The sequence below is a fragment of the Cryocola sp. 340MFSha3.1 genome (genome assembly GCF_000383315.1).
Lineage (GTDB): Bacteria > Actinomycetota > Actinomycetes > Actinomycetales > Microbacteriaceae > Leifsonia.
The window spans coordinates 222,751-280,421 of record NZ_KB911088.1 but is presented as its reverse complement, the minus strand read 5'-3'; the positions used below and the strand labels follow the sequence as shown (position 1 = coordinate 280,421).

Genomic DNA, 57,671 nt, shown 5'->3' with positions numbered 1-57,671 from the left:
GGCAGCCGTGCCCGACGTCGGGGCCGTGGCGCGCGTCTGGCGGATGCCGGACGAGACGCAGGACTCGCCCGTCGTCATCGAAGTAGCCGACCCCTCCGCCGGAGACCCGCCAGCCTGAGTCGGGACATCGGTTCGAGTCAGGTCGGCTGCCCCGAGCAGGAGACCGCGATCCCGGCCAGCGTCATCGTCCAGGTGTAGTCCACCGGTTTCGACAGCCGGCCGGTCGGTTGATCGACAACCGCCAGGTGGATGACGACGGTGGCGCCGAGAAGGCTGCCGAGCGCGTTCAGAAGGCTGACCGGGACCGTCGTCGTGTACACGCCGCCCGACGATGTCGTCGTCGCCCCGGTGATGACTTGCGTTGCGCCGCCCTTCTGCGCCGTGATGCGGACCGACGTGGATGCGTAACCCGCCGGAGGCGCCCAGGTGAAGATCAGAGCCGTGGTGGTGATCACCGAGTTCCAGCTGCAATAGGGCGTCAGTGCGAAGCGGCTTGCAGCTGCCACGTCGCACTCCCCGTCTGCGACTGCGTCAGCGAGACACCCGCGGTGACCACGAAGCACAAGTCGACCGCAGCCCCACTCGACGTGGTCGGTGCGCCGGGCGCGAGCTCGAAGGTGACGGTGCCGGGCACGGAGGGTCACCGTCGAGCGAGAGCCCTCGCCGGCCAAGGCCCTTGACGCGATCTTCGCCAACCCCGAACGTGGATGGCGTCTCGACTGAGGAGGACGACATGGCGAGGATTCTGGTGACCGGCGCAGGGAGCGGGCTCGGCCTCGGTGCCGCACGCGAGCTGGCGGAGCACGGCCACACCGTGGTCGGCCACGTCCGCAGCCTGGACCGGGCCGGCGAGCTCCGGGATGCGCTGGGCGACGACGGGGTGATCCTGGCGGCGGAGCTCTCCGATGAGGAGCAGGTGCGGGCGCTCGCCGGTGAGGTGGCGGACGCCGGCGGCGTGGATGCGATCATCCACAATGCCGGGGTGATCGACGGCCCGGGCATCCTCCCGGTCAACGTGGTCGCCCCCTACCTCCTGACCGCGCTGGTCCCGGCCGAACGCCACGTCTACCTCAGCAGCGGGATGCACCGCGGCGGCCACGCGACGCTCGACGGACTCGACTGGTCGGGGCGGACGCGCACCGCGTCGTACTCGGACAGCAAACTGATCGTGACGGCGCTCGCGGCGGCGCTCCCCCGCCTCCGTCCCGGCGTGTCCAGCAACGCGGTGGATCCGGGCTGGGTGCCCACGCGGATGGGCGGCCGCAACGCGCCCGACGACCTCGAGCTCGGTCACCGCACGCAGGTCTGGCTCGCCGAGGGCGAAGACCCGGAGACGCGCACCTCGGCGTACTGGCACCACCAGCGGCAGCAGCGACCGCATCCCGCCGCCACCGATCGGGCGTTCCAGGATGCGGTCGTCGCCGGCCTGCGGGAGCACACCGGCACCAGCCTGTGAGGGCTGGGCAGCAGAGACGACGAAGCGCCGCGGCACTCGGCCGCGGCGCTTCCGGGGGGTCTTACTTGAAGACGTCCTTGATGTCCTCGCCGACGTTCTTCGTCTTGGCGGCGGCCTGGTCGGCCTTGCCCTCCGCGACCTTCTTGTCGTCGTCGGTGAGCTTTCCGATGGCCTCCTCGGCCTTGCCCTTGAGCTCCTGAGCGGTGTTCTTGATCTTGTCGGCAGCACTCATGGCTGTCTCCTTTCTCTGTTGTTTCTCGTGGGGTGTTTCGGGTGCGTCACGAGGGCCGGGCGGCGCTCGTGGACGTGTCGACCCGCGTCGCCGCCTGCAGCCGGGAACGGAAGCCGCCCACCAGCTGCGCGAAAACGGGAAGAGTAGTGCCGAGGGCGGAGTCGAGAAGTGCGACCGCTTCGTCGACCGCATCCGCCACCTCGCGCGGAGAGGCGCCGCGTCGACAGCGGACCGTCACCTTCAAGGCCGGTGTCCGGCGTACGCGGTACGCGCTGACGGCGACGCCGGCGACGCCGGGGACCGGCTTCAGCTGCTCGGTGAGGAGCGCGGCCGGGACGGCCGCATCGAGCTCGACGGAGCCGTCCGGCGTCGAGAGCGTGAGAACGGTGGAGGTCGCTCCGCGCCCGGCGCGGACGACCTGCACGATGAGCAGGATCACGAACAGCGCGGCGACGGCCAGCGCGATCAGCGCCGCGAGGCTGAGCGTGGTCCCGGGCCACAGGTGCACCCCGAACACGCCGTCGGCGGCCGTCGTGGCGGAGCGCCCGATGCCTCGCCAGAGCCGCCCGGCGTCCGGCACGGCGATCAGGGCGACCGCGAGACCCGCGACGGCCAGCAGGGCGATGCCGGTCGCGGCGAGCAGCAGCCGGTTGATGACGCGGTTGGTGTCGTTCACGATCCGACCTTTCCTGTGGGAGAGACGAGGATGCTGAAGCGCATGGACCCCGTGCTGTGTGCGCGGTCGAACTCCTCCGCGACCGCGATCCGCACCTCGTCGCGGTTCACGCGCATCCCGCTGACGGGCGCGATGCGCACCACACCGGTTCGCCGGCCCAGGCTGACGGTCACCGCATCCGGGGACACCGCCGCCGCCCGGGAGGCGCGACGGGCGAGGGCGGAGGCGAGCATCTCGTCGTCCGCCACGACGACCGCCCGCTCGCCGCGGAGCACACGTCGCGGCCGGCGGCCGGGGAGAACGGCGAGCGCGACCAGCACTACGCCGACGACTCCGGCGATGGCGGCGACCGCGACGAGCAGGGGGGTGCCGGCCGAAGGCGCCGCGGCGAGCGCAGTCAGCAGAGCGCGCGGAGAGAACAGGAGCGGGCGCATCCCGAGCAGATGGAGGATGCCTTCCACCGCCAGCCACGCCACCGCGACGACGAGGACGATCGCGACGCAGGCCGCGGCGACCGTGCGGGGCGAGTGGGTCTCGCGCCGCACGATTCGGGACTCGACCCGGCTCATCGCACTCTCCTCTCGCTGATCACGGCACCCGTCGCCCGGAGGTCGACGCGCGCGACCTCGAGGCCGGTGAGGGATCCGAGGCGCGCGCGGACCTGCGCCCCTGCTTCGGTCAAACGCTCCGCGAGGGGCTGGACGCCTCCCGCGCCCGCCGATCGCAGAGACCGGAGAGACGACACCGCGATCGGAGTGGCCAGCCGTACGGCGAGCGCGCCGGACTCGTCCCGTACCGTGGCGGAGACGTCGGTCACGCCGACACCGAGTTCGTCGGCGGCCACGGCTCGCGCCAGATGCTCGAGCGCGATGCGCTCGAAGCGATCGCGTCCGGCGGTCATGACGACGAGCGCCGGCCGTGCAGCGCGTCGGCGAGGCGGCCCAGGTCGACCTCTCCGCCCAGGATGCGCGCGACGAGGTAGCCGACCAGCGCGGCAGCGGCCACGCCGACGAAGACCCAGAAGCCGAACGCCGCCCAGACGACCGCCAGGCCGCCCCCGATCAGGGCGCCGAAGCGGGGGGCGGTCACTGGACCCGGGCTTCCTGCTCGTTGTCGTCGTCGTCGCTGGGCACGTACACGTCGTTGATGGTCACATTGACTTCGGTGACCTCCAGGCCGACGATGCGCTCGATCGCCTGGACGATGGCGGCACGGACGTCGGCGGCGACCTTCTGGAGCGCCACCGGGTATTCGGCGACGATCGTCACGTCCGCCGCGACCTGCTTCTCGCCGACCTCGACGCTGATGCCCTGACCGAGGTCGGTCGCGTTCATCGCGTCGCGCAGCGCGCCGAGTGCCCGAGCGGCCCCGCCGCCCAGGGCGTGCACCCCGGGGACCTCGCGGGCCGCGATGCCGGCGACCTTCGCGACGACCGCGTCGCTGATGACCGTCTTGCCGACGGTGGGCTCCCCCGGAACCGCGGTGGTGGATGTGGTGGTTGCCATGTCGTGTCCTTCCGATCCGTTTCGCGCGGCCCGTTCGATCAGGTCGCACTTCTGTGACGGAGCGGCGGGGCCGTTCGTCACGGCGAGAACCTGAGAATTCGCTCAATCGTCTCGCCTGGCTAGTTACTACCCGTTCTAACAGAATCGGCCGTAGGATCAAGAGGCCGGCGGCGCCTGGGACTCCGGATCCGGCGCGACAGTCGGCGTGCGGAAGGAGAGAGGGTGGCGCGGTCCGATGTGCACGCACTCTCCGAGGCGAGCGACGACACTCTCGCCGGCCGTGCGGCCGATGGCGACACAGTGGCGTTCGAGGTCCTCGTCCGCCGCCACGGCCCGCTGATGCGCGCCTACGCCGCCCGCATGCTCGGCTCGACGTACGAGTCCGACGACGTCGTGCAGGAGACGTTCGTCACCGCCTGGCGCCGGCTCGGGGAACTCCAGGAGGGCGCGGCTGTGAAGTCGTGGCTCATGCGCATCCTGAGCCGTCGATGCCTCGATCGGATCCGCGCCCGGCACGAATACGACGACGTGACCGAGGTGGATGCCGCCGCGCCCGCCGACACCGGGCCGGAGCACCTCACGGAGGTGCGGACCGCGAACGAGGCTCTCGGCCGCGCGCTCGACGGGCTTCCCGAGCTGCAGAGGAGATGCTGGGTGCTCCGCGAGGTGGGACAGTACAGTTACGACGAAATCGCGCAGGAGCTCGACATCCCCGTATCGACGGTCCGCGGGCAGCTCGCGCGCGGACGGAGACGACTGCTCGAGGCGATGGAGGACTGGCGATGACCGACCCGTACCTCCCCGGCGACGAGCTCATCGACGGTCACACGCTCGACGAGTTGAGCGACTACCTGGCGCGTGGGCGTACTCCCGCCGATCCGAGCATCGACGGCTCCCCCGAGTGCCGCGCCGCGCTGGAGTCGCTCGCACGCCTCAGCCGCACCACCCGGGACCTGTTGGATGCCGAGGCCGAGCAGTCCTCCGCCGACGACGGATGGGTGGGCCGCATCCTCGACGGCATCCGTCTGGACGTGCAGTCCGGCCGGCGTGTTCCGCTCGCCCACCCCGATCCGAGCGCGGACCTGGCGCTGACCGAGGGCGCCGTGCGCGCTCTGGTGCGCGGAGTGGGCGACGGGATCGACGGGGTGATCGTCGGCCGGTGCCGGCTCGACGGCGAGCTCGAGACGATCGGTTCGCCCATCGCGGTTCACGTCGAGATCTCCGTGCGCTACGGCGATCCGCTCGACGCTGTCGCCGCCGAAGTGCGTGAAGCGGTCGCCGCCGAGCTCGCGCAGCACGCCGAGGTGAATGTCGCCTCGGTCGACGTGACGGTGACGGATGTGCGCGCCGGGCGTGCGCCGGACGGGGGGCTGGCATGAGCGCGACACACGAGGCTCCGGCCGCCGACCTCGCCGACCTGGTCGGGCGCGTGCCCGGGGTGACCCGGCTCTACCCCGCTGCGAGCCTCGCCGGCCAGGTCTCGGCAGTGGTCGCGTCGGCCATCAGCGGCGCACCCGCCGACCAGATCGCGGTCGCCCCTGGACGCATCGCGATCCGCATCGGGGTGGGCACGGGGCGCCCAGCCGCGGCCGTCTGCCGAGACGTCTACGCCGCCGCTCGGGCGTGGTCGCAGGCAGCAGGCATCCCGGACGCCGTTATCGAGGTCACCGCCGCGTCGATCGAGACGACGGACGCCGATTTGTCAGCACTTCCTCAGGCCGACCGCCGATAGGCTGGACGACAACAAGGGGAGTACTCCCGTCGGCAGTGAGCCCGTCATTACGGATGCGCCATCGCATCCCGGGCCATTGGTCCCGAACCGAGATCGTCGATCCGGTCGGGGCGGAGGAGACCTTGGCGAGACGTTCCGCCTACCCCTTGGGAGTTCCCGGTGCAGGTTACCCCGCTCATCTGGATCATCACGATCGCCGTCACGATCGCGTTCTTCGTCTACGAGTTCTTCGCCCACGTGCGCAAGCCGCACGAGCCGACCATCGGCGAGTCCGCCCGCTGGTCCGCGTTCTACATCGGCCTGGCGCTGCTGTTCGGCGTCGGGATCGGCATGGTGTCCGGCTGGACCTACGGCGGCGAATACTTCGCCGGCTACCTCACCGAGAAGGTGCTCTCGGTCGACAACCTGTTCGTCTTCCTGCTGCTGATGTCGGCGTTCGCCGTGCCCAAGGCGTACCAGCAGAAGGTGCTGATGATCGGCATCATCATCGCGCTGATCCTCCGCGGCGCGTTCATCGCCGTCGGAGCCGGGCTCATCGAGAACTACTCGTGGGTGTTCTACCTCTTCGGCGCCCTCCTGCTCTTCCTGGCGTGGCGTCAGGCGTTCGGCTCCCACGACTCCGACCCGGCGAACAACCGGGTCATGCGGTTCATCCGGCGGCACCTGCCCGTCACCGACGAGTACAACCGCGACCGGCTCACGGTGAAGAAGGACGGGCGCCGGTTCGTCACCCCGATGCTGCTGACCATCATCGCGATCAGCCTCATCGACGTGGTCTTCGCCGTCGACTCCATCCCCGCGATCTACGGTCTCACCAGCGAGGCGTACATCGTCTTCACCGCCAACGCCTTCGCCCTGATGGGACTCCGCCAGCTGTACTTCCTCATCGGCGGCCTGCTCGAGCGGCTCGTCTACCTGTCGCAGGGCCTCGCCGTCATCCTCGGCTTCATCGGCATCAAGCTCGTCTTCCACGCACTGCACGTCAACGAGCTGCCCTTCATCAACGGCGGCCGGCACGTGGAGTGGATCCCCGAGATCCCGACCTGGTTCTCGCTCCTGTTCATCGGAGCGACGATCGCGGTCGCCGCAACCGCGAGCCTCCTGAAGACGCGTGCCGACAACCGTAAGGCGTCAGGGGCCGGAGATGCCGTCCCCGTCGGCAACACTCGGCCCGGCACCGACTGAGCCGGCCGGCCGCGCCGCGGCGTCGGCCTTCCACGCGCGGACGGTATGCCCGAAGCCCACCAGTTCGTGGCCGACCACCTCGATCACGGCGCCCGCAGCCACCAGCCCGATCACCACGCTGAGGCTCGTCAGCGACCCCCGCTGGTCGAGGTCGATCGCCTGCCCGGGATATGTCGTCGCGCCGACGACGACCGCGCCGACGAGCGGCGCGAGGGTGAGCAGCAGCAGCGGCAGATGCGTGGAGTCGAACGAATGAAGGAGCACGCTCCAGGTGAGGAAGACCAGGACGATGGTGATCGCGAGGGGAACCGCCAGCGCCAGCGCGATCCCGAGCAGGGACACCCCGCCGTGCTCCATTGCGATCGTGGTCAGGTGCAGCCCGGCGCCGATCGCAGTGATGGATCCGAACAGTGCCAGGTGGGCGTACCGCCAGGGGAACGCCCGCTCCGGCCGCCGCTCCAGCACCCACCGCGACGGCACCAGGAAGTAGGTCCACCAGACGGCGGCCGCCATCACGAGCCCCGAGGAGGCGATGAGCACGGCCTCGGGCGACCATCCCACCGCTTGGGTCAGTGTTCCGACCGCAGCGGTCGTCGCCGCGATCACTTCTCCGAGGGTGATCAGCGTGAGCAGGGCGAAGCGCTCCGCGAGGTGCCCGGCGTTCCACGGCGAGAAGCCGTAGCTGCGCGTGGCGACCACGGGAGCGATCATCTCGAAGAGCGCCACGACGATCAGCGCGGTCACCGTCACCCCCACCGGGAGAGGGACGATCGCGGTCAGCAGCCAGGCGACCTGGGCGACCGAGATGATGAGGACGTACGACATGGCGTTCTTGCGGTGGGACGGGTCCTCCCGCGCCGCCCGCAGCCAGAGCAGGATCTGCGGCACACGCATGATGATGTATCCGCTCACCATCAGCAGGTTGTTGGGGCTCTCCCCGTGCGATGCCCGCTCGAAACTCACCGGGAGCCCGTAGGCGAGCACGATCACGCCGATCATCTGCACGATCGTCGCGATGCGGAACAGGAGGTCGTCGTTGCCGTATGCGGACGCGAACCAGGTGAAGTTCAGCCACGCCCAGCTCACCGCCCACACGGCGAAGATGTAGGCGCCGAGCGCCGGCCAGATGTCCCCGTGGCTGAGCTGCTGGGCGAGCAGGTCGGACGCGGTGGCGAACGCCACGACGTAGGTCAGGTCGTAAAGCAGCTCGAGAGGCGTCGTCGTGCGACCCCGCTCCCGCGGGTCGCGGCCGCGCATGGGTCTGATCCGGTGCCGCAGCTCATGCCGCAGCTCCTCCGTGGTGTCCGGTTCGCCGCTCACGTGACCTCCCGGGCCGAGTCTCGCGCATCCCGGCTGTGCAGGGAAGCCTTGGCGCAGCTCTCGCCGGTACGCCCGATCAGGCGCCGTGGATGCGCTCCGCGAGCAGCGTCAGCAGCGCTTCGGCGGCGCGGCCGGGGCGTGGACGGGCGATCGCGTTCAGCCGCCAGCCCACCGGCTCCCGCAGCGGGCGCGTGACGGCTCCCTCGGCGGGGATGATCGTGAGTTCCGGCAGGGCGGCCACGCCCAGACCGGCGGCGACGAAGCGCGGGATCTCGCCGAGGTCGGCCAGTTCGGTGGGTACGCGCCGAGTCAGACCGAGCGCCGCGAACGCGCGGTCGAGAGTGACCCGGTTGCCGAAGCCGGCGCGCGAATCCACCCAGGCCTCCTCCGCCAGGTCGGCGAGCGCGACCGAGCGGCGGCGCGCGAGGGGATGTCCCTCCGGCAGCACCGCCAGGAACGGGGAGTCGACCAGATGGCGCGTCAGGAGGTCGGGAACCGTCTCGGGCAGGCCGTGGAACGCGATGTCCAGCCGACCCTGCCGGACGTCTTCGACCAGACCGGTCGAGCCCCCGGGCGATGGGCCGAGCCGGAGGTCGACGTCGGGGTGGCGTCGGTGGAACTCGCCCATGATGCCGGGCAGATCGACGCTCTGCAGGTTGGTGAAGATGCCGACCCGCACCGTCCCGCGAAGCGGCCCCTGATCGCCGGCCAGGTCGCGCATCCTCTCGACGGTTTCGAGAGCCGCCCGGGCTTCCGCGAGAACCGCCTCGCCCACCTCGGTCGGGCGGACGCCGTGGGCGTCCCGCTCGAACAGGGCGGCACCGAGCTCCCGCTCGAGGCTCTGGATTCCCGCGGACACGGTGGACTGTGCGGCGAAGACGCGCTCGGCGGCCCGCGTGAAGCTGCGCTCGTCGGCAACCGCGACCAGGTATTCGAGCTGACGGGTGTCCATGGGTCGATCCTACGTACTATCGAGCAGAACGATCGTCAGCATCGTCTATTTCCGTTGGACTCGATAGGCAGCGAGGAGCACTATCGAAGCATGACCAGCACGCTCGACTTCTCCGCCCCCACCGGCTCCACTCCTCGGATGGAGACCGCACCGGGCCGCACCCGGCGCTCCTTCCGCCTGCGCCACGGCGCCGGCTTCTGGGTCATCGCGGCGGCGTTCCTCGCGGTGATGGCCTTCTCGACCATCCCCACTCCGCTGTACGCGTTCTACCAGGCGCGCGACGGCTTCCCCACCTGGGTGGTCACCGTCATCTTCGCCGCGTACGCGGTCGGCGTCATCGCCAGCCTCTTCCTCATCGGCCACCTCAGCGACATCGCAGGCCGACGCCGGATGGTGCTCATCGCCGTCCTCATCGAGATCGTCTCCGCCGCCCTCTTCCTGGTCTGGAACGATGTCGCCGGCCTGATCGTCGCGCGCACTCTCTCCGGCATCGGCGTCGGCGCCCTCACGGCCAGCGCGACCGCGCACCTCAGCGAGCTGCGCGCCGTCGCCCGACCGGACGAGGGCCCCGCGACCGCCGGGACCGTCTCCACGGTCGTCAACACGGGCGGACTCGCGCTCGGCCCGCTGATCGGCGGAGCGTTCGCGCAGTTCCTGCCCGAGCCGCTGCTGCTCCCGTACGCCGTGTTCCTCGTCGTGCTCGCGGTCGCGGCCGTCGCCGTCGCCCTCGTCCCCGAGACGGTGGAGCGCGCCGAAGAGCGCCCGGCCTACCGTCCGCAGCGGATCTCGCTGCCCGCCGAGGCGCGTGGAGCGTTCTCCGCCGCGGCCGTCGCCGCCTTCGCCGGCTTCGCCGTCTTCGGTCTGTTCACGTCTCTCGCGCCCAGCGTGCTCGTCGTGACCCTCCACCAGACCTCGCACCTGCTGGCCGGGTTCGTTCCGTTCGCGGTGTTCGCGGCGTCGGCGATCTCGCAGATCGTCTTCGCCCGGGTCTCCGCCCGCGCGCAGCTGATCCTGGCCCTCGTCCTCATGCTCGTCGGGCTCGCGGGCCTCGCAGCCGGCGTGCTGACGGCCTCGTTCGCGGTCTTCCTGGTCAGCGGTGTGCTGGCGGGCGCCGGTGTCGGCCTGCAGTTCCGCTCGGCGATCGCCGCGGCGGCCTCCCTCGCCGCCCCGGAGCGCCGCGGCGAGGTGCTCGCCGCGATCTTCCTCATCGCGTACATCGGTCTGGCGGTGCCCGTACTGCTCGTCGGCGTGGCGCTTATCTTCTGGCCGCTGGTGCCGGTGCTGGTGGTGTTCGTCGCCGCGGTCGCCGCCCTGTCGGTGCCGGCCGGCCTGCGGATGCTGCGCCGGGCCTGACCCCGTCCGGTCTCAGTGCACCGAGGTGAACGTCCCGAGAGCATCGTCAGCGAGTGCGGAGCGGAGAGCCGGGAGTGACCCCTCATCCACGTTGACGATCGACTGGCCGTCGGATGAGGTCCCGGTTCCGGCGGTCGGCATCGTGAAGGCGTGGATGCTGGAGGGACCGTCGAGGCGCATGCTCGCCGCCAGCCCGATCATCGTCGGGAGGTCGAACTGCTCGTCGAGACTGAGGTATCGGCCGGTCGCACCGGCGAACGACGTCACGGCGGCGGGGTCGGTGAGCGTCCCGCGGCTGAGCAGCTTGGCGACGATGGCCCGCAGGAGGGCCTGCTGGTTGGCCACCCGCTGGTAGTCCGCCGTCGGGAACGCGTACCGCTCCCGAGCAAAGGCGAGAGCCTGGGCGCCGTCGAGGTGGTTCATGCCCTGAACGAAGGTGTAATGCGGCTTCTTGACCGTGGTGAAGCCGACCGGGCTGTCCACATCCACTCCGCCGAGCGCGTCCGTCATCCCTTCGAGGCCCTGGAAGTCGATGATCGCGACGTGGTCGATGTGCGTCTGGAGCAGTTGCTCGACCGTCTGGATCACCAGCGGAGTGCCTCCCCAGGCGAGCGCGGCATTGATCTTGGCCGTGCCCTTGCCGGGGATCGGAACCCAGAGGTCGCGCATGATCGACATGATGTACACGTCTTTCCGGTCCGCGTCGATGTGCACGAGCATCATGGTGTCGGAGCGCTGGTTGGACTCGGTGGCCTGCCCGACGGTCGTCGGGTCTCCCCGGGAGTCGGAGCCGATGAGCAGGATGTTCATGGCGCCGGTCGAGACGGGGGTCGGCCGTGTCTCCGCTGGAGGGAACGCACGCGGAATGTGCGTCACCGTCGAGTTGAAGGTCGACGCGACGCTGCCCGCGTAGAACAGTCCGCCGCCGACGAGGCAGCCCGCCACCACGGTGGCGACGGCGAGGAGCGTGGTCAGCACGATGGCGAGCGGCGAGCGCCGATGTGAGGTCCGCGGCGTGCGGCGGTGCCAGCGGTGCGGTGAACGTGTGGTCTGCGCGATCATGATGACCGTCTCCGGCACTCCCCCAGGAGCGTCTCATCTGACTTCGCTCGAGCTTTCGGGCGAGATGAGGATTTCTCATCTGCGTTCGAGGCTACGCTTGTTATCCTCAGAAGTCCCCGTTAATGAGGACATAGTTTGTACCCCGGTTACCCCCAGTTCGCGGGGCCCTCAGCTGAGGGCCATTCCCGGAACCCGCGCGCGGATCGCGTTCATCGTCGCCTCGTCCGAGACGCCCTGGAAGTCGTGCCGCGGGGTGTACGGAGCGATCAGCGCCGTCACCTCGTCCTCCGTGAGCTCGACATCCAGGGAGGCGATCGCGTCGTCGATCTGCTGGATGGATCCCGCCCCGACGAGCGGCGCGGTGACGACCGGCTGGCGGTGCAGCCACGCCAGGGCGACCGCCGCGCGGCTCACACCGTGCGCCGCCGCGACCTCTCCGACGGCATTCACGATGGCGCGATTGGATGCCTCCTCGGCGGGCGAGTACAGCAGGTCGGCGTAGTCGCCGTCGGTCTCCGAGCGCGCCGTCGCCCGCGCGTCATCCCAGGCGCGCGCGAGGCGGCCGCGGGCGAGCGGGCTCCAGATGATGGTGCCGACGCCCTCGTCGAGGCAGAGCGGGATCATCTCGCGCTCCTCCTCGCGAGCGAGCAGGTTGTAGTGATCCTGCATCGTGACGAAGCGCGCCCAGCCGTGCTGCTTCTGCAGGTTGAGGGCCTTCGCGAACTCCCACGCGAACATCGAGGACGCCCCGAGATAACGGACCTTGCCGGCCTTCACGATGTCGTTCAGCGCTTCGAGCGTCTCCTCCCAGGGGGTCGATTGGTCGTTGCGGTGGATCTGGTAGAGGTCGATGTAATCGGTGCCCAGGCGTTGCAGGGAGTGATCGACCTCCGCCAGGATCGCCTTGCGCGACAGGCCGCGGCCGTTCGGACCCGGCCGCATCGGGTGGCGGACCTTGGTCGCGATCACGACGTCGTCGCGATCGGCGAAGTCGCGGAGTGCACGGCCCAGGATCTCCTCGCTGGAGCCGTTCGAGTACATGTTGGCGGTGTCGAAGAAGTTGATGCCCGCCTCCAGCGCGTGCTTGATGAGAGGTCTGGCCTCCTCCTCCCCTTTCGACCAGACGGGGTGGCCACGGTCGGGTTCGCCGTAGCTCATGGCGCCGATGGCGATCGGGGAGACGTCGAGGCCGGTGGTCCCGAGCTTGCGATACTGCATGAGAACTCCTTGAATAGACGTGAGCGGAGAACTCTCCGCTTGATTTACGACGGTAACGGAGAATTCTCCGTTTAGCAAGGAGACGCATGCCGGAACCCCGACGAGCCGACGCCACCCGCGCCGACGCGCAGCGTAACCGCGCGCGCATCCTCGACGTCGCCGCGACGGCCTTCCGCGAGAACCCCGACGTGTCGCTCAACCAGATCGGCAAGCTCGCTGGCGTCGGCGCCGGAACCCTCTACCGGCACTTCCCCACGCGTGAAGCGCTGCTGCTCGCCGTCTACGCGGCGGAGATCGACGGGCTCGAAGGCGCGGTGGACGAGCTGCTGGCGAAAGAACCGCCGCTCGACGCCTTTCGCAGCTGGTCGCGGCAGTTGGCCGAGCTGGTGCGCATCAAGCACGGGCTCGGGGAAGCGCTGGCCAGCCCCTCGGCGCAAGAGGTGATCGACGCCACCTACGCGCCGGTGACCAACGCGATCGGACGACTGCTGGATGCGGCGGTCGCCGACGGCGACATTGAGCCAGGAGCCGACCCCGGCGACATCCTGCTTCTCCTCAGCGCGCTCTGGCGGGTCCCGGCCGGACCGGGCGGCCTCGCGCAGGCGGACCGGCTGCTGGAGATGGTGGTCGCGTCGCTGCCGGCACCCAGCGGCCGGAGCTGACATCCGGCTCCGGCCGCGGGTGATGCGTCAGATGCCGCGGGCGAGGCGGTAGTAGGCGGCGTTCGCGTCGAGGTCGCGGCGCACCGAGCGGAGCGTCGTCGTGTCGTCGATGACGATGAGCTCGGTGCGCAGCATGCGGGCGAAGTCCTCGAAGACCTCGACCCCGACCGCGGTGCTCATCACCGTGTGGTGCGCCGCGCCGGCCTCCAGCCAGGCGGTCGCCGACGTCGTGAAGTCGGGCTGCGGCTTCCACACCGCGCGGCCGACCGGCAGCTTCGGCAGCGGAGCCGACGGCTCGACCACCTCGACCACGTTGGCGACCAGGCGGAACCGGTCGCGCACGTCCGACAGCGCCACGACGACCGCGGGACCCGGGTCCGCCGTGAAGACGAGGCGGACCGGGTCGTCCTTGCCGCCGATGCCGAGCGGGTGCACCTCCAGCGTCGGCGTCGCCGAGCTGAGCGACGGGCTCACCTCGAGCATGTGCGCGCCCAGGATGCGCTCGTCGCCGGGCGTCAGGTCGTACGTGTAGTCCTCCATGAGGGATGCGCCGCCGGGCAGGCCCGCGCCCATCACGTTGGCCGCGCGCACCAGGACGGCGGTCTTCCAGTCGCCCTCCGCGCCGAAGCCGTAGCCTTCGGCCATCAGCCGCTGGACGGCGAGCCCGGGCAGCTGCTTCAGGGCGCCCAGGTCTTCGAAGCTAGTCGTGAACGCGCCGAAACCGCCCTCCTCCAGGAAGGAGCGCAGGCCCAGTTCGATGGCCGCGCCGTCGCGCAGCGACTGGTGGCGGTCGCCGCCGCGGCGCAGCTCCGGAGCGACGTCGTACTGCTCCTCGTACTCGGCCACGAGCGCGTCGATGGCCTCGGCCGGCGCCGCGGCGACCGCATCCGCCAGCTCGTTCACGCCCCACGTGTTCACCTGGACGCCGAAGACGTGCTCTGCCTCGGTCTTGTCGCCCTCGGTGACGGCGACGAAGCGCATGTTGTCGCCGAAGCGGGCGAGCTTCAGCGTGCGGGTGGCGGCCCGGCCGGCCGCTGCGCGCATCCACGTGCCGACGCGTGCCGAGACGACCGGGTTCGAGACGTGCCCGGCGACGGTGGTGCGCGGCACGCCGAGGCGCGTCAGGATGTAGCCGAACTCGCGGTCGCCGTGGGCGGCCTGGTTGAGGTTCATGAAGTCGAAGTCGATCTCGGCCCAGGGCAGCTCCACGTTCGCCTGGGTGTGGAGGTGGAGCAGCGGCTTCTGCAGCGCGTCGAGGCCGGCGATCCACATCTTCGCGGGGCTGAAGGTGTGCATCCACGCGATCACGCCGATGACGCGGTCGTCGGCGTTCGCCTCGAGCATGATGCGGCGGATGGCGTCTGCGTCGGTGAGGACCGGCTTCCACACGATCTTCACGGGCACGTCGGGTGTGGCGCCCAGCTCGTCGGCGATGGCGCGCGACTGCTCGGCGACCTGCGCGAGGGTCTCCGGTCCGTAGAGGTGCTGGCTCCCGGTGAGGAACCAGACCTCGTAGACGTCGAGGGAGGTGGTGAGCTTCGGCATCAGGCGGTGGGTCCTTCCGGGGTCTGTCCGTAGACGTTCTGGTAGCGGTCGAAGAGGCGGTCGATCGCCTCCTGGGGGATGGGGACGACGTCGCCACCCTGGCGGGCGATGTGCATCGTGCGGGCGACATCCTCGGCCATGACGGCGGCCTTCACGGCGTCGCGGGCGTCGGAGCCGATGGTGAAGACGCCGTGGTTCTGCATGAGGACGGCGCGGCTGCGGTGGCCGGTCAGCGTCGACACGATGCCGCGGCCGATGGAGTCGTCGCCGATGATCGCGAACGGTCCGACCGGGATCTCACCGCCGAACTCGTCGGCCATCGCGGTGATGGCGCACGGGATGGGCTCGGCGCGCGCCGCCCAAGCGGTCGCGTAGGTGGAGTGCGTGTGCACGACACCGCCGACCTCAGGCATGCTGCGGTAGACGAACGCGTGGGCGGCGGTGTCGGACGACGGCGACCGCTCGGAGCCGAGCGACCCGGGGACGACCTCGCCGTCGAGGGTGCACAGGATCATGTTCTCGGGCGCGAGGTCGTCGTAGTCGACGCCGCTCGGCTTGATGACGAACAGGTCCTCGCCCGGCACGCGGCCGGAGACGTTTCCGCCGGTCCAGACGACCAGCTGGTAGCGGACCAGCTCGGCGTGCAGGGCGGCGACGCGTTCGCGGACGGCGCGGACGGCCGGGGACTCGGGGGCCGGGGTGGCCGGGGTCTGGGCGTCGGTCACTGGTCGGATCCTTCCGTTGGGCGATCGGCGGAGGCGGTGGTGTCGGGCAGGGCGGTGACGGCCGCGCGCTCCACGGCGAGGCCGGCGTCGTAGCGGTCGAGGTAGGCGGCGAAGCCGGCGACGTCCTCCGGCCGCGGCTCGGCGGTCTCGAAGGCGACGTCGCGGAACACGCGCTCGCGCAGGTACGTGTCGAGGTCCTGCCCACCCTCGGCGCGCGCCTCCAGGTAGGCGGCGAGGACGGCGATCCCCCAGGCGCCGCCCTCCGATGCGGTGTGCGCGACGGAGACGGGAGCGTCGAGGGCGCCGGCCAGGAAGCGCTGGGCGACCCCGGCGGTGCGGAACACGCCGCCGTGGGCGAGCATCTTGTCGAGCGCGACACCCTCGTGAGCGAGGACGCGCATCCCGAGCGCCAGGGTCGCGAACACTCCGTAGACCTCGGCGCGCACCAGGTTGCCGAGGGTGAAGCGGCTGCCGGGCGTGCGGACGAGGAGCGGACGGCCCTCGGTGAGGCCGGCGATCGGCTCGCCAGCCAGGTGGTTGTAGGCGAGCAGGCCCCCGGCGTCATCGTCGCCGGTCAGCGCCTCCCGGAGGAGGGTATCGAACACGGCGTCGGGATCGGTGGGGCGGCCGGACGCGGCGGCGAACCGGCCGAAGAGTCCCGCCCACACGGCGAGCTCACTGGCGCCGTTATTGCAGTGGACCATGGCGACCGGGTCGCCTGCGGGGGTGGTCACCACATCCAGCTCGTCGTGCACCTCGGCCAGCGGACGCTCCAGCACGACCATCGCGAAGATGCTGGTGCCGGCGCTCACATTGCCGGTGCGCGGTGCGACGGATGCGGTCGCGACCATGCCGGTGCCGGCGTCGCCCTCGGGCGGGCACAGGGTCGCGCCGGGACGCAGCGTGCCGGACGGGTCGAGGAGCGCAGCGCCTTCGGCGGTCAGGTCGCCCGCAGGTTCTCCGGCGGACAGGACCTCGGGCAGCAGGTCGCGGAGCGGAGGGATGCGGCCGGCGGCGAGCCGGTCATAGCGGCCGACGAGTTCGGCGTCGTAGTCGCCGGTCGCGGGGTCGATCGGGAACATGCCCGACGCATCCCCGACCCCGAGCACATGGCGTCCGGTCAGCCGACGGTGCACGTACCCGGCCAGCGTTGTGACGGAGCGGAGGCGCGGGAGATGCGGCTCGGAGTCGAGGACGGCCTGGTGCAGGTGGGCGATCGACCAGCGGAGCGGGATGTTGACGCCGAGCAGGTCCGTCAGCTCGCGCGCCGCCCCTCCCGTGTTCGTGTTGCGCCAGGTGCGGAACGGCACGAGCAGCTCGCCCGCCTCGTCGAAGGCGAGGTAGCCGTGCATCATCGCCGAGACGCCGAGCGAGCCGACGGTGGTCGGCGCGACGCCGTGGCGGGTCTGCGCGTCGGCGGCCAGGGCGGCGTACGCCTCCTGCACGCCGGACCAGACCTCCTCGATCGGGTAGGTCCAGAGGCGGTCGACGTAGGAGTTCTCCCACTCGTGGGCGCCGACGGCGAGGACGACCGACGGGTCATCCGCATCCACCAGGCAGGCCTTGATGCGCGTCGAGCCGAACTCGATGCCGAGCGCGGTGCGGCCCGACTCGATGGCCTCGCGGGCGCGGGCGGCGGCCGCGGCTCCGGGGGCCGCGGAGGCGACGTCGGCTGGGACCATGGGGCATCCACTCCTTTGTGACCGGTCACATTGACACAGCGAGCATACGTCACGCACCGTCGCGAGCGCCACTCCGTGCCGCGGCGGCGGAGGCGTCGCTGCGCTGCGCTGCACCGGCTCCCCAACCCGTGCACCCGTAGATTCGTGCCGAATGTGCGCAATGGGATGAGCATTCCGCACATTCGGCACGAATCTGCGGACGGCGGGCACCACGCGAGGCGCAGATTTGGCGCAAATGTGGGGAAAGGGGGCCGCTTTCCCGAGATTTGGCGCAAATGTTGCGGGCGGAGGGACGAGGACGGAGCGCGAGAGACGGAGCGCGAGAGCCGGAGGCGCGGGACGCGGGTCAGGCGGAGTCGCGGACGACGAGGACGGGAGCCACCGGCTCCTCGAACGCGAGGTCGCCGCCCTCCAGCAGCGCGACCAGGCGGGCGACGCAGCGGCGGCCGAGTTCCGCGAACTCCTGTCGGACCGTCGTCAGCGGTGGGGCGAAGAACGCCGCCTCGGGGATGTCATCGAAGCCGATGACGGCCAGATCGTCCGGGACCGAACGCCCCGCGACCCGCGCAGCATGCAGCACGCCGAGCGCCATCTGGTCGTTCGAGGCGAAGACGGCCTGGATGGAGCGGTCGGCCACGAGCTCCGCACCGATCACCGCGCCCGAGGCCGCCGTCCAATCCCCTTCGCGCGACACCACGGCATCCGCGCCGGCGGCGGCCATCTCGGCGAGGAAGCCGTCCCGTCGGGCGCGCGCCTCCGTCCAGTCGCCCGGTCCACTCAGGTGCGCGATGCGGCGGTGGCCGGCCGACAGGAGATGCCGGGTGGCGAGGCGTGCGCCGAGCTCCTGGTCCACGAAGACACCCTCGTCCCCGGCGCCGCCCGCACCGTGCAGCGTCACGGACGGCAGAGAGAGCGAGAACTGGCCCATCGCATCCTGAACCCGTTGCTGCGGCGCGATCACCACAATGCCCTCGACGGCCTGCTCGCGCAGGTGCCCGATGGCCGCCTGCAGGTCGGCCGGGTCGAGCGAGGCGGCATGGGCGACGGTGACGGTGTACCCGGCGGCGCGGCCGGCGTTCTCGACGGCGTCGATGCTCGAGGCCGGCCCGAAGAGGGAGGAGGCCGAGGCGGCCAGCACCCCGATCGTCCGGGAGCGGGCAGTGGTCAGCATGCGGGCGGCCCGGTTCGGGCGGAAGTCGAGGTCGGCCATCGCGGCAAGGACGCGGGCACGGGTCTCCGGCCGGATGCTCGGGTGATCGTTGAGCACGCGGGAGACGGTCTGGCGCGAGACACCGGCGGCGGCGGCGACCTCGCGCACGCCCGGAGGCCGACCGATCTCGCTCACGCCTGCACCTCCGACACACCCACACCCTAGGGCGAGGCGGGTTCGGAGGGCCAACCGGGGCGGACCGCGGGAGCGATCGGCCGTAATGTCGAAGGCATGACCGCATCCACTCCCTCCGACACCTCGTCCGCCGCGTCCGTAGGGCCGAACCGGCCGATCGCGCTGGTGACCGGCGCGTCGCGCGGCATCGGACGGGCGATCGCCATCGAGCTCGGGCGCACGCACCACATCCTGGTCGGCGGGCGGGATGCCGCCGCGGTGGATGCGGTGGTCGCCGAGCTCCCGTCGGCCGAGCCGTACGCGGCCGATCTGGTCGCCGACCTGTCCGGAGCATCCCTTCCGCCGCTTCCCGAGCGCCTCGACGTGCTCGTGCATTCGGCCGGCGTGGAGGACGGCGGCACGATCGAGGAGACCGACGCGGAGGTATGGCGTCGAGTGTTCGAGGTGAACGTGTTCGCGGTCGCCGCGCTCACGCGGCGCGCGCTCCCGGCGCTGCGGGCGGCGGAGGGGCTGGTGGTCGCCATCAACAGCGGCTCGGGGCTGGCCAGCGGGCCGGGCGGAGGGGTCTACGCGGGCTCCAAGTTCGCGCTGCGGGCGCTCACGGACGCGCTGCGCGAGGAGGAGCGTCCGCACGGGGTGCGCGTCAGCAGCATCCACCCGGGGCGGGTCGACACCGACATGCAGCGCGCTCTCGTCGCCCGCGAGGGCCTCGATTACGACACGACGTACACGATCACGCCCGAGATGGTCGCAGCGACCGTCCGCACCGCGGTCGACCTGCCGCCCACCGGCACCGTCGAGTCCCTCAGCGTGCGCCCCTTCCACCGCCGCTGACCCATCCCGCCGCTCGCTCCCCACCGTCGAGTACGCAAAAACTGCACGCCGGAGGGCTCCGGGGCGTGCAGTTTTTGCGTACTCGACGGGGGGCGAAGGGGCGGAGGGGCGGAGGGGGGAGGGGGCTAGTGGGAGGGGTCCTCGGGACCGCCGCCGGAGGTGGTGTCCTCGCCGGGCTCGGGGGCGCTGCCGTCGGAGCCGGAGCCGTCGGGCAGGTCGTCGGCGTCGGGGCGGTTCTTCTCGTCGCTCATTGCGTGTCCTTCCGTTTCTGTCCTGACCGCGCGACGGTACGCCGATCCTCGGCGGAGGTCCATCCGGTGCGTCGCACCCGCCGTACCGGAGGGAGCCTCCGACGGTTCTAGACTGTCCTCCGAAACCACGGAGGCCCCCACGAACAACTCCCCGGATCCCGACGACCAGGCCGTACGCCTGCGGAACGAGCCGCGACGCGCGCTGGTCACCGGCGGCTCGCGCGGCATCGGCCGCAGGATCGCGGAGACGCTGGCCGCCGAGGGGATGGACGTGATGCTGACGTTCCGTCGGGAGGCGGACGCGGCCGCCGAGGTCGTGGACGCGATCACCGCCGCCGGCGGCTCGGCGCGGGCCCACCGCCTCGAGCTGGAGAGCGAAGAGGACATCGACCGCCTGTTCGCGGACGAGTTCCCGGACGGGACGCGTCTCGACGTGCTCGTCGCCAGCGCGGCGGCGTCCGCATTCCGCCCGGCGGCCGAGCTGACCTCGCGACACCTGGAACGGTCGTGGGCGACCAACGTTCGCTCCTTCGTGCTGCTCGCCCAGCGAGCGGCCGAGCGGATGCGCGGCAGAGCGGACGGACCAGGGGGCGGACGGACGGGCGGCCGCATCATCGCCGTCACGAGTTACGGCAGCCACCGGGCGTTCCCGCTGTACGGCGCCATCGGCTCCGACAAAGCGGCCGTCGAGTCATGGGTCCGCCATCTCGCCGCCGAGTTCGGCCGCGACGGCATCACGGTGAACGCCGTGAACGGCGGCCTCATCGACACCGACTCGCTGCACTTCTTCTACGGGAACGCCGACGTCCCCGACCTCGACGTGATGACCTCCCGCATCCCCCTCGGCCACGTCGGCACCGCGGACGACATCGCCGAGGCCGTCCGCTTCCTGGCCTCCCCCGCCGCCGGGTACATCACCGGCCACACCCTCGTCGTCGACGGTGGACTCACCGTCGTCGCACCCCCGTTCTGGTCGGAGCTCGACCGGGACGCCTCCCCCACCGATCCGAGACGGAGTCGACGCCCACCGGACGCCTGAACCCCTGTCCCCGAGGAGAACCATGACCCTCACCGACCCGACATCGCACGCCGGCATCCAGCCGAACACCGAGTACGACCCGAGCACCCTGCGTGCCGTGTTCGAGCAGCACTTCACCTACGCCTCGGCGGTGGAACGCAACACGCACCGGTACGCCTCGCGCGTCGCGATCACCGATCCCCCGTCCGGACGGAGCTGGACCTACGCAGAGCTCGGACAGGTGACGGGAAGCCTCGTCGCCGGACTCGCCGAGCGCGGGGTGGGCGTCGGCGACATCGTCGCCTACCAGCTGATGAACACTCCGGAGTTCGCGTTCCTGTACGTCGCCGCGCAGGGCCTCCGCGCGGTCAGCTCCCCGATGAACTTCCGGCTCGCGCCGGGCGAGACGGCGCACATCCTCGACGACTCCCGCCCTGCGGTCTTCGTCTACGACGCCGCCGCGAGCGACAGCGTCCGGACCGCCCTGGAGCTGGCCGCCCATCGTCCGGCCGTCCTCGCGGCGGTCGGTGACGGTCCGCTGCTCGACGGCGCCATCCGCTTCGAGGAGCTTCTGTCCGCCGACGCCCCGTCGTTCCGCGCCCCCGAGGGCGCGAGCGTGTGGGACGAGACCTCGCGCCTCTACACCAGCGGCACGACGGGGATGCCGAAGGCGGTTCCCCTTACCAGCCTCAACGAGGTGCTCACCGCCCACGACGTGGTCATGCACTTCCCTCTCGCGCCGACGGACCGGACGATGAACATGTCGCCGTGGTTCCACCGCGGCGGCAACTACTGCGCCGGCCCGAACACGGCGTTCTACGTCGGAGCCGAGGTCGTCACGTTGCCGCGCTTCGACCCGGACACGGTGCTCGACGGCATCCAGGAGTATGCGCTGACCTACGTGATCGGCGCCCCCACCAATCTGGAGCGACTCGCAGACGCGCAGGAGGCGCACCCGCGCGACCTGTCGTCGCTGCACGGCATCGTCACGATGGGAGCCCCGCTCGATCGCGCGGCGGCGCTGCGCTACCAGCGGGTGCTCACGCCCCGCATCGCCAACGGGTACGGCACGACCGAGGCCTTCTGGAACACCTACCTGCGGCCCGAGGACCTTCCGGACGCCGCCGGGGCCGCCGGCCGGGCCTGCCTGGACGACGACGTCGCGGTGGTGAAGGTGTACGGCGACGACCGCGTCGCGGCTCCCGACGACCTCGCCGCGAAGGACGGCCACGAGATCGGCGAGGTCATCATGCGGAGCGTGAAGAGCGGATACGCCTACATTCACAATCCGGAGGAGGAGGGCCGCAAGTTCCGCGACGGCTGGATGTACCCGGGCGACCTGGCGAGCTGGGACGAGAACGAGATCGTGACGATCGTGGGCCGCAAGGACGACATGATCATCTCCGGCGGCGAGAACGTGCATCCCGTCCAGGTGGAGGAGGTGCTCGCCGCGCATCCCGATGTCGCCGACAGCATCGTGGTCGGCCTGCCGGACGACGAGTGGGGCGAGATCGTCGTCGCCTACGTCCAGCCGCGCCCCGGACGATTGGCGGACGCACAGGCGGCCGCCAGCGAGTTGGATGCGCACTGCCGGGCGAGCGTCTCGCTGGCCGACTACAAGCGCCCGCGGCGATACGCCTTCGTCACCGAGCTCCCGTACACTGCGACCGGCAAGAAGCAGCATTTCGTGCTGCGCGAGCAGTCGAGCCGTGATGCGGAGGAGGGCCGGTTCGTGACTCCGTGACCGCCGCATCCAGTCCGGATCGAGGAGGCGCCCTCGCTCGCCGCCTCACCCTGGGCGACGCCATCGGCATCGGCCTGGGGTCGATGATCGGCGCCGGGGTGTTCGCAGCCTTCGCCCCCGCTGCGGCTGCGGCGGGGGCCGGCCTGCTCGTCGGGCTCGTGATCGCCGGGTTCATCGCGTTCTGCAACGCGACGTCGTCGGCTCAGCTGGCCGCCCAGTACCCGACCTCAGGCGGGACGTACGTCTACGGCCGCGAACGCCTCGGCGAGTGGGCGGGCTTCTTCGCGGGGTGGTCGTTCGTCGTCGGCAAGACGGCCAGCTCTGCCGCGATGGCGTTGACGTTCGCGACCTATGCCGTGCCGGGTCCGTGGGTGAAGCCGGTCGCGATTCTGGCGGTCGCCGTGCTGACGCTGGTCAACAGCGTGGGCGTGACGCGGACGGCCCTGCTGACGCGCATCCTGGTCGCCGTCTCGCTGATCGCGCTGACGGTCGCGGTCGTCATCGGCTTCACGCACACCGCGGCGAGCGCCGCGCAGCCGGGACCCGCGGTCACCGGCTACGGCATCCTCCAGTCGGCGGGGTTCCTGTTCTTCGCGTTCGCCGGGTACGCCCGCATCGCCACCATGGGCGAGGAGGTGGTCGAGCCGGAGCGCACCATCCCGCGGGCCATCGTGACGGCGCTCGGCATCACGCTCGTCGTCTACGTGCTGGTCGCGCTAGCGACGCTGCACGCGCTCGGCGCGGCCGGGCTGGCGGAGGTCGTGGCTCCGCTCGGGGCGGTCGCCGACACCAGCGGAGCCGCCTGGCCGGGCGTCGTCATCCGGATCGGCGCTGCTGCGGCGGCTCTCGGGGCCCTGCTCGCGATGATCGCGGGCATCGGGCGGACCAGCCTCGCGATGGCGCGCCACAGCGACCTCCCGTCGTGGTTCGCAGCCGTGCATCCGCGTTATCGGGTTCCGTACCGGGCCGAGCTCGCCGTCGGCCTGGTCGTCTGCGTGCTGGTCGCCGTCACCGATCTGCGCGGCGCGATCGGCTTCTCGTCCTTCGGCGTGCTGCTCTACTACCTGATCGCCAACGCGTCCGCGTGGACGCAGGATCGCGCGCACCGGAGGTATCCGCGGCTGCTCGCGGTCGCGGGCGCCATCGGCTGCGTCGTGCTCGTCGCCACCCTCCCGGTCGCCGCCATCGTCGCCGGGATCGTGGTGATCGCCGTCGGGATCGGCTACCGTTTCGTGCGACTGCGGGTGACCCGGCGACCGCAGCGCGGAGAGGAGAACCGATGACCGTCCGCATCGAACTGATCGGCGGCCCGACGGCCCTGATCGACCTAAGCGGCCTGCGCATCCTCACCGATCCGACGTTCGACCCTCCCGGGGACCACCCCGTCGGCGAGCGCGTGCTGGTGAAGACGACCGGGCCGAGCCGCACGCCGGAGGAGATCGGCGCGGTGGATGCGGTGCTCCTCTCGCACGACCAGCACCCGGACAACCTCGACGACCGGGGGCGCGTCTTCGTCCGCGACGCACCGCTCACGGTGAGCACGACGGCCGCCGCCGAGCGGGTCGAGGGAACCGTCCGCGGACTCGGCCCATGGACGCACCTGACCATCCCGCGCCCGGACGGTTCCGAGCTGCGGGTGCACGCCGTCCCCGCACAGCACGGGCCGGACGGCACCGAGGCGTCGTCGGGACCGGTGCTCGGGTTCGTCCTGGCCGGCGACGGGCTGCCGACGGTGTACGTGAGCGGCGACAACGCCTCGCTGCGGGTCGTCGAGGAGGTCGCCGAGAACCTCGGGCCGATCGACATCGCAATCCTCCACGTCGGCGCCGCCCGCACGGCGCGCTTGGATGCGTTCCTCACCCTGACCGCGGACAAGGCCGCCCGCGCGGCGATCCTTCTGGGCGACGCCGTCGTCGTGCCGGTGCACGCGGAGGGGTGGGCGCACTTCACCCAGGGGCAGGAGGAGGTGCGTGCCGCGTTCGAGGAGTACGGCATCACCGCCCGGCTGCGGATGGTCCCGCCCGGCGGGATCGTGGAGCTCGACGAACGCGCCGAACAGACCCGAGACACCGACCACACCGACCATCCCGACCACACCGAGGAGCAGCGATGACCGACCACACCCACGCGGAAGCGATCGACCCCACCGTTCCCCCGTCCGGCCCCGGCTGCGTCGAATGCACGGAGACCGGCAGCTGGTGGCTCCACCTCCGCCGGTGCGCCGCGTGCGGCCATATCGGGTGCTGCGACAACTCGCTGAACACCCACGCGACGAAGCACGCCGAGGCGACCGGGCATCCCATCATCCGCAGCTACGAGCCCGGCGAGGACTGGTTCTGGGACTACCGCCGCCAGGGATTCGTCGGCGGACCCGAGCTGGCTCCGCCGCTCAGCCACCCGGAGAACCAGACCGTCCCCGGTCCCGCGGAGCGCGTCCCGCACGACTGGGAGCGCCAGCTGGAGCAGCGCGCGTAACGGGGAATTCCACCGCGACGACAACATATTCGCTATAGTCCCGATCAGCGACGTGCGAAAGGGGGAATCGTGACCGAGTTGGTCGAACCTCTGCCGCGCGCCGCAGCCGATTCCCCCCGCAGAGCTCTGCGACTCGCTCTGCTCGGGCTCGCCGGAGCCGGTCTGCTGACCGCTCTCGGCTTCCTGTTCCAGTCGGCTCCCGCCTCCGCTGACGAGCCTCCGCCGCCGCAGCACTCTCTGCTGGGATCCGTCGTCAATGGAACGGTCGGCGCGCTGCTCCCGGGCACATCCTCGCCGCAGAGCGGGGGTTCGGGCTCCGGCACATCCGGCGGCCTCGTCGGCTCGGTGCTCGCACCGGTCACCGGCGCTGTGGATCCGCTTGTCACCTCGCTGCCCGTCGTGGGCGGCGTCGTCGACACGCTGCTCGGCCCGACGCCGACGGGTTCGGTCGTCGGAATCGTCGACGGCGTTGTCAACGGGGTCACCGGCTCGGGAGGCGGCACGACGTCGCCCACCCCGCCTCCACCGCCTCCCGGCGAGCCGACGCCTCCCCCGGCGACGACCACCCCCGGAGGCGGAACCGCCGAGCCGGGTACCGCGACCGGCAACGCCGACCCCGCGGCCGCACCTGCACCCGCCCCGGCCGCCGCCACTGCGCCAGCGGCCGCAGGATCCGACGGGGACTCCGCCGACGACCAGGCCGCGCCATCCCCTGCTCCGGCCGCCACTCCCGCCCCAACTCCGGTCACCGCTTCGGCCGTGGCCGCTCCGGCTGACGGCCCCATCCACGGGCCCGCGTTCAGCCCGTCCTCGTCGGCCGAGGGCGTCCTGACGTCGTCCGGCTCCGGCGGTTCCGGCTCCGCAGCCGAGCCCGTCGACTCCTGGATCCCGCCGTTCGCGCCGTACGACACGTCGTGCGCCGCGCGGACGACCGAACCCTCCTCCGCTCCACCGGGCGACCACGACGTCAGCCCCGGCTGATCCCCTTCCTCCGGATGGAGGCACGACGCCTCCACTCACAGCAGCGGCCCGAACATGCTTCGGTGTCGCGCCGGTTCGAGAGACGCCCGTCCTGGGCGTGAGCCGACGCGTCGACCCGCGCTCCTGAGACCCGGAGAAGGGCGACCCCTCTGCGCGGGCGCCTGCATCCTCCCCGGCTCTCGGACGCGCGGACGCGCGTCCTGAACTTCGGAGGACAGCTCGTGGAACGAGCGGAAAGCACAACGGAAGAACACGCGACCGGCCGCGGAGAGCGAACGCTCTTCGACCAGGCCTGGTCCGAACTGGATGACGCCCTCGCGTCGGGCGGGCCCGATGCGGCGGCGGAGGTGGCCCGTCGTCGATGGTTCGACCTCCTGGCCGGACCGGTACCGGACCGCGCCGCGGCGCTCCGGCGGCTGCCACCGGGGACGGTGAGCGAGAGACCGCTGCTCACGCTGCTGGCCGGCCACACCGACCCGAGCGCGCACCCGCACCGCACCGGCGGCCTGCGGCGGGTCGGCGACTCCGCCGCCCTGCTCGGCGACCCCGATCGCGACCTGCGCCGGATCGACCGGGCCATCCTGCTCTCCGACCAGGCGCAGGTGCACCTCGCACTCGGCCGGGCGCAGAGCGCGGTGGCCGCGGCCCGCGGGGCCGCGACCGAGCTCGAGCACCTGAGCGCGGACGATCGGAGGAACGCGGACACGGTGAGCGGCCTGCACGCGCACGTGGGCACGAGCCTGTTGTACACCGGCAACAGCGGGGAGGCGCTTGCCGCGTTCGAGCGTGGCCTGGCGCACGCGCATCCCGTCGCCTCCGGCTCGTCGCTCGGCAACGTGGTGATGCTCGCCCTGCTCCACGCGAGGAACGGCGACAGCGGAGAAGCCAGGGAGCACATCCGCACGGCTCGCGCACGTGCCCCGCAGCTGCGACACGACGACGCCATGCTGCTGAGCGTCGCGGAGGCGATCCTCGCGCTCGACGACCTCGACCAGGATGCCGCGCGGGAGCACCTCGCCGACGCGGCGGTCGATCTCCGGACCACGCCGCACTGGATGCCGTACGCCGTCACCGCCGCGACGCTCGAGCTGGTCTGCGGTCACCCCGGCCGCGGACTCGCCCACCTCGACCAGACGATCGGAGCCCGAGGTCCGGAAGGCCGGTCGGCCGCCGTGCGGGCAGCGCTCGCGACCGCTCGGGCGGTCCTCGAGCTGGGCCTCGGGCATCCCGAGTCCGCGGAGGCCGTGCTCGAACGCGACGCCGGCGAGATCGAGAAGCGCATCGGATCAGCGCGCGTGCAGCTCTTCCTCGGCCGGCACGGCGCCGCGCTGCAGCACCTGCGGCCGCTCGCGAACGCGGTGCTGTCGACGCGTCGACGTGCCGAGGCGGTCGCGCTGGAGGCGGCGGCGCTGCTGCGCTTCTCGAACGAGGACCGCGTGACGTCGGTCGTCGACCACCTCGGCGCCATCATCGAACGGAGCGGGCTGCTCCTGCCCCTCGCACTCCTTCCTGCGGCAGACCTCGCCCGCGTGACCCACGCCCTCTCCGCCCTCGGATACGGCGAGACGCTGGCGCTCGACCGGATCATCGCGCTGGTGCGCGGAAAGGGACCGGACATCCCCCTGACCCCTCGGGAGACGGCCGTGCTCGCGACACTGCTGCAGCATCCATCGCACAGTGCGATCGCGGCCCAGCTCAACGTGTCGGTGAATACCGTGAAGTCGCAGCTGCGGAGCGTCTACCGCAAGCTCGGCGTCTCCACGCGCGATGAGGCGATCGCGATCGCGCTCGACCGTCACCTGCTAGTGGAACGGGAGTGACGGTCGTGAAGCGCGACTCAGTGGCGCAGCGCGGGCTCCGCGCCGTCGCCGCGGTCTCCCGTCGGCGCCCGCATGATGCCCGCGCGGAGCACGCGGTCGCCCAGCAGCCAGGCGATCCCGGCCGCGGCGAGCTGGCTCACCACGCGGCCGAGCAGGGTGAGCAGCAGGATGGGCGCAGCGAGATCGTCCGGAGACATGACCGGCAGCGAGACCAGGAACAGCAGGACGGCCGTGACGAGCGCTCCGACTGCGTAATGCCAGGGCCGGAGCGTCCCGCGCCGGCCGAGTGCGAGCAGGGTGATGTCGAATCCCACACCCGCGACGACGAGCGGGATGAGGATGAGGGCGCCGAGCGGGGTGAAGCCGATCGCCAGCAGCCCGACCAGCGCGAAGGCGATGGTGGTCGTCCAGGGGAAGCCGACCAGCCGCCGTGCGAGGAACGGCAGGATGCTGTGCATGCCCGCCGCGAGCGCGTACGCGGGCGGGAAGAGCGCCGCGAGCAGGGCGGTCACCGGCGCCACGAGGATGAGCAGGAGCGCGCCGAGCGCGCCGAACGCCGCGATGATGAGAAGCGCACGCGTGCTCAGCCGCCGGGTCTCCCGCGGGGTCGGGCTCGTCGACATCCCACCCCTCCTTCCGAATACAGGCATTTCATCTTGCCCGGTTTCCGACAGGCCCGTGGCTCGAAACAGTTCGATCGGCGAATAAAGAAAGATGGTGGACGCGTTGCGTACATCGATGTGGCCCAGCGGCGCAGCGCGCCCGGCGAGGGGTGAATGATGGATTCGGGAGGATCAGTGGACGACGAGACGGTCGGCGCCTCGGAGTCCGAGCGCTCATCCGCCGACCGGGCGGCGCTCGACGCGCTCAAAGACGCGATCGACGCGGGCGACTGGGATGCCGCGACGGCGGCCGTCCGAACGGGATGGTTCCAGCTGTTGAGCGCGCACGGCGAGGCCACCCGCCTCCTGCTGGAGCGCATCCCCGTGTCCGAACTGCGCGTGCATCCCCTGCTCGCCATGCTGCTGGGCATCGCCTACAACGGCCTCGGATTCCACCGCGTCCGGGCGCTGCGCTACTTCGTGACCGCCGTGCGCTCCGCCCGATCGCCCCGCAATGCCGCGCTGAGTCCCGTCGACCGCGCTCTGATCCGCTCCGCAGAGGCGAGCGCGTACCGACTGATCGGACGGCCGGGCATGGCGGTCGGACCCGCGACGGCCGCGGTCGCGACCCTCGACGGTCTCAGCGACGACGACCGGCAGCAGCTCACCGAACTCCCGCGCATCTACTCGCAGGTGGGTGTCTCCCTGTACTACGCGGGCGAGATCGAGCAGGCGATGGAGACCTTCGCGAAAGGACTGGCCGCCTCCCCGACGACGGCGCCCTCCCCCGGGTTCAGCAACCTCGCCATGCTCGCGGGCATCCACGCGCTCCAGGGAGACCTCCCCGAAGCACGCGCGCACGTCGAGTACGCGAGGACCGGTCCGTGGACGGACCGGCAGCGGAAGACGTACATCGGCACCTTCTACCGTCTTGCCGAGGCGATCCTGGCGCTCGAGCGGTTGGATGCGGGCGCGGCCCGCGAGCACCTCGCCGAGATGGAGCACGACCCACGCACCATCGAGCACTGGATCGCGGTGGCACGCGTCGAAGCGCTGGCCCTGCTGGTGGATGGCAGGCCCGGCGATGCTCTTGCCGGCCTCGAGGCGTACGCGTCGATGAGGGCCGGCGAGGCCCGCTCGCCCGCAGCACGTAACGACCTCGGCCGGATGCGCGCCCTGCAGCAGCTTGCGCTCGGCAATCCCGACGCCGCCTCCGTCATCGTCGAGCGGGACACGGTCGCCGGCCCCGACCAGCACATCGCCCGGGCACGCGTGCACGTCTCGCTCGGCCGGAACGGATCGGCGCTGAGCGAGCTGCGCGCGGCGGTCCGCGGCCCCCTCACGGCGCGGCAGACCGCGGAGGCGGCCGCGCTGGAGGCCGCAGTGCTGCTCCGACTCGCCCCCACCTCCCGCACCCGCGGTGTGGTGGAGCACCTGGGCGCGGTCCTGGAACGCACCGAGCAGCGCCTGGCGCTCGCCCTGCTGCCGGCCGACGACCTCGACCGGGTCGTCTCCGCCCTCGACGGTGTCGGCTACGGCCAGGTGACGCGGGATGTGCCCCTGCGCTCACTGCTCCCGGTCGCCGAGCCGGAGCTGCTGCTCACCGACCGCGAACTCGCTGTGCTGGCGGAGCTGATGAAGACCGGATCCGTCGCGGAGATCGCCGCAGCCCTCGTGGTGTCGGCCAACACGGTCAAGTCGCAGCTGCGAAGCGTCTACCGGAAGCTCGGCGTCAACAACCGGGAGGATGCGATCGCCGTCGCGCTCACGCGCAACCTGCTCGTCGAGCGCGACTGAGGCCGGGGTGACTGGAGGGTGAGCGCAGGGTGAAATCGGTCAGCCGGTGGCGCCGGGGCACGTAGCGTTCTCTTGCACGCCCGCTTACCCATCCCGCCCCATCCCGCCCCTCCCGCCCCATCCCTCACCCGAGGAACGACATGACCATCGACGAGAGCACCCCGACTCTCCGTCGCCCCGGCCTCGACACGCAGAGCGCATCGCGGTGGCACCGCGCCCTTCCGGACGACCTCGCAGCGCTCCTGCACAACGCCCACGCCGACGAGCGGGAGGCGCTCGGACCGCAGCGGCGGGCGGCCTACCTCCTGACCCGTCAGGTGATCAGCGGCCTGCTGCGCGCCGGCTACCCGGCCCGGCTGGTCGCCACCGAGCTCGGCGTGCGCAGCGAGTCGATCCGGACCCGCGCCCAAGCGGGATGGATCCGCCTCTCCGACATCGCCGCCCTCACCGGTCTGGAGCAGGACGAACTCGCGCGGCGGTGCGTCGCGAACGACGCCGTCGTCGAGGACGGCCGGCTGTTCAGCGACGAGCTGGTGCGCATCCTGTCCGCACCCGCCACCTCCGCCGACGTCCCGGAAACCGCGGGCGGCCGGTGACCGGAAAAAACTTCGCGAATCGGCGTCATGATTCCGGACATTCGCGATCTCTTAGGTGGTGCATGACCCGAACATGCGCCAGCGGCGGCGACCCGAAACGCTGCCGCTCAGATCGACGCCGATCGAACGGTGCCGAATCCGGGAGACCCGAACCCCGCTCGACGCCGAGAGTGCCCGCGACCCGACGGGCGCTCTCGGCGTGCACACAGAAAGCCCCTGTCATGCCCGACCCGTTCGCGCCGCCGATGACCGGCGCACTGCTCGCCCTGCTCGACGACCTCCGCCCCGGCGACTGGCTCGCCCTCGCCTCGGCCAATGCGCCCATGCTCGAGAGGACGCGGTCGCTGACCGTCGACGCCTCCCTCGAGGAGGTCGCCGCCTCGGTCTTCGACATCCTCCCGATCAGCCGTGACACCCTCCGTCCGCTCGCCGGCTGGGCGGTGGAGGACGACCACCCGCGGTTCACCGACCTGGTGAGCGCCGTTCAGGGCCTGGCGAGCGACGGGTCCGGACGGCGCCAGGAGCTCTTCGCCCTGCCCGACGACGTGCTGGTCGACTGCGCCGACGGCATCTCGAGCACGATCCGCGTGCCGTGGGACGGCGCCCCCTTCCTCTTCCTGGTGTGCGTCGGCGGCGCGCGCCACGAACCCACCGACCTCCGGCGACGGCGGGCTCTCGCCGGGATCTGCTGACCGGGCGGACGAGCACAGCGTGCGCGACGACGACCAGAAGGAGTCCGTGTCCGACCGTTCGGACACGGACCTCGTCGAGTCCGCACGCACCGGCGACGACAACGCGTTCGCCGAGCTGTGGCTGCGTCACGCCGCGGCCGGCCGGACGGTCGCCCGGTCGTTCAGCACCGAAGACCCCGACGACGTCGTCGCCGAGGCCTACGCCCGCATCCTGAAGGCGGTACGCGACGGACGCGGACCGAGCGCCGGCTTCCGGCCGTACCTCTTCACCACGATCCGCAACGTCGCAGCGGCCTGGGGCGGCGCCCGCCGCGACGTTCCCATCGAGGACGCGACGACGATCGAAGACCCGGAGACGACCGAGGCGGCCAGCATGGATGCGCTGGACCGGTCGCTCACCGCCCGCGCTTTCCGCTCGCTGCCGCAGCGCTGGCAGGAGGTGCTTTGGTACAGCGAGGTCGAAGGGATGAGCCCGGCCACCGTCGCGCCCCTGCTCGGGCTGACCCCGAACGGCACGGCGGCGCTGGCGTACCGGGCGCGCGAAGGGCTGCGCCAGGCGTGGATCCAAGCGCACATCTCGGCCAGCCCCGAAGGATCCGACTGCCGCTGGACCACCGAGCGCCTCGGCGCCTACAGCCGCGGCGGACTCGGGAAACGTGAGACCGCCCGGCTGGAACGGCACCTGACCGAATGCGCCAAGTGCTCGATCGTGGCGGCGGAGGCGCAGAACGTCGGCTCACGGCTGACGCTCGTGCTGCTTCCGCTGCTGCTCGGCGTGGGCGGGGCGGCGGCGTACGCGGCCAGCCTGCAGCGCGGGGCCGCGGTGGCGGCGGGCGGTGCGGCCGGGGGCGCGGTGATCGCTGGGGGCGGTGGAGCTGGTGGCGGCAGCGCTGGCGGCGGCGGTGGCGGCGGTGCTGGTGGAGGCGGTGGCGGCGGCGCTGGCGGCCATTCCGTTGGTGCGGTGGGTGCGGCGCGTGCCGGGCGTGCGGCTCGGAGTGGGGGGCATGGAGCCGCCTTCGGCGTCGGGGCGACCATCGTCGGAGTGGCGGCGGCGGCCGGTGTGGTCGGCGCGGTCGTCCTCGGGCCGCAGCTCTTCGCATCCACTCGACAGGATGCGACCGTCGCGCAGCCATCGGATGCACCGTCGGCCGCCGCGCCCGAAGCGCCCGGTACGCCGACCGGCACCGCGCCCGAGCCGCCCGTAAGTTCACCGCCGCCGGCCGCACCGGTGGTGCCCGATCCCGGTCCGGCGCCGGACGATGCGCCGCCGGTCGTACTCCCGGCGGTGCCGTCGGCGTCGGTGCCGGCCGTCGGGCCTCCCGTCACTCCCCCCGTGAGCCCTCCGGCCGTTCCTCCGGCGGCCCCCGTCGTCGCCTCGACGTTCCCCTCGGGATTCGAGACCGCCGCGACCTCCCTCCCCCTGACTGGAAGCGGCGAACCGGGCGCCACCATCGCGGTCACCGGGTCGCCCCTGGCCTCCGGGGCCCGGCTCGCCGCCTCCCCGGCCGGGTCTCCCTCCGTCGTCCTGGGCGGCGCGACGGTCGCGCCCGACGGCTCGTGGACCCTCGACGCCGACCTGAGCGGACTCGCAGACGGCACCTGGGACCTCTCCGTCACGCAGACCCGGAGCGGCCTGACGTCGGCGCCGGCGTCCGTGCGGATCGGCGTCGACCGGACGGCGCTTCCCCCGGTCATCGTCAGCGCGGACACGGGCACCGGAGACCTCGCCGACCGGCTCGCGCCCATCCTCACCGGAACGGCGGAGCCCGGCGCGACGATCGTGGTGTCCGACCACGGCACGGCTGTCGCGACCGTCACGGCGGACGCCGAGGGCTCATGGATGTCTCCCGAGCTGATCGCAATCTCTCCCGACTACAGCTTGACGGCGCGGCAGACGGACGTGCTCGGCAACGTCTCGGCCGAGTCCGCGCCGCTCGCCGGGTCGGCGATCGTGCCGACCGTCACCGCCCTGGGGTCACCCGGTACCGTCGCGATCACCGCGCACGGCATCCCCGGTTCGACGGTGCAGGTCTGGGCCGACGGCGAGTCGACGCCCTACACGCTCACCCTCGACGCGGCGGGCGACGCGTCCCAGATCTACAGCTGGACCGCGGGCGACCACCGCATCGGCGCCGTGTACCTCTCCGGCGCGCGTCACGGCGTCCTCAGCGACGTGCCGGTCACCCTCCCCTGACGCGCGTTCCGGCCGCCAATAACGGAGGCGTCCCGCCGCCGAACCCCCGAAACCTCCTCCGTTTCGCGCGTGCGCGCGGCGCGCCGCCCATCGCATCCTCCCTTTCCGACCGCACCGGAAACGGAGGAATTCCACACCGCCACACCGCCTGCCCACACGAAACGGAGGACGTCCCGCCCGACCGCCCCACGATCTCCTCCGTTCGCCGGGGGACGCGGCGCGTCGGCGCCCGCACCCTCCGTTCCTGACGGCAACGGAAAGGGGGGCGATACGCGGCGACGCGCCGACAGAACGCGCGAAACGGAGGACATCCCGCCCGACCGCCCCACGATCCGCCTCCGTTCCCGGTATGGACGCGGCGCGTCGACCGCCGCATCCTCCCTTCGTGACGGCGAAGAAACGGAGGGGATACGTACCGCCACGCCGGCGGGCCACACGAAACGGAGGACGTCCCGCCCGACCGCACCACGATCCGCCTCCGTTCCCGGCATGGACGCGTCGCGCCGACCGCCGCATCCTCCCTTCGTGACGGCGAAGAAACGGAGGGGATACGAACCGCCACGCCGGCGGGCCACACGAAACGGAGGACATCCCGCCGGACCGCCCCCACGATCCGCCTCCGTTCCCGGCAGGGACGCGGCGCGGCGGCGGCCGCATCCTCCGTTCCTGACGGCAACGGAAAGGGAGGGGATACGTACCGCCACGCCGGCGGCCGACACGAAACGGAGGACATCCCGCCCGACCACCCCGCGATCGCCTCCGTTCCCGGCAGGGAGGCGGCGCGGCGGCGGCCGCATCCTCCCTTCGTGACTGGAACAGAAGGGAGGGGATACGCGGCGACGCGCGGGCGGGACGCGCGAAACGGAGGACGTCCCGCCCGATCGCTCCGTGATCGCCTCCGCTCCTACACGCGCGCGGCAGCAGCGTCGTCCGTTCGTGGTTAGGACAGGCTGCGCGGAACGGAGGGGGATGCGGCCCGGCCGCTCCGCATCGCCTCCGGGGACGCGCTGCGGTGGACCGGGCCGGGAAAACCCGGCCCACCGCGACCGCACGAGCGGCACCGCGAGGCGGCGGGCCGAATTCGCCGCGCTCACGGGCCCTGTCGAGCGACCCCGCTTAAGAGAGTGCCGACGGGCCGGATCATGACGCCGGTTCGGAAAATAAGTGCGGCGGGGAGGTTCCCGTCCTCCCCGCCGCGCGACGGAGAGGGCTTACCCAGCCTCTCCCTCGGCCGGTCGCTGACCAGACCGGGTCTGGTTCATCGCTTCCGGAGTCTCGGCCGGCGGCGCAGCAGGAGCAGGCCGGCGCCGGCGATGAGCGCGGCCAGCGCGGTCATCGCCCAGGCCAGCGATCCCAGCAGGTCGCTTCCGGTGCTCGCCAGCCCGTGGACGGGCGGATCGGTCACCGTCGCGCAGGCCGTCGCGCCGTCACCGCACCGCTCGTCGCCGGTGGACGGATCCCACGGGCCGTTCGGCGTCTCGACGCTGGCGCGGTTGGTGGTGTCCTGCGGCGCGATGAGCTTCGCGGCCAGCGTGATGGTGGCCTTTTCGCCGGCTGCGATGCCCGGGATCACCCAGTGCAGCTCGCCGTCGGTCGCCTTCGCCGCCGCGGGCTGGGCGCCGAGCACCTGGATGCCGCTGGGGAGGTGGTCGGTCACGGCCACATCCTTCGCGTCGATCTGTCCGTCGTTGGTGACGGTGATCGTGTAGACGATCGTGTCACCGACGGCTGCCGTCGCCCGGTCGGCCGTCTTCGCGATCCGCAAGTGCCCGACGTCGAAGCGGTTGGTCACGGTGACCGTCGCCGCGGCGCCCGCCGCGATCGTCACCGTGCCGTCGGCCGGGTCCATCGTGGTGGCGGTCGCCAGCCCGGCGTCCGTCTCCTCGATGGCGCACGATGCGCCGGCGATCAGGCCGTCGACTGTGGCGGAGTAGCCGTTGGCCTTCGACAGGACCACGGTGCCGTCTGCGCCGAGGTCGATCGGGGTGACCACCCCATCCACCTCGTACGTGCAGGTGACCTGCATGGTGAAGGGGCCCGCTCCGAACGAGGCGACGCCGTCGCCGATCCGCTTCTTGTCGATGACGAGGGATCCGGTGTCGAACGTGTTCGTGATCGTCACCTCGGCCGGTGCCCCCGCCGGGACGGTGACGCCGCTGCTCGGTGCGATGGACACGGCGGTCGCCCCGCCCGTCGCGGTCTCGGTCACGTCGCAGTGCGCGCGCTGGATGAGGCCGGTCACCGTGGCCGTGTAGCCGTTCGCGTCGTCGAGGGTGACGAGGCCGGCGTTCGGCAGCGGGATGGTGAGCGTCTGGCCGTCCTTCTGCCAGGTGCAGACGAGCTGCGCCGTGAACGGACCGGCACCGTAGCGGGCCACGCCGTCACCGACGCGCTGCTTCACGATCGTCACGCTGCCCGCCGAGAACGTGTTGGTCACGCTCACGGTGACCGTCGGCACGGAGCCGTCGGTCGCACCCGGGATGGTGACGGTCGGCGTGTTCACGGTGCTTCCGGTCGCTCCGCCGTCGGTCGTCTCCACCACCGAGCACTCGGTGCCCGCCGGGTAGACGCCCGGGACGGTCAGGGTCTGGCCGCCCACGATGGTGAGGTCGCCGTCGAACAGGGTCTGGTCTCCGGCGTAGACGCAGGTGACGTGGACGGTGAACGGGCCGTCGCCGTACCCCGCCGCCGCATCGCCGTCGACGATCTTGGCGATCGCGAGGGCGCCTGCCGCGTAGTGGTTGGTGATGTCCGCGGTCGTGGCCTGCGGCCCGGTGCCGAGCACCACCGTCGCCTGCGTGCCGTCGGTCGCCGGTGCTCCGTCGACCGAGATCGCGACGTGGTTCGGCGAGGCCGCCGCACCATCCGCATCCGTCTCCGTCACGACGCAGCTGGAGCGCGCCGGGAGACCGCTGATCGTGTGCGACCCGCCGTCCTGGAGCGTGAAGGCTGCGTCACCGGCGGCGAGCGGGATGCTCTGGCCGAGCGGGGCCGTGCAGACCACGCTCACGCCGAACGGCCCGAAGGCGCCGGCCGTCGCCGCGGTGTCCACGTGCTTCGTCACGGTCAGGTCGGTCGTCCCGTAGTCGTTGACGATGGAGACCTTCTGGTCATCCGGCACGGGAGCCGAGGCGTCCGCCGCCGCGATGGTGACCGAGCCGGGCGTGACCGTCCGGCTCGCCTCACCGTAGGAGCCATCGGCGCCGTGCTCCACGACCGCGCACTGGGCACCGGTCGGGATGCCGTCGATCCGCGCGGTGTACTGGTTCGCCGCGCTGAGCGTCACCGTCGCGTTCGCCGCGAGACCGACGGCGACGCCGCCGATCGTGCAGCTGACATCCGTCTGGAAGCTGGTCGGCGCGTACTGCGCCGCCGGTCCCGTGACGGTCTTGGTGATCTGCAGCGGACCGCCGGTGAGGATGACGCCCGCCTTGATCGGCTCCTGCGGGCCGGCCGGCTGCGAGCCCGACACGTATGTCGGGTAGAAGCCGAACGAGTTCCAGGCGCGGACAGCGGTGACCGGGGCGCTCACCGGAGCGCGGTGGTCGCCGGCCGCGGTGGTCGGCACGTTCGTGCTCGTGTAGGTGACCTTCACGGCGGCGCCGGCCGCGAGGGTGCCGGATGCGGTGCCGCTGAAGTCGAAGACCATCTTGACGCCGGTCACATCCGCCGCCTGGACGGTCGAGCCGATCTCGCTCGACGGGACCCACGCGCCGGCGGGGCAGGAGGACCCCGGGGTGATGTCGGCGGCACACGGCTTTGCAGCGGTCGTGACGTACCAGGTCATCACCGCACCCGCGGCGTCACCGGTCGGCTGGAAGGTCAGGTCGCCGAGGAACTTCGGCGAGTAGACGGAGCCGCGAGGCGACGAGTCGACCACGCCGGTGTCGCCCGGGTAGGGGAAGACGTCGACCGCGGTCAGCGTCTTGGCCGCGACGTTTCCGCCGTTGACCATCTCGAGCTTCCAGTCGTCGGTCGCGCCGATCGCGCTGACCGCGGCACACGGGTACCGGTAGTAGCCGTCCGCGTCGGCGGTGCAGGGCAGGGCCGGGTTGACGACGTTCTGCGCCTGTCCGGTGGACGACTTGACGCCCTTGGATGCGGTGAAGGATCCCTGCGACAGCGTCGTCACGACGTTGCTGGTCGAGCAGGTGTTGCCCGCGAAGGTCACGGCGCGCCCGTTGCCCGGGTTGAGGGCGGTGCAGTTCGCGCCGGTGAGCTGGCGGTCGGTGGACACCCCGAAGGTGTTCACCGCCGTCTTCGCCGGGGCGAGTCCCGGCTTGATCTGCAGGCCGATGGTGATGCTGTAGGTCTCTCCGGGCGCGAGCTGCGAACCGGCCGGCCAGGTGAACCGGATGGTGCCGGTCGCGGCGTCGTAGGTGCGGGTGATCACCGCGCCGTCGACGGGCAGCGTTCCGCCGGTGGAGGTGCTGAACGTCGGAACGTTGGTCGGCACGTAGAGCAAGGAACCGTCCGCCGGCAGGGTGTCCGTCACGACGGGGTTGGCCAGGCTGCCGGTTCCGCTGTTCTTGAACCGCAGGGTCCAGTTCACCTCGCGTCCGGAGGCCGCCTGACCCGGGCTGGTCTTCTCGACCTGGAGCTTCGCAGTGCCCGGGTCGACGGTGAAGGTGGCGCTGGCGTTCGCCTGGGTGGCGTGCACGTCGTTGTAGGACGCGTCGGCGGTGACCGTGTCGGAGATGGTGCCTGCGGCCGTCTCGCCCGGCATGGGCTGCGCGACAACCGTCGAGGTCACCGGGCCGCTGCCGTCACGCAGGGTCGTGCGGAGCGACACGTTCAGCCGGACGTCGTCCTTGTCCTCCGAAGCGGAGAAGGCGGCGCCGTCTGCACGCGTGTAGGTGTATCGCAGGCCGGTCACGTCCGCGGCGGCGACGCCGGCGGGGAGGGCCGCCGAACCGATCGCGGTCGGCGTTCCCGACTGCCACTGGGCGTTCGCGCCCTGACCCGTGCGCGCATCCACCTGGACCCGGTCGGCGCCGGTCGGCGTGTTGGGCAGCGTGAACGACTTCAGGGTGAAGGCGTTCCAGAAGCTGTCGTCCGCATCCTCGATGACGAGGACCTTGGGCGACAGGGTCCCGGTCGACCGGGCACGCAGGTTGACCTGGATGGGGTCGACCGGGTTGGCCTGCAGGGTGCTCGTCGGGTTGAAGGTCTTGCCGGTGGTGACCTGGAGGTTGCCGTTCTGCAGCGTCACCATGACGCCCTGCTCATCGGCGGCCTGCACGGCCGGGTAGACGTCGTCGTGGAGGGTGGCGTGCGCGTTGTTGAGGATCGTGCTGGGCACGGGAGCCGTTCCGCCGGTTCGGGTCGTCTTGCGCAGCTGTGCCGTCAGCGTCAGGCCGACCTTCTGCTGCGGGGCGATCGTGCCGCCGGTGCCGTCGGCGCCCTGGGCGTTGGTGCCGCGCAGGAGCGCGCTGACCGCGACGACGTCGCTGAGGTCGGCCGGCGTCAGGGCCATGGCCTGCGCGAGCGTCACCGTCTGGGTCGTGGTGCTGCCGTCCGCCGCCAGGTGGAGCAGGGACACGCTGCTGGCGCTCGTCTGGACGCCCGGCGCCTGGCTGAGGTCGACCACGATCTTCGTCAGGTTCAGCTGCTCGAACGGGTTGGCCGCGGCGTCGTAGGGCGCGAACACGCACGGGTCGGACGTTGTGGCGTTCACGCACTCCGTCGGGTCGGAGAGGCGCAGCTGCCAGGTCTTGCTCGTGGACGTGTTCGTGGCCGTCGTCGCATACGTGGTGCTCGGGTAGGCGGACGCCGGAACGTCGGGCTGCGGGATGACGAGCGTCTGCGGGGAGGCGGTCTTCGTCACCTTCGTCGTGAACGTCGGGTCGATGATCGTGACGTGGTCGTTCGCGTCACGGCTGACCGGGTCGCCGTCGAACGGCTGCGCGCCGACGCGCACCGTGTTGTCCACCGCCCCCGGCGAACCGCCGAGGTTGTAGGTGCGGGTGCCGGTCACCCAGTCGGTGGCCGTGCCGCCCCGGACGGTGTTGCGGATGGCGAGGTCGAGGTGCACGGTCCGGCCGTTCGGCTGGGCGCTCGCGCTGACGCTGGCGACGCCGCTCCCGACAGCGGGGGCCGTCGGGTCACCCGTCGACTGGATGCGCGCGGCGCGGTTCGGGCTCTCGATCACTGTCAGGCGCACGCCCTGGGTGCTCGCGCGCTGGGATGCGGTGAGCGTGTAGCCCGGGAAGATGCCGTCACAGGCGTTGGCCGTCGGGCAGGCGGCGGACGTGATGTCGTTCCACTGCGTCCCGTCGAACAGCTCGACCTTGGAGACCTTGTCCCAGCGGATCTGCGGGTCGAGGGTCGCGCCCGCGGTGGACGTCGGCGTGATCGCGTCGATGCGGACCAGGTCGAACGCCTGGAAGACGCTGCCGCCGATGGGGCTCGGCACGGCCGGGTCCTGGATGGTCATCGACTGCATCCCGCTGACCTGGCTGCCCCAGCCGAGCGTCACGCCGGTGGTGGTGCCGGACTGCGCCTGGACGACCTTGGTGCCGTCCCAGCTCTTCGCGGCGAGCAGCGGGCCGGGGCCGCCCTGTGTCGCCTGCACGCCGACGGTGTCGCAGTCGACGGCGGGCTGGCTGGTGATGCCGGAGCCGGCGACCGTGCCGGACGCCTGGCTGACCGCGCAGTTCTGGTACGGCGTGACGGTCGGGTAGGTGCCCGGGTTGGTCGGGCCGCTGCCGTCGCGCAGCTCGCCGCGCGCAGTGAAGGTGATCGCCGGCTTGACGTTCGTCGCCTGACCGAAGCCGTCGGCGTCGGCGAAGGTGAAGCGCAGGCCGCGGACGTCGGAGTGCGTCGTCCCGTTCGGCAGCACGCTGTCGAGAGTCGCCGAGTAGGTCTTGGCTGCGGCCGTCGCGTCGACGACGGTCAACGTGTTCCAGGTCGTGCCGTCGGTGGTGTACTCGATGGTCAGCTTCGAGCCGGACGGCACGCTGGTCGGGGCGATCGCGGTCGCGTCGAAGGCGTTCCAGTAGGGAGCGCTCGCGGTGTCCTGCGGCTCGGTGATCCCGATGGTGTCGGGCCGGACGGAGCTGGTTCCGGTCGGCGTCTGCGCCGACAGCTGGACGAGGCTCGTCCCGCCCGGGATGACCGTGCTGGGCGTGATGGTCTTGTCGAGGGTGAGCTTGACCTCGGGGAAGTACACGTCGAGGTTGGCGTTCGCGGTGTCGGTCGCGGTCCCGGCGGGGTTGGCGCCCTCGACCGTCGCGGTGTTCGGGTAGGTGACGAAACCGGAGCCGGCGGGTCCCGCATCCGTCGTCGTGTTGACGGTGAAGGGGATGCCGGCGGTGGCGCCCGGGGCGATCGAACCGGTGTAGACGATCTGGAAGCCGGTCAGGTACTGCCCGCCGCTGAGCGTCGGTGCGCCGGGCAGACCGGAGGCCTGGTCGACGGTGGAATCGGCAGGGGCGGTTCCCGAGTTGACGAACCAGTGGATGGTGGCGCCGGTCGCCCCCTGCGGCCACGCGGCGGCAGAGGTGAAGCCTCCGAAGGTCACCTTGTTCGTGAAGAAGGTGCCGGATCCCGGCTCGGTCACCGTCAGGCTGGTGAGCGGTCCGGTCGAGGTGTTCTTGGCGGTGACGGTGGCCACGGACGAGTCGCCCGCGGGGATCTGCGGGTCGACGAACGACTTGTCGGCCGAGACCGAGACGGTGAGCGGGGCGACGATCTGCTGGGCGGACGCGAGGGGCGCCTGTCCGTCTCCACTCGGCGTGCTGACGGTCGCGCCGACCTGGTTGGTGCGCGTTCCGCCGGCCACCAGGCTCGCGCCTCCGGTGCGGCCGGTCGCGCGCTGGACCAGGCTGAGGGCGACCGATCCGGCGGTGCCGCCGGCGTCGATGGTGTCGCCGGTGCTCGACGAGAACACGAAGCGGAGACCCGTGACGTCACCCGGCTGCACGCCGGACGACAGCTGCGGGGTCGCGCCGACCGGTCCATCGACCGGGCCTCCCGCGGTGAGCGCGATGACCTGGACCTGGTCGGCTCCCGCGGGGAAGGTCACGGCGCCGAAGCCCGCGAGGTCGTAGAACTCGAAGGTGTTGCCTGCGGCGGACGGATCGGCCGGCTCGGCGACCGTCAGGCTGGTGGCGGGGATGTTGGAGGTGTTCGCGACGGTCAGAGCGACCTGGGAGGTCTCGCCCGGGTTGTACTGCGTCGAGCTGGGCGTCCAGGTCTTCGACACGGACGCGGTGATCACATCCGGGACGTGCACGGTCACCGGCACGGAGCCGCTGACGGTCGACGCGTTCGTCGCCGTGAAGGTCGCGTTGTTGGTCAGCTGCGTGCCGTCGAGGGACTTGTCCACGTTCTGCGGCATGGTGACCTGGATCTGCACCGACCCGGTCGTGCCCGCGGCGAGACCCGTGCTCGCCGGGACGGTGTTCGGGACGCTGTCGGCGAAGGCGACCGTGACAGTGTTTCCGCTGACCGTCGTGGTGGCGCTGCCCGCTCCGACGACGGTCGGCTTGCCCACGATCTGCAGCGGCGCCGGGACGGGGTCGGTCAGTACCGCGTTGACGCATCCCGTCGTCGTGGACGAGCAGCCGTAGTTGAGCGTGTAGAGGAAGCTCTGACCGGGGGTGACCTCGGTGACGTTCGCCGTCTTGGAGAGGTTGAGCACGCCGGAGCCCAGGTCGTCGGCGTTGGCCGCGGGAGCTCCGACGGCCACCGCGCCGATCAGGGCGAGCACTATGCCCGCGGCCACACTGGCAGGAGCGCGGAGCGTACGGCGGCGGGCGTGGGCGCCGCGGGCAGGCAGGAACAACGAACGGAGTCGGGTAAGCAAGACGTGGTCCTTCGGGCAGAACAGTCGGGAGATCGCGAAGGTGCGGGAACACGCGACGCGTCGGGTACTGCCGGAGTCTTTCGGAATCGGGGACGCAGCTGAGCGTTTTTCACCCCGGCTTCACCCTGCTGGAGGGCCGTATTCCCCTGTACTGGGGGCAGAACCATCGGGTCAGCGGGTCAGCGCAGGACGAGCACCGCCGCGGTGAGCACCCACAGGGCGATCACGAACACCGTGTCCCGCACGCGCCACTGGGGTGGGATACGTTCGGTGCGGCGCGGATGGGCACCGAACGCGCGGGACTCCATGGTGAGCGCGACCCGGTCGGCGTGACGGATGCTGGAGGCGAGCAGCGGCACCACCATCGCGGAGGCCCGGCGCACGGCGGCGATCGGTCCGCGGCCGGGCGCGACGCCGCGCACTCGCATCGCGCGACGGATCGCAGCGAGCTCGGAAGCGAAGAGCGGCACGAACCGGTAGGCCGCGACCGCGGTGTACGCGAACCGGTACGGGATACACAGCTGCGCGGTCAGGGCGCGGGCGAGGTCGGGGCCGCTCGTCGTGAGGCCGCCGACGAGCGCCAACGCGAGGATCGCGGCGATTCGCAGCGCGGTCGTCAGGCCGACGATCAGCGCGCCGACCGTGAATTCGTACGAGCCGACCGCGACGAGCACGGTCGGGTCCGCCGACCTGCCCGGTTCGGCCCACAGGCCGAAGCCGATCGCCGTCAGGAGCACGCCGGCCGGCAGCCCGAGCAGGAGCAGCACGAGCGCCCGGCGCGAGAGCCGGGCGCCGACCAGCAGGAGGACGACCGCCGTGAGGAGGAGGACCAGCGGCACGACCGCGTCCCGGGTGACGAGCAGCCCGATCCACGCGGGGACGACCGCGGCGACCTTCGCGAGCGGATTCAGGCGCGCGAGGAAGCCGGGTGGGCGTTCCGCGAGGCGCGGTGCGCTGGCTGTCGCGGTCATCGGGCGGCGGGAAGGTCGGCGAGCCGGGTGAGGCCACGCAGGGGTTCGGGAACGGTGGGGTCCGCGAGGGCGCGCGCCAGGACGGGCTGACGGAGTCCGTGCGATTCGAGCAGCGCAGGGTCGCCGAGGATGCGGGCCGTCTCGCCCACGACGGGCAGCCGGCCGCCCGCGACGATCGCCACGTGCGAGGCGTACTCGCCGATCAGCCCGAGGTCGTGCGTCACAGCAATCACGGTGGTGCCGCTGCGGTTGAGCTCGGCGAGGAGGTCGAGCAGCTCGGTCGCGCGGGCGCGGTCCTGGCCGAAGGTCGGCTCGTCGAGCACGAGCACCGGCGCTCCCTCGATGAGCGCCGTGCCCACCGACAGGCGGCGCTTCTGCCCGCCGGAGAGGAGGAAGGGATGCGCCGAACGGCGGTCGGCGAGCCCCAGGACCGCGAGCATCGCATCCACTCGGTCTTCGATCTCTGCCGTGGGCAGGCGTCGCTGCCGCAGCCCGAACGCCAGCTCGTCCTCGACACTGTGGGTGACGAACTGGTGCTCGGGGTTCTGGAAGACGAACCCGACGGTCTCGCGCAGTGCCCGGACGGACGCCCGCGCCGGGTCGAGCCCGAGAACGTCGATGGTGGAGCGCGGGGCGCGCGCGACCCCGGCGATCGCCTGCACGAGCGTGGTCTTGCCCGCGCCGTTCGGCCCGACGACCGCGAGGAACTCCCCGCGCCCGAGGCGCAGCGACACATCCTCCAGCACGGTCCGCCGCCCGCGCCGCACCGTCAGCCCCGCGACGCGAACCGCCGTCGCCCGCTCATCGCCCTCCTGCTCCTCGCCCTCGGGCGCCTCCGCCCGCCGTCGAGTACGCACAAATTGCACACGATCCGGCGCGTCAGCGTGCAAAGTTTGCGTACTCGACGGTGGGGGGACGGGGGCTGGGGAGAGGGCTCGAGTGAGGTCGGAGGCCGTGAGGGGCAGCGGGTCGAGGGGGATGCCGGCCGCGCGCAGTCGGAGGGCCGCGATCGTCGCGGTGGGCAGCCAGACGCCGAGTTCGTTCAGCTCCTCGGCGCGGTCGCGGATCAGCTCCCGCGCCGGACCGTACGCGAACGGACGGCCCGCCGCGTCGAGCACGAGGACGGTGTCGGCGATCGGGAGCGCCAGGTCCAGATCGTGCTCGATCAGCACCACCGACCGCGTCGACCCTGCGCCCGTCAGGCGTCCGAGCAGACGGTAGACCTCCTCGGCACCCGCGGGGTCGAGGTTGGAGGTCGGCTCGTCGAGCACGAGCAGCGGGGCGTCGAGCGCCAGCGCGCAGGCGATCGCCAGCCGCTGGCGCCCTCCGCCGGAGAGCGTGTCGGGGTCGTCGTCGCGGCGCTCCCACAGGCCGACGGCCCGCAGCGCCGACTCAGCCCGGGCTTCGACCTCGGCGACCGGGAGCAGACGGTTCTCCGGTCCGAAGCACACCTCGTCCAGCACCGTGCGCGCGACGAGCTGCGCATCCGGGTCCTGGAACACCATGCCGGTGTGCTCGCTCAGCTCGGCGACCGTCGCATCCCGCGTGAGCACGCCGCCGACCCGGACGTTCCCCTCGACGTCGGCCGGGACGGCGTGCGGCACGAGTCCGTTGAGGGTCAGCGCGAAGGTCGACTTGCCGCATCCACTCGGCCCGAGGACGAGCAGCACCTCCCCCGGCGCGACGGTGACGTCGATGCCGTCAGGGGTCCAGGCGGCGGCTCCGTCGTGCCGCACCCGGACGCCGCGGGTTTCGGCAGCGAGCACGGGGGTGGATGCGGGGGCGCCGGATGCGGACGGAACAGCGTCCACGGACCTCCGATCGCCCACGGACACCCCTCCTCTCGCCGACCCGCTCCACGCTACGGCACGGGTGGGGACGGCGCGAAGAGTCGGCGACGGAGGAGCGACGAGTCGCATCCCGAACTCATCTCCTCCGTTTCCCGCAGCACGGCGGCGCGTCGGCCGGGATCTCCTCCGTTTCCGCCACCGGCGGAAAGGGAGGAGTTGGCGCGCGGCGCGCCGGAGAACAGCGGGAAACGGAGGCGGCGGGGAGCGGATGCGGCCGGATCGCCTCCGTTTCCGCAGCCGCGGGCAGGCGGCGGGGCGGCGGGCGCTACGCCCGCGCCTCCTGCACGTCGCGGGTCTTCAGCGTCCAGTACGTGGTGACGGGATGCGTCCCCAGCACGATCTTGCCGCGCGAGTGCAGGTTCTGGAGATCGTCGTAGGCGTACTTGATGTCGGAGAGGGGATAGAACCCCGAGATCAGCAGGGTGAACGCACGCTCCTCCGCCAACTGCGCGAGCCGGCCCAACTGCGCGGTGCCGTGCGCGACGGTCTCCGGGTCGTCCTGCAGCAGCCGCAGTTCGGTGTCGCGGCGGTCCTCGCTCGACCGGTATCGCGACGGCGGAACGCCGAGCGACTCCGCGAGGGCGCGTCCGTCCTGCCCGAAGTTGTCGATCAGGGCGGTGACTCCGCCGGGCGCCTCGGCGCGGATGCGCTCCTCGATGGCTTCGCCGTACCGCACCGGCCGGATGCCGAGCTGACGCAGGTAGTCGAAGTTGCGGTCACCGCACGTTCCGATGACCCGGGCTCCGCGATGCTTGGCCAGCTGCGCCTCGATGCTGCCGACGCCGCCGGCCGCCGCCGACACGACGACGGTGTCGTCCGGTCCGATCCGGAGGTCGTCGAGGGTGTCGAGTGCGGTCACGCCCGCGAGGTACAGACCGCCGGCCACCTCCCACGGCACGTGCGGCGGCTTCGCCACCAGAGCGCCGACCGGGACGACGATGTGCTCCGCGTGCGCGCCCGTCCGGACGTGCCCGATGACCGCCGCGCCCTTCCGGAATCGCCCGCCGAGGTCGCCGGTCACGACGATCCCGGCGAAGTCGCTGCCCGAGCCGCGCGGGAACGGCTCGTCCGCCCACGCCTCCTCACGACCGGTGCGGATGAACCCCTCGATGTGGTTGATGCCCGTCGCGATCACCTCGACGAGCACCTCGTCCGCGCTCGGATTCGGCAGCGGCCGGCTCCGCTTCTCGAGGACGTCCACATCCCCGTTGCCGTCGTACTCGAAGACCACCGTCTCCCCGGGCTTCTTCGCCATGGGATGCTCCTTCTGCCGTCGGCCGGGCCGGCCGTGGCGTCAGGATATACCTAGCTTGGCTAGAAACTCTACAATCTACGGTTCTCTGCCAGGAACCCGGGGAACCCGCCGTCAGAACGACGCCGCGTGCTCGAAGTGCAGCTGCAGCGGCTCGACCGGCACATCGAGGTTCGCTCCTCCGCGGTAGCGGGTGCCGATGTGACGCGACGGGAGCCGGGAGTTTCCGGCCCCGAACAGCCGCTCGCGCAACGTCCCCGAGGTGGCGCCCTCCTCCGGCAGGCGTCCGCGGCGACGCAGCTCCGGGACCACCAGCTCGGCGAAGTCGCGCGCCGTGTCGAAGGAGTGGTACTGCCGGAGGTTGATCCCGTCCAGACCGTCCTCATCCAGCCAGCGCTCGATCTCATCCGCAACGGTCTTCGGATCGCCGACGACGAGGAACCGCTCGTCGCGGCCCACCTTGATGAAGTCGAGCGCCTGCCCGACCGTGGTGTCGAGCGGCAGGTACGGCACCTTCTCCGCCGGGAACTCCGCTCGGGCCAGCGCCTCGCGCACGGTGATGTCGCGCGGGAACGCGGTCAGGTCGACCGGCAGGCTGCTGTGCGCGAGGATGCCGTCGAGGCTCGCGCGCTCGCGGTACAGGCGCCACTTGTCCTCCGCCTCCTCCTGCGTCCGGCCGACGATGACGCCGGCCATCGCGATGAAGCGGATGTCGTCGCGCTCGCGACCGTGCCGCACGGCCGCCTCGCGCATCCCGTCGGCATTGCGTCGGAACTCGTCGCTCGTGCGTCCGCCGGTGAACACCACCTCGGCGTGCCGGCCGGCGAACTCGGTGCCCGCGGGCGACCCGGTCGCCTGGAACAGCGTCGGCGTCCGCTGGATCGAGGGATGGACGATGTGCGGCCCGGCGACGCGGAACCGCTCCCCGACGTGGTCGATGTACCGCACCTTCGACGGGTCGGTGAACACCCCGGCCGCGCGATCGGCGACGACCGCGTCGTCATCCCACGAGCCCTCCCAGAGCTTGTAGAGCACGTCGAGGTACTCGTCGGCGTAACGGTACCGTTCGTCGTGCGGAACCTCGCCGTCGAGGCCGAAGTTGCGGGCCGCATTGGGCAGGTACGAGGTGACGATGTTCCAGCCGATGCGGCCCTTGGTCAGGTGATCGAGCGTCGACATGCGCCTGGCGAAGGCGAACGGCGGCTCGTAGGTGGTCGAGAACGTGACGCCGAATCCGAGCCGCTCGGTCACCGCGGCCATCGCCGGGACGAGCAGCAGCGGATCGAGGTTCGGGCTCTGCAGCCCCTCCCGCAGCGCCGTCTCGGGTCCGCCACGGAAGACGTCGTACGCACCGATCACGTCGGCGAGGAAGATCCCGTCGAACCCGCCGTGCTCGAGCAGCTGCGCCAGCTCCAGCCAGTAGTCGAGGTCGGCGAAGCGCTCCCGGTTGTTGCCCGGCAGCGTCCACAGGCCGTGCGTGATGTGGCTCACACAGGCCATCTCGAAGAGGTTCACGAAGAGCTGCTTGGGTTCGCTCATGCGGCGGTCTCGCTTTCAGGGGTGGTGGCGGCTCGCGCGGCCGGATCGAACTCCGGGATGGCGGCGATCAGGGCACGAGTGTACGGGTGCGCGGGCCGTTCGAAGACATCATCCGGCGAGCCCTCCTCCACCACCACCCCGTCCTTCATGACGAGGACGCGGTCGCTGAGGTGACTGATGACGCCGAGGTCGTGCGAGATGAAGAGATATGCGACGCCGGACTCGCGCTGCAGCTCGGCGAGGAGGTCGAGGATCTGGGCCTGGATGGTGACGTCGAGCGCCGAGACGGCCTCATCCAGCACGATGACGTCCGGGCGCGGCGCGAGCGCCCGGGCGATGGCGACGCGCTGCCGCTGGCCGCCCGAGAGCTTGAGCGGGAACCGCGGGAGGACGTTCGCGGGAAGGCCGACCTGCTGCAGCAGTTCGAGCACACGCGCGCGCCGCTCCTCTGCCGACGGGAACCGCTCGGAGCGCAACGCGTCGAGCAGGATGCGCTCGACGTTCCAGCGCGGATCGAACGAGCTCAGCGGGTCCTGATACACGACGGCGATGCGACTCCGGAGACCCCGCCGCCGGCTCTCGGCGAGCGGCGCCCAGGGCTGTCCGAGCAGCCGAACGGTGCCACCGTCGAGGGCCTCCAGTCCGAGCGCGAGACGCGCGGTGGTGCTCTTGCCCGATCCGGACTCGCCCACGATGCCGAGCGTCTCCCCGGCGCGCAGCGAGAAGGAGACGCGGTCGACAGCCGTGGTGACCGTGCCGTCGGAGGTGTGGAACCGCTTCACCAGATCGGTCGCCTCCAGCACCACGGCGCCGGCCGGCGGCTTGGTCGGCACCGCGGCAGCGCCCGGAGTGAGGGCATGCCCGCGGGTCGCCTCGCCCGGAACCGCGGCGATCAGCGCGCGCGTGTACTCGTGCGCCGGCGCCCCGAGCACCTGGCCGGCCGGCCCCTGCTCCAGCACGTCGCCGCCCCGCATCACGAGGATGTGGTCGGCCAACCGCGCGACCACCGAGAGGTCGTGGCTGATCAGGATCACGGAGGCGCCGCGCTCCTTCATGAGCTCGAGCTGGTCGAGCACCTGCGCCTGCACGGTCACGTCGAGCGCGGTGGTGGGCTCGTCCGCGATCACGATGTCCGGATCGAGGGCGATGGCGGAGGCGATCAGAGCGCGCTGCCGCAGGCCGCCGGAGAGCTGGTCGGGCCGCTGTTTCGCTCGGACGGCCGGGAATGGCACGCCCACGCGCGTCAGCAGGTCGAGCACGCGCTCCCGGCGCGCCCGGCGCCCGCCCCAGCCGTGCAGGCGGAGCGCCTCGTCGATCTCCCGTCCGACCGGGCGCAGCGGGTCCAGCGACACCAGCGCATCCTGCAGCACGAAGCCGATGTCCCGGCCTCGGATGCGCTTCCACTCGCGCGGGCCAAACCCGCGGACGTCCTCGTGGTGGACGGTCAGCTCGTCCGCCTCGACCACCGCCGAGCGGCCCGCGAGGCCGACCAGCGAGCGGGCCGTGACCGACTTGCCCGAGCCGGACTCGCCGACGATGGCGACGCACTCGCTGGGCCGCAGGTCGAAGCTCACGCCGTGGACGACAGGACGCAGCGCGCCGTCGACCCGGAACGCGGTGCGGAGGTTGCGCACCCGCAGCCGGGTCGCCGGCCAGTCCAGCTCCTCCACGATGGCGTCGGTCTCCGTGGCCTCCGTGCTCTCCGTACTGATGCTCACGACCTCTCTCCCTTCTCCAGGCGCGCCTGGATGTGCCGTCCGATGGTCGTCGCGGCGAGCGCCACGGCGACGATCACGAGTCCGGGGATGACGACGAGCCACCACGCCGTCGTCAGGTACTGGCGCCCCGCATCCAGCAGGGCACCCCATTCCGAGGCGGGCGGCGCGACGCCGAGACCCAGGAACGAGAGGCTCGACGCCCACACGATCGATTGCCCGATCGACAGCGCGAACACCGCCACCAGGGGCCGCAGGGCGTTCGGCAGGATGTGCGCGCGCAGGATGCGCCAGCGCGAATGCCCGAGCGCGGTCGCCGCCTCGACATACCCGGAGTGCCGCGCTCCGAGGATCTGCCCGCGGATCATCCGCGCGTACCCGGGGGCGGTTCCGATGCCCACCGCGAAGACCTGCGTCGCGGCGCTCGGCCCGGCGATCGCGATCAGCAGCAAGGCGAGGAGGAGGGCCGGGAACGCGAACAGGATCTCCACGAACCGGTCGATCACGACCGCCACCGGCTTCACCCCGAGGGCGGCGAGCGTGCCGAGCACGAGCGCGAGACCCACACTGACGGCCGCAGCTCCGAGCCCGATGGTCAGCGAGTCGCGGGCGCCCCAGATCACGCGGGTGTAGAGGTCGCGGCCGGACTCGTCCGTGCCGAAGGGATGCGCGAGGCTCGGCTGCTGCAGCGCCGCCTGGTAGTCGATCGCCGTCGGAAGATGCGTGGTCAGCGTCTGCGGCGCGATCACGGCGACCAGCAGGAGCACGGCGAAGGCGACCGCGAGCACCAGCCCCCACGGCACGCGACCGAGACGGGTGGCGAGCGTCGGGCGGACCGCCGCGGCGGCGGGGGACGGAGGCGTTCCGAGCGCGGTCATGTCAGCTCCAGGCGGGGGTCGATGACGGTGTAGACGACGTCCACGATGAGGTTCGCGGCCACATACACGACGGCCACCAGGGTGACGATGCCGGTGACCACGGGGAGGTCCTGCGCGTTGACCGCGCTGACCAGCACCGAGCCGATGCCCGGACGCGAGAAGATCGACTCCACGATCACGGCACCGGAGAGGGTCGCGCCCAGCGCCCAGCCGGAGAGCGTCACGGCCGGGATGACCGCGTGCCGGAGCACGTGCCGCAGCCGGATGCCCCACTCGCCCATCCCGCGCATCCGCGCCGACAGCACGAACGGCTGATCGAGCGACCGCTCGAACTCGGTGCGCACGCTCTGCGCCATGAACCCGGCGAGCGGGATGGCCAGCGTCAGCGCCGGGAGCACGATCCCCGCGGGCGAGGATCCGCTGATGATCGGGAACCAGTGCAGCCCGAGGCCGAAGACCAGGAGCAGGATGATGCCGAGCCAGTAGGCGGGGAGCCCGGCGGTCACCACATCCACCGTCGACCCGAAGGCCGTCAGCCGCGGCCCGCGACCGGCCGTCAGCGTGACCCACGCGACCATGATCAGCCACGCGAACGCGATGGCCGTCAACGAGAGGGTCAGCGTGCTGCCGAGCTGCTCGCCGATCACCGCGGTGACCGGCCGGTACTGCTGGTACGAGGTGCCGAAGTCGCCCGACACCAGCCCACGGAGGTAGTCGAGGTACTGCACGATCACCGGCTTGGTCAGCCCGTACTGCTGGTTGATCTGCGCCAGCTCCTCCGGGGTGCGCGCCTGCGCCTGGCCGGCCCGGATGTTGAGGATGGTCGTCGCGCGGTCGCCGGGCAGCGCCAGCTGGGCGAAGAACGCGACGGTGGCCGCACCCCACAGCACCACGACGGCGGCGCCGATCTTGCGCAGCAGCGTGATCGCGACCGCGCGACCCCGGCGGGGCCGGATCGCGTTCTGCGCGATCGGCCCCGTCGTGACGCCCGTCGTGGTGGCGGCGGTCAGCTCACTTGACGAAGTAGGCGTCATAGAACGTCGGTCCTCCCTGTGCGTTCTCCTGCCACACCCCGCGCAGCTTCGGCGCGACCGCGAGCGTGCTCAGCCGGTCGTAGACGCCGATCGACAGCGCGTGCTCGGCGATGTAGTCCTGCGCCTTCTCGTAGGCGGCGTTCTGCGCCTCCACGGTCGGGGCCGAGTTGCCGTCGAGGATGTACTTCTCGAGCGTCGGGTCGTTGTAGAACGCGGCGTTGGAGTAGTTGGGGTGGTCAGGGGTCGACGGACGCCAGTTGATGTAGAGGATGCCCGCGGTGACGGCCGTCCAGTAGCCGGCGGCCAGGTCGTGGGTGTCCGGGCCGGAGTACTTGCCCGAGAAGAACTCGCTCTGCGGGACCGGCACGAGCTTCACGTCGAAGCCGACCTTCGCGGCCTGCTCCTTCACGCCCTGCAGGATGGCCGCGCCGTCCGCGTTGATGATCGAGCCTGCGCCGTACGGCAGCGAGACGGTCAGCTTCGTGCCGTCCTTCTCGCGGACGCCGGTGCTGCCCTGACGCGTCCACCCGGCCGCGTCGAGCAGCGCATCCGCCTTCTTCAGGTCCTGGCTGTACCAGTCGGCCGCCTTCTCGCTGTAGCCGGGCGTCGCCTGGCTGACACCCCCGTTGCCCTCGAACGGGATGACTCCCCGGCCGATGGTGTCGACGATCTGCTTGCGGTCGAGGCTGTAGGCGAACGCCTGACGGACCTTCTCGTCGGTGAACGGACCCTGCTGCGTGTTGAACGAGATCTGCTGCGGACGGCCCGGCGTCACGTACTTCTCCAGCTGGTAGCCACCGGACTTCAGCGTGCTCCACTGGACGGCGGGGACGTCGTAGATGGCGTCGACCTGGCCGCCCTGGAGCGCGGCGACGCGGGTGGTCGGGTCGGCCACGAACTTCCAGTCGATCTCGTCGACGTAGGCCGCGCCGGTGTGCTTCGCGTTGGCCGGGGGCGACGTGTAGTCCTTGTTCTTCTTCAGGATGATGTCCTGACCGCGGTTCCATTTGTCGACGATGAACGCGCCGGAGCCGATCGGCGCCTCGCAGTTCTGCTCCTTGCTGCGGGTCTCGAGCGCGTGCTGCGACTGGATGCCGAAGTAGCCCTGCGACAGGTTGTCGGCCAGGCGCGGGTACGGCCGGGAGAGGTCGATCTGGAGGGTGGTGTCGTCGATGGCCTTCGCATCCTTGTAGTAGCCGTCGAGCCAGACCAGCGCCGTGCTGTTGCCGCCCTTCAGCCAGTAGTCGAAGTTGTAGGCGACGGCCGCGGCGGTGAGCGGCGTCCCGTCGGTGAACTTCACGTCCTTCTTCAGGTCGAAGGTCCAGGTCAGTCCGTCGTCGGACTGCTTCCAGGAGGTCGCGAGCCACGGGACCACCTTGTGGTCCTCATCCAGCGACGTCAGGTTATCGAGCACCTGGTACGAGAGATAGGCCTGCTCGATCCAGCCGCCGAACACGCAGGCCGGTTCCTGCTGGTGGGCGTACACGATGGTGCCGCCGTCGACCTTGGTGCCTCCGCCTGCTGCGGCGTCGGAGCCGGAGGCGCAGGCGGACAGCGCCAGCGCGCCGGTCAGGACGACGGCTGCGGCGCCGAGGGAACGGGTGGGACGGGAACGCATGGGGACTCCTCTGGCATCGGGGGATGCGCATCAGGATGCGGGAGTCCGCAAGCGGCGTCGATGCTGCGTGTCCTACTGTTTCGCCGACGACACATGCCGTCACGGACGCTTCCGCGCCGCGCCCTCCGGCGCTATGGGCTCAGTGCGAGAGCAGCGACTTGAGCACGATGACGACCACGCCGAACAGCCCGGTCACCACCGCCCCCACCAGGCAGACCCACACTCCGCGGCCGCGCACGCGGAAGACCAGGAACCCGAGCAGGGCGAGGAGCAGGACGCACAACCAGAGGGCCAGGAAGACGCCGGCAGTGGCGGAGAGGATGTGCAGCGAGGCGAGGAGCAGGGGGACGCTCGGGATGACCGCGGCCTCCAGCATCCCGCTCGACTCGAACAGCGCGTGCCGCAGCGAGTCGCGCATCCGGTCGCCCAGGCGGTCGGCGTCGCCGTGGAACCCGAGCGCGTCGGAGTACACGTGTGCCATCCAGAACACGACGATGCTGACCAGGCTGAACACGAGGATCTGGACGGCCGAGCCGCTGTCCTCATTGTCGACCGAGGTCGCCGCGATCACGCTGGCGTAGACGATGGTCCCGTAGATCGCCGCGGGTGTTCCCCAGTGCCGCCACAGCGCGCGGTGGACCCGCACGCCGTCGTGCTCCTCGATGGGCGGGTTGAGGTCCATGGATCCCATGGCACCCATTGTGTCCGACGGAGAGGGCCGCGCGCCTCTGTCAATCCGTGGACGGTTCGGAGGTCAGGTCCCGCCGCTGAGCGAGCACGCGCGGAGCTCGCCGTCGGCCGAGACGACGATGCCGTCCGGCAGGTCGAAACCCGGGGGCGCGTAGATCACGCCGCCCCCGATCGTGCGTCCACGTGGTTGGAGGCCGGTCAGCGCCTCTGGCCCGACATCGTCTCTGCGCGGAAGGTCGCCGCACGTGAAGTTGCGATGGTCGTACTGGACCCGGGTCGGGATGGCGCGCGGCCACCAGTCGGCGGTCGCGGCGTGGACCTGCACGAAGAACGTCGCGACTCCCACGAGCACGGCACCGCAGACGACGCCGATCACCACCGCCGGCCAACGCCTCCGGCCCCGTGGTCCGCTCACCCGCCGCTTCCCTGCCTGACCTGACGCACCCAGGGCGAGAGGACGTTCTGGCCGGGTTTCGGGGTGTCGATGAAGCCGTTCAGGTTCACCTCGAATTCGTCGCCGTCGGGCACTTCTGTGCGCACCCAGGTTCCGCCCGAGCATGCGGCGCCGGAGCGCTCCGGCGTGCCGTCGGTGTACGCGAGGCAGATGCCGAACGGATGCGTGCCGCGCAGCAGGTAGATGTCCCAGCCGTCGGCCCTGCCCTGGTAACGGGAGGTGGACATGTCGCCGCCCTGGACATCCGGGATGAGGTCGGTCGGGATGCGGTCCTCCGCGGTGCGCTTCCCGTCGAACGGCGTCGGCGGGAACACGCACCCGCTCAACCCCACCGCGACCACCGCCGCCATCGCCGTCGCGAGAACCCACCGCCGCATCGCGTACCCCCGAACGGCACGCTAGCAGCAGCCGGCCCGGCGGCCCAGCGCCCGGCGGCACGTCCGCACAACGGGAGGTGAGTGGCTCGATGGCGGGGGCCGCAGAAACGGAGGCGATCTGGCCCGATGCCTGCCCTGGACGCCTCCGTTTCTCGGCGGCGCGCGGGCGCATCCTGCTTTTCTCCTCCCTTTGCGACGCGGCGGTGCGCCGGCGGGGCGGGGGCGGAAAGGGAGGCGATCCGGCCCGACGCGCCGTGGATCGGCCACGAAGGGAGGGAGTCCGAGACGGGAGGGCCGGGATGTCCTCCATTTCGGGCACGGGCGGACGCCGCGACCGACCCTGGCCCAGCCGCACGGGCACGGCTACCGTGGCGGGCATGAGCCCGTCGAAGAAGTCCGAGACGTTCCTCGAGGTGGAGGGGCGGGAGGTGCGCATCTCGAGCCCCGACAAGGTCGTCTTCCCCGAGCCCGGGCTGACCAAGCTCGACCTCGCGCAGTACTACGTCGCGGTCGCGGAGGGAGCGCTGCGCGGTGCGGGCGGCCGCCCGATGGTGCTGAAGCGCTTCGTGAAGGGGCTGACGCAGGAGCCGTTCTTCCAGAAGCGGGTGCCGGAGGGGCACCCCGACTACATCGACACGGCGACGCTGCACTACGCCAGCGGCACGTCGGCGGAGGAGGCGGTGGTCCGGGATGCGGCCGGGCTCGCGTGGGTGTCGAACCTCGGCTGCCTCGACCTCAACCCGCATGCCGTCCGGGCCGAAGACCTCGACCATCCCGACGAGCTCCGCGTCGACCTCGATCCGATGCCGGGTGTCGACTGGTCGCAGATCGTGGACGTCGCCTTCGTCGCCCGGGAGGTGCTCGACGATCACGGGCTGGTCGGCTGGCCGAAGACGAGCGGGTCGCGCGGCCTGCACATCCTGGTCCGCATCGCGCCCGAGTGGGGGTTCGCCGACGTGCGGCTCGCGGCGGAGACGCTGGCCCGCGAGGTCGAGAACCGCGCGCCGGGGCTCGCGACGGCCCGGTGGTGGAAGGAGGAGCGCGGCGAGAGCGTCTTCGTCGACTTCAACCAGAACGCGAAAGACCGCACGGTGGCATCGGCCTACTCCATCCGGCCGCTGCCCGACGCCCGCGTCTCGACCCCGCTCGACTGGGACGAGGTGCGCGATCGGCGACCGGAGGAGTTCACCGTCCGGACGGTGCTCGACCGATTCGCGGAGCGCGGCGACCCGCACGAGGGCATCGACGACGCGGTCGGTTCGCTGGACGCCCTGCTCGCCCTCGCGAAGAAGCTGGGGCCGGCCGAGAAACCACCCCGCAGCGGGGACGGCGCCGGCCGCCGCGTCTCGCAGATGCTTCTCATCGAGGTCGCCCGCACGAAGACGAGGCCAGAGGCGGTGGATGCGCTCGAACAGTGGAAGGCCGCCCACCCGGACGTCGCGGCGAAGCTGCACCCGGCGGACGAACTGGTCGACGGGATGCGCGGCTCCAGCTCGCTCTGGTACCGCGTCCGGGTGAACCTGCAGCATGTTCCCGAGCCCGATCGCCCGGAGCAGGAGCCGCTGATCGCCGACTACGACCCGTGGGCCGGCCGGCAGTGGCCCGGCCGGGAGTAGCCGGCACCCCTCCCCGCGCTCAGCCGCTCAATCCGCTCGCGACCAGCTCCACGTACTCCCGCATCGCCGTGTCGTCGGGCGCGTTGTTCGGGTTGACCTCGGTCAGCACGATCCCGGCGAACCTGTCGCTGTCCGAGGACACGCGCAGGCTGGCCACGACCTCCTCGACGCTCAGCCCCCAGGGAGCCGCGTCGGGGTTGGGCATGTTCGCCAGCGGCAGGTGCAGGTGGCCCAGCACGTCGACATCGAAGTGGACGACGAAGCGCTCCCCCGCCGCCTCCACCGCTGCGAGCGCAGCTCGCGCAGCCTCCACGGCATCCACGTGGATGCGCGTCGCCGGAACACGGACGAGTCCGAGCTGCTCCACCAGGGTGCGCTCGAGGTCGTCGCCGTCCTCCGGGAGCGCATCGCCGTAGAGGACCACCTCGTCCGGGCGCAGTAGCGGAGGCTCCCCCTGCAGCGTCGTCAGGATCGGGTCGCTGCCCGGAAGAGCCAGCAGATGCGCCACCCCCATCGCGTCGACGTTGCCGTAGGCGATGCGACCGGGCGTGTACAGGTCGGGACCGCCGTCCACGTACAGCAGCGCCGTCGGCGCACCCGCCCGTCGGAAGCCCGCCACAACGCCGAGGGTCACGGTGCAGTCGCCGCCGATCACCAGCGGTGTCCGCCCGGCGCCGATCACCGCAGCCACCGCGCCCGCCGTCTCCACGGCGACCCGATGCACCTCGCCGATGTTCTGCCGGTCGGGATTCGCCGGGTCGGGTCGCCGCCGGAAGCCGGGCACATCCCCATAGTCGCGGAGGTCGTGTCCCCGATCGCCGAGCAGCCCGATGAGGCCCGCGTCACGGATCGCGGCCGGCGCCAGGTCCATGCCGGGCGTGTGACCGCCGGCACTCGACGGCACACCGACGACTCCCCAGTGTCGTGACCTGCTCACGCCCTCATCGTACGAGCGGACGGTTCGCCGGTGGAGGGGCTGCCGCCCGCATCCGCGCCGCCCCCATCCGCGCCCGCATCCCCGCCGCCCGCGCCCTCGTGACCGATCGCCCGCAGGCTGCGGTCGAGCACGGTGATCAGCAGGAAGACCACCGAGATGCCGATGACGACCCAGCCGAGCACATGCAGGCCACCGGTGGTGGCGTGGGCTCCGTAGACGTTGCCGTAGACGACGGAGGCGACGATGGCGCCCAGGTAGAAGAAGGTGCGCAACAGCC

At 71.5% G+C, this 57,671-nt stretch carries 53 protein-coding genes (2 of these 53 only partly in view); 21 read left to right on the top strand and 32 right to left on the bottom strand.

The window, feature by feature from the left end; all coding sequences use genetic code 11:
• Positions 1-118, top strand: the 3' portion of a protein-coding gene (locus H284_RS0112340) for a hypothetical protein (protein ID WP_231371206.1). 392 nt of this gene lie to the left of the window's left edge; 118 of the gene's 510 nt are visible here — the last part of the coding sequence; the start codon falls outside the window, past its left edge; it ends in the stop codon at positions 116-118.
• A 19-nt stretch (positions 119-137) separates the two neighbouring features.
• On the opposite strand, the gene H284_RS0112335 is transcribed toward H284_RS0112340, so the two are convergent.
• Positions 138-506 carry a hypothetical protein gene (locus H284_RS0112335; protein WP_231371204.1) on the bottom strand — a complete coding sequence of 123 codons (369 nt, stop codon included), beginning with the start codon at positions 504-506 and terminating at the stop codon, positions 138-140.
• Positions 479-634, bottom strand: coding sequence for a hypothetical protein (locus H284_RS21055; protein ID WP_020076480.1), 156 nt, complete (start codon positions 632-634; stop codon positions 479-481). Before H284_RS21055 ends, H284_RS0112335 begins: the two co-directional genes overlap by 28 nt.
• Positions 635-733: 99 nt before the next feature.
• Here H284_RS21055 and H284_RS0112325 point away from each other — a divergent pair, with 99 nt between their 5' ends.
• The gene (locus H284_RS0112325) at positions 734-1,456 is read left to right on the top strand and encodes an SDR family NAD(P)-dependent oxidoreductase (RefSeq protein ID WP_020076479.1); all 723 of its coding nucleotides are present in this window, start codon (positions 734-736) and stop codon (positions 1,454-1,456) included.
• A 61-nt stretch (positions 1,457-1,517) separates the two neighbouring features.
• Here H284_RS0112325 and H284_RS0112320 read toward each other — a convergent pair whose 3' ends face one another.
• From H284_RS0112320 to H284_RS0112295, 6 genes are read right to left on the bottom strand one after another with little or no spacing between them, the layout of a single operon-like run.
• On the bottom strand, positions 1,518-1,688 hold the full coding sequence (locus H284_RS0112320; protein WP_018192502.1) for a CsbD family protein: 171 nt from the start codon (positions 1,686-1,688) through the stop codon (positions 1,518-1,520).
• A gap of 46 nt (positions 1,689-1,734) precedes the next feature.
• Positions 1,735-2,364: a hypothetical protein gene (locus H284_RS0112315; RefSeq protein ID WP_020076478.1), complete on the bottom strand. Its 630-nt coding sequence runs from the start codon at positions 2,362-2,364 to the stop codon at positions 1,735-1,737.
• Positions 2,361-2,933 carry a hypothetical protein gene (locus H284_RS0112310; protein ID WP_020076477.1) on the bottom strand — a complete coding sequence of 191 codons (573 nt, stop codon included), beginning with the start codon at positions 2,931-2,933 and terminating at the stop codon, positions 2,361-2,363. The genes H284_RS0112315 and H284_RS0112310 overlap by 4 nt, the downstream gene beginning before the upstream one ends.
• Positions 2,930-3,265 (bottom strand): hypothetical protein, encoded by a 336-nt coding sequence (locus H284_RS0112305; protein WP_018192505.1) that lies wholly within the window; start codon positions 3,263-3,265, stop codon positions 2,930-2,932. The genes H284_RS0112310 and H284_RS0112305 overlap by 4 nt, the downstream gene beginning before the upstream one ends.
• Positions 3,262-3,453 (bottom strand): hypothetical protein, encoded by a 192-nt coding sequence (locus tag H284_RS0112300; RefSeq protein WP_020076476.1) that lies wholly within the window; start codon positions 3,451-3,453, stop codon positions 3,262-3,264. Before H284_RS0112300 ends, H284_RS0112305 begins: the two co-directional genes overlap by 4 nt.
• A complete protein-coding gene (locus tag H284_RS0112295; protein ID WP_018192507.1) occupies positions 3,450-3,869 on the bottom strand; it encodes an Asp23/Gls24 family envelope stress response protein in 420 nt (139 codons plus the stop codon). Before H284_RS0112295 ends, H284_RS0112300 begins: the two co-directional genes overlap by 4 nt.
• Before the next feature lie 222 nt (positions 3,870-4,091).
• Here H284_RS0112295 and H284_RS0112290 point away from each other — a divergent pair, with 222 nt between their 5' ends.
• From H284_RS0112290 to H284_RS0112275, 4 genes are all read left to right on the top strand, one after another.
• The gene (locus tag H284_RS0112290; RefSeq protein ID WP_018192508.1) at positions 4,092-4,655 is read left to right on the top strand and encodes an RNA polymerase sigma factor; all 564 of its coding nucleotides are present in this window, start codon (positions 4,092-4,094) and stop codon (positions 4,653-4,655) included.
• Positions 4,652-5,248, top strand: a complete 597-nt coding sequence (locus H284_RS0112285) for an Asp23/Gls24 family envelope stress response protein (protein WP_018192509.1) — start codon at positions 4,652-4,654, stop codon at positions 5,246-5,248. Before H284_RS0112290 ends, H284_RS0112285 begins: the two co-directional genes overlap by 4 nt.
• Positions 5,245-5,601, top strand: coding sequence for a hypothetical protein (locus tag H284_RS0112280; RefSeq protein WP_020076474.1), 357 nt, complete (start codon positions 5,245-5,247; stop codon positions 5,599-5,601). The genes H284_RS0112285 and H284_RS0112280 overlap by 4 nt, the downstream gene beginning before the upstream one ends.
• A 159-nt stretch (positions 5,602-5,760) precedes the next feature.
• Entirely contained in the window at positions 5,761-6,786 is a 1,026-nt protein-coding gene (locus tag H284_RS0112275) for a TerC family protein (RefSeq protein WP_020076473.1), read from the top strand.
• Here the strand turns inward: H284_RS0112275 and H284_RS0112270 are convergent.
• Entirely contained in the window at positions 6,733-8,106 is a 1,374-nt protein-coding gene (locus H284_RS0112270) for a low temperature requirement protein A (protein WP_020076472.1), read from the bottom strand. The two genes, H284_RS0112275 and H284_RS0112270, sit on opposite strands and share 54 nt — an antisense overlap.
• 76 nt (positions 8,107-8,182) lie before the next feature.
• Positions 8,183-9,058 (bottom strand): LysR family transcriptional regulator, encoded by an 876-nt coding sequence (locus H284_RS0112265; protein WP_020076471.1) that lies wholly within the window; start codon positions 9,056-9,058, stop codon positions 8,183-8,185.
• Positions 9,059-9,148: 90 nt separating this feature from the next.
• On the opposite strand from H284_RS0112265, the gene H284_RS0112260 reads away from it, so the two are divergent.
• On the top strand, positions 9,149-10,411 hold the full coding sequence (locus tag H284_RS0112260) for an MFS transporter (RefSeq protein WP_020076470.1): 1,263 nt from the start codon (positions 9,149-9,151) through the stop codon (positions 10,409-10,411).
• A gap of 12 nt (positions 10,412-10,423) precedes the next feature.
• On the opposite strand, the gene H284_RS0112255 is transcribed toward H284_RS0112260, so the two are convergent.
• Together H284_RS0112255 and H284_RS0112250 are read right to left on the bottom strand one after the other, a co-directional pair.
• A complete protein-coding gene (locus H284_RS0112255) occupies positions 10,424-11,473 on the bottom strand; it encodes an LCP family protein (protein ID WP_231371203.1) in 1,050 nt (349 codons plus the stop codon).
• 168 nt (positions 11,474-11,641) lie between these two features.
• A complete protein-coding gene (locus tag H284_RS0112250; RefSeq protein WP_020076468.1) occupies positions 11,642-12,691 on the bottom strand; it encodes an aldo/keto reductase in 1,050 nt (349 codons plus the stop codon).
• Between the two features lie 86 nt (positions 12,692-12,777).
• Here H284_RS0112250 and H284_RS0112245 point away from each other — a divergent pair, with 86 nt between their 5' ends.
• Entirely contained in the window at positions 12,778-13,353 is a 576-nt protein-coding gene (locus tag H284_RS0112245; protein ID WP_020076467.1) for a TetR/AcrR family transcriptional regulator, read from the top strand.
• A gap of 27 nt (positions 13,354-13,380) precedes the next feature.
• On the opposite strand, the gene araA is transcribed toward H284_RS0112245, so the two are convergent.
• From araA to H284_RS0112225, 4 genes are all read right to left on the bottom strand, one after another.
• Complete coding sequence (gene araA, locus H284_RS0112240; protein WP_020076466.1) at positions 13,381-14,898, bottom strand: L-arabinose isomerase; 1,518 nt, start codon at positions 14,896-14,898, stop codon at positions 13,381-13,383.
• Complete coding sequence (locus H284_RS0112235) at positions 14,898-15,623, bottom strand: L-ribulose-5-phosphate 4-epimerase (RefSeq protein WP_020076465.1); 726 nt, start codon at positions 15,621-15,623, stop codon at positions 14,898-14,900. The genes araA and H284_RS0112235 overlap by 1 nt, the downstream gene beginning before the upstream one ends.
• Positions 15,620-17,305 (bottom strand): xylulokinase, encoded by a 1,686-nt coding sequence (locus H284_RS0112230; RefSeq protein WP_020076464.1) that lies wholly within the window; start codon positions 17,303-17,305, stop codon positions 15,620-15,622. The genes H284_RS0112235 and H284_RS0112230 overlap by 4 nt, the downstream gene beginning before the upstream one ends.
• Positions 17,306-17,651: 346 nt before the next feature.
• Positions 17,652-18,650 (bottom strand): LacI family DNA-binding transcriptional regulator, encoded by a 999-nt coding sequence (locus H284_RS0112225; RefSeq protein WP_020076463.1) that lies wholly within the window; start codon positions 18,648-18,650, stop codon positions 17,652-17,654.
• 96 nt (positions 18,651-18,746) lie between these two features.
• On the opposite strand from H284_RS0112225, the gene H284_RS0112220 reads away from it, so the two are divergent.
• On the top strand, positions 18,747-19,484 hold the full coding sequence (locus tag H284_RS0112220) for an SDR family oxidoreductase (RefSeq protein WP_020076462.1): 738 nt from the start codon (positions 18,747-18,749) through the stop codon (positions 19,482-19,484).
• 125 nt (positions 19,485-19,609) lie between these two features.
• Here the strand turns inward: H284_RS0112220 and H284_RS21255 are convergent, their stop codons facing one another.
• Positions 19,610-19,735 carry a hypothetical protein gene (locus H284_RS21255; RefSeq protein WP_018192523.1) on the bottom strand — a complete coding sequence of 42 codons (126 nt, stop codon included), beginning with the start codon at positions 19,733-19,735 and terminating at the stop codon, positions 19,610-19,612.
• Between H284_RS21255 and H284_RS0112210 the strand changes: the two genes are divergently transcribed.
• From H284_RS0112210 to H284_RS0112180, 7 genes are all read left to right on the top strand, one after another.
• A complete protein-coding gene (locus H284_RS0112210; RefSeq protein WP_231371296.1) occupies positions 19,734-20,774 on the top strand; it encodes an SDR family oxidoreductase in 1,041 nt (346 codons plus the stop codon). The two genes, H284_RS21255 and H284_RS0112210, sit on opposite strands and share 2 nt — an antisense overlap.
• A gap of 22 nt (positions 20,775-20,796) precedes the next feature.
• The gene (locus H284_RS0112205; protein ID WP_020076460.1) at positions 20,797-22,497 is read left to right on the top strand and encodes a class I adenylate-forming enzyme family protein; all 1,701 of its coding nucleotides are present in this window, start codon (positions 20,797-20,799) and stop codon (positions 22,495-22,497) included.
• Complete coding sequence (locus H284_RS0112200; RefSeq protein WP_020076459.1) at positions 22,494-23,780, top strand: APC family permease; 1,287 nt, start codon at positions 22,494-22,496, stop codon at positions 23,778-23,780. The genes H284_RS0112205 and H284_RS0112200 overlap by 4 nt, the downstream gene beginning before the upstream one ends.
• Positions 23,777-24,610, top strand: a complete 834-nt coding sequence (locus tag H284_RS0112195; RefSeq protein ID WP_020076458.1) for an MBL fold metallo-hydrolase — start codon at positions 23,777-23,779, stop codon at positions 24,608-24,610. The genes H284_RS0112200 and H284_RS0112195 overlap by 4 nt, the downstream gene beginning before the upstream one ends.
• Positions 24,607-24,972 carry a UBP-type zinc finger domain-containing protein gene (locus H284_RS0112190; RefSeq protein ID WP_020076457.1) on the top strand — a complete coding sequence of 122 codons (366 nt, stop codon included), beginning with the start codon at positions 24,607-24,609 and terminating at the stop codon, positions 24,970-24,972. Before H284_RS0112195 ends, H284_RS0112190 begins: the two co-directional genes overlap by 4 nt.
• Positions 24,973-25,041: 69 nt before the next feature.
• A complete protein-coding gene (locus tag H284_RS20900) occupies positions 25,042-25,953 on the top strand; it encodes a hypothetical protein (protein WP_020076456.1) in 912 nt (303 codons plus the stop codon).
• A 221-nt stretch (positions 25,954-26,174) separates the two neighbouring features.
• Complete coding sequence (locus H284_RS0112180; RefSeq protein WP_020076455.1) at positions 26,175-27,773, top strand: helix-turn-helix domain-containing protein; 1,599 nt, start codon at positions 26,175-26,177, stop codon at positions 27,771-27,773.
• 17 nt (positions 27,774-27,790) lie between these two features.
• Here the strand turns inward: H284_RS0112180 and H284_RS0112175 are convergent, their stop codons facing one another.
• Positions 27,791-28,396, bottom strand: coding sequence for a hypothetical protein (locus H284_RS0112175; RefSeq protein ID WP_020076454.1), 606 nt, complete (start codon positions 28,394-28,396; stop codon positions 27,791-27,793).
• 174 nt (positions 28,397-28,570) lie between these two features.
• Between H284_RS0112175 and H284_RS0112170 the strand changes: the two genes are divergently transcribed.
• From H284_RS0112170 to H284_RS20530, 4 genes are all read left to right on the top strand, one after another.
• Entirely contained in the window at positions 28,571-30,172 is a 1,602-nt protein-coding gene (locus tag H284_RS0112170; protein ID WP_020076453.1) for a response regulator transcription factor, read from the top strand.
• A gap of 140 nt (positions 30,173-30,312) precedes the next feature.
• Positions 30,313-30,768, top strand: coding sequence for a hypothetical protein (locus H284_RS0112165; protein WP_020076452.1), 456 nt, complete (start codon positions 30,313-30,315; stop codon positions 30,766-30,768).
• A gap of 221 nt (positions 30,769-30,989) precedes the next feature.
• Positions 30,990-31,460, top strand: coding sequence for a hypothetical protein (locus H284_RS0112160; RefSeq protein ID WP_020076451.1), 471 nt, complete (start codon positions 30,990-30,992; stop codon positions 31,458-31,460).
• Positions 31,461-31,479: 19 nt separating this feature from the next.
• Positions 31,480-33,654, top strand: a complete 2,175-nt coding sequence (locus tag H284_RS20530) for a sigma-70 family RNA polymerase sigma factor (RefSeq protein WP_020076450.1) — start codon at positions 31,480-31,482, stop codon at positions 33,652-33,654.
• Between the two features lie 1,258 nt (positions 33,655-34,912).
• Here the strand turns inward: H284_RS20530 and H284_RS0112150 are convergent.
• The 12 genes from H284_RS0112150 to H284_RS0112095 form a co-directional block, all read right to left on the bottom strand.
• On the bottom strand, positions 34,913-42,463 hold the full coding sequence (locus H284_RS0112150; protein WP_231371202.1) for a DUF5979 domain-containing protein: 7,551 nt from the start codon (positions 42,461-42,463) through the stop codon (positions 34,913-34,915).
• 179 nt (positions 42,464-42,642) lie between these two features.
• Positions 42,643-43,434: an energy-coupling factor transporter transmembrane component T gene (locus tag H284_RS0112145; protein ID WP_020076448.1), complete on the bottom strand. Its 792-nt coding sequence runs from the start codon at positions 43,432-43,434 to the stop codon at positions 42,643-42,645.
• A complete protein-coding gene (locus H284_RS0112140; RefSeq protein WP_020076447.1) occupies positions 43,431-45,245 on the bottom strand; it encodes an ABC transporter ATP-binding protein in 1,815 nt (604 codons plus the stop codon). Before H284_RS0112140 ends, H284_RS0112145 begins: the two co-directional genes overlap by 4 nt.
• Positions 45,246-45,549: 304 nt before the next feature.
• Complete coding sequence (locus H284_RS0112135) at positions 45,550-46,539, bottom strand: NADP-dependent oxidoreductase (RefSeq protein WP_020076446.1); 990 nt, start codon at positions 46,537-46,539, stop codon at positions 45,550-45,552.
• Between the two features lie 111 nt (positions 46,540-46,650).
• Entirely contained in the window at positions 46,651-48,075 is a 1,425-nt protein-coding gene (locus H284_RS0112130; RefSeq protein WP_020076445.1) for an NtaA/DmoA family FMN-dependent monooxygenase, read from the bottom strand.
• The gene (locus tag H284_RS0112125; RefSeq protein WP_020076444.1) at positions 48,072-49,793 is read right to left on the bottom strand and encodes a dipeptide ABC transporter ATP-binding protein; all 1,722 of its coding nucleotides are present in this window, start codon (positions 49,791-49,793) and stop codon (positions 48,072-48,074) included. The genes H284_RS0112130 and H284_RS0112125 overlap by 4 nt, the downstream gene beginning before the upstream one ends.
• Positions 49,790-50,668 carry an ABC transporter permease gene (locus tag H284_RS0112120; protein ID WP_020076443.1) on the bottom strand — a complete coding sequence of 293 codons (879 nt, stop codon included), beginning with the start codon at positions 50,666-50,668 and terminating at the stop codon, positions 49,790-49,792. Before H284_RS0112120 ends, H284_RS0112125 begins: the two co-directional genes overlap by 4 nt.
• Positions 50,665-51,702: an ABC transporter permease gene (locus H284_RS0112115; RefSeq protein ID WP_020076442.1), complete on the bottom strand. Its 1,038-nt coding sequence runs from the start codon at positions 51,700-51,702 to the stop codon at positions 50,665-50,667. Before H284_RS0112115 ends, H284_RS0112120 begins: the two co-directional genes overlap by 4 nt.
• Entirely contained in the window at positions 51,680-53,320 is a 1,641-nt protein-coding gene (locus H284_RS0112110; protein WP_020076441.1) for an ABC transporter substrate-binding protein, read from the bottom strand. The genes H284_RS0112115 and H284_RS0112110 overlap by 23 nt, the downstream gene beginning before the upstream one ends.
• A gap of 139 nt (positions 53,321-53,459) precedes the next feature.
• Positions 53,460-54,011 (bottom strand): hypothetical protein, encoded by a 552-nt coding sequence (locus H284_RS0112105; RefSeq protein ID WP_018192543.1) that lies wholly within the window; start codon positions 54,009-54,011, stop codon positions 53,460-53,462.
• Between the two features lie 63 nt (positions 54,012-54,074).
• On the bottom strand, positions 54,075-54,425 hold the full coding sequence (locus H284_RS0112100) for a hypothetical protein (RefSeq protein ID WP_231371201.1): 351 nt from the start codon (positions 54,423-54,425) through the stop codon (positions 54,075-54,077).
• Positions 54,422-54,841: a hypothetical protein gene (locus H284_RS0112095; RefSeq protein WP_155885494.1), complete on the bottom strand. Its 420-nt coding sequence runs from the start codon at positions 54,839-54,841 to the stop codon at positions 54,422-54,424. Before H284_RS0112095 ends, H284_RS0112100 begins: the two co-directional genes overlap by 4 nt.
• Positions 54,842-55,218: 377 nt before the next feature.
• On the opposite strand from H284_RS0112095, the gene H284_RS0112090 reads away from it, so the two are divergent.
• Positions 55,219-56,457, top strand: a complete 1,239-nt coding sequence (locus H284_RS0112090) for a DNA polymerase domain-containing protein (RefSeq protein ID WP_020076438.1) — start codon at positions 55,219-55,221, stop codon at positions 56,455-56,457.
• A 19-nt stretch (positions 56,458-56,476) separates the two neighbouring features.
• Here H284_RS0112090 and H284_RS0112085 read toward each other — a convergent pair whose 3' ends face one another.
• Both H284_RS0112085 and H284_RS0112080 read right to left on the bottom strand, forming a co-directional pair.
• The gene (locus H284_RS0112085; protein ID WP_231371200.1) at positions 56,477-57,394 is read right to left on the bottom strand and encodes an arginase family protein; all 918 of its coding nucleotides are present in this window, start codon (positions 57,392-57,394) and stop codon (positions 56,477-56,479) included.
• On the bottom strand, positions 57,391-57,671 hold the 3' portion of the coding sequence (locus tag H284_RS0112080; RefSeq protein ID WP_020076436.1) for an MFS transporter. It continues 1,201 nt past the right edge of the window; 281 of the gene's 1,482 nt are visible here — the last part of the coding sequence; its start codon lies off the right edge, out of view; the stop codon is at positions 57,391-57,393. The genes H284_RS0112085 and H284_RS0112080 overlap by 4 nt, the downstream gene beginning before the upstream one ends.

Coding starts and splice junctions, on each gene's coding strand:
- H284_RS0112195 (WP_020076458.1), top strand. CDS start 23,777: ATGACCGTCCGCATCGAACTGATCGGCGGCCCGACGGCCCTGATCGAC.
- H284_RS0112220 (WP_020076462.1), top strand. CDS start 18,747: ATGACCGCATCCACTCCCTCCGACACCTCGTCCGCCGCGTCCGTAGGG.
- H284_RS0112190 (WP_020076457.1), top strand. CDS start 24,607: ATGACCGACCACACCCACGCGGAAGCGATCGACCCCACCGTTCCCCCG.
- H284_RS0112130 (WP_020076445.1), bottom strand. CDS start 48,075: ATGAGCGAACCCAAGCAGCTCTTCGTGAACCTCTTCGAGATGGCCTGT.
- H284_RS0112260 (WP_020076470.1), top strand. CDS start 9,149: ATGACCAGCACGCTCGACTTCTCCGCCCCCACCGGCTCCACTCCTCGG.
- H284_RS0112245 (WP_020076467.1), top strand. CDS start 12,778: ATGCCGGAACCCCGACGAGCCGACGCCACCCGCGCCGACGCGCAGCGT.
- H284_RS0112250 (WP_020076468.1), bottom strand. CDS start 12,691: ATGCAGTATCGCAAGCTCGGGACCACCGGCCTCGACGTCTCCCCGATC.
- H284_RS0112325 (WP_020076479.1), top strand. CDS start 734: ATGGCGAGGATTCTGGTGACCGGCGCAGGGAGCGGGCTCGGCCTCGGT.
- H284_RS0112165 (WP_020076452.1), top strand. CDS start 30,313: ATGACCATCGACGAGAGCACCCCGACTCTCCGTCGCCCCGGCCTCGAC.
- H284_RS0112310 (WP_020076477.1), bottom strand. CDS start 2,933: ATGAGCCGGGTCGAGTCCCGAATCGTGCGGCGCGAGACCCACTCGCCC.
- H284_RS0112110 (WP_020076441.1), bottom strand. CDS start 53,320: ATGCGTTCCCGTCCCACCCGTTCCCTCGGCGCCGCAGCCGTCGTCCTG.
- H284_RS0112205 (WP_020076460.1), top strand. CDS start 20,797: ATGACCCTCACCGACCCGACATCGCACGCCGGCATCCAGCCGAACACC.
- H284_RS0112145 (WP_020076448.1), bottom strand. CDS start 43,434: ATGACCGCGACAGCCAGCGCACCGCGCCTCGCGGAACGCCCACCCGGC.
- H284_RS0112135 (WP_020076446.1), bottom strand. CDS start 46,539: ATGGCGAAGAAGCCCGGGGAGACGGTGGTCTTCGAGTACGACGGCAAC.
- H284_RS0112120 (WP_020076443.1), bottom strand. CDS start 50,668: ATGACCGCGCTCGGAACGCCTCCGTCCCCCGCCGCCGCGGCGGTCCGC.
- H284_RS0112095 (WP_155885494.1), bottom strand. CDS start 54,841: ATGCGGCGGTGGGTTCTCGCGACGGCGATGGCGGCGGTGGTCGCGGTG.
- araA (WP_020076466.1), bottom strand. CDS start 14,898: ATGCCGAAGCTCACCACCTCCCTCGACGTCTACGAGGTCTGGTTCCTC.
- H284_RS0112285 (WP_018192509.1), top strand. CDS start 4,652: ATGACCGACCCGTACCTCCCCGGCGACGAGCTCATCGACGGTCACACG.
- H284_RS0112175 (WP_020076454.1), bottom strand. CDS start 28,396: ATGTCGACGAGCCCGACCCCGCGGGAGACCCGGCGGCTGAGCACGCGT.
- H284_RS0112265 (WP_020076471.1), bottom strand. CDS start 9,058: ATGGACACCCGTCAGCTCGAATACCTGGTCGCGGTTGCCGACGAGCGC.
- H284_RS0112255 (WP_231371203.1), bottom strand. CDS start 11,473: ATGATCGCGCAGACCACACGTTCACCGCACCGCTGGCACCGCCGCACG.
- H284_RS0112160 (WP_020076451.1), top strand. CDS start 30,990: ATGCCCGACCCGTTCGCGCCGCCGATGACCGGCGCACTGCTCGCCCTG.
- H284_RS0112320 (WP_018192502.1), bottom strand. CDS start 1,688: ATGAGTGCTGCCGACAAGATCAAGAACACCGCTCAGGAGCTCAAGGGC.
- H284_RS0112230 (WP_020076464.1), bottom strand. CDS start 17,305: ATGGTCCCAGCCGACGTCGCCTCCGCGGCCCCCGGAGCCGCGGCCGCC.
- H284_RS0112305 (WP_018192505.1), bottom strand. CDS start 3,265: ATGACCGCCGGACGCGATCGCTTCGAGCGCATCGCGCTCGAGCATCTG.
- H284_RS0112105 (WP_018192543.1), bottom strand. CDS start 54,011: ATGGGATCCATGGACCTCAACCCGCCCATCGAGGAGCACGACGGCGTG.
- H284_RS0112280 (WP_020076474.1), top strand. CDS start 5,245: ATGAGCGCGACACACGAGGCTCCGGCCGCCGACCTCGCCGACCTGGTC.
- H284_RS0112090 (WP_020076438.1), top strand. CDS start 55,219: ATGAGCCCGTCGAAGAAGTCCGAGACGTTCCTCGAGGTGGAGGGGCGG.
- H284_RS0112115 (WP_020076442.1), bottom strand. CDS start 51,702: ATGACGCCTACTTCGTCAAGTGAGCTGACCGCCGCCACCACGACGGGC.
- H284_RS21255 (WP_018192523.1), bottom strand. CDS start 19,735: ATGAGCGACGAGAAGAACCGCCCCGACGCCGACGACCTGCCCGACGGC.
- H284_RS0112295 (WP_018192507.1), bottom strand. CDS start 3,869: ATGGCAACCACCACATCCACCACCGCGGTTCCGGGGGAGCCCACCGTC.